Origin of the sequence: Aeromonas sp. MR7 (genome assembly GCF_963899385.1) — a bacterium.
Classification (GTDB): domain Bacteria; phylum Pseudomonadota; class Gammaproteobacteria; order Enterobacterales; family Aeromonadaceae; genus Aeromonas; species Aeromonas bestiarum.
The window spans coordinates 513,877-570,394 of record NZ_CAWQXH010000021.1; the positions used below are offsets into that span (position 1 = coordinate 513,877).

Sequence of the window (56,518 nt, forward strand, 5' to 3'; positions counted from 1 at the left end):
GGCCAGCACCGCCAGCAGCAGGCGGTTGTTGCGCGAGGCATAGGGGGCCAGCTCCGCCGGTATCTCGGGCAACGCGCCCTCGACCCGCCCCACCGGAGTCAGCCGACCATCCAGCAAGGTCTGGTTGTGGCGGGTGAGCGGCGTAATCCCCTCTGCCTGCCAGGCCAGCAGGGCCCCGGCGCTGGCATCCCTGCCCTCCCCCAATGCCGAAATGAGGCCGTAGGCCGCGATATAACAACTCATTGGCTCAGAGTCTCCAGCTGCAGACGGTAGTGAAACACATGCTGTTGCAGGCTGACCGGCTCCCGCACGCCGCCCTTGTCCTGGTACCCGATCTCGGTAACCAGGGCGCCATCGGGGGCACGCAGCCGGCGCGTCAGCCCTTGGTCCCGCAACGTCCAGCCCGGCGGCAACTGCGGCTGCCAGCTGGCCAGCGGCCAGTAGCAGAGCATGACGTCCGCCAGCACCTGGGTCACGGGCGGCATGCCGGTAGCGAGCAGCGGGCTCAGCTGCTGGGTCGCTATGCCCTGCTGATCGTAACGCACCCGAAACAGCCGCACCCCGCTCGGGGTCAGGCCGACCAGGGTCAACTGACTGCCATCAGCCTCCAGCACAGTCATCAGCTGATGGGAACTCTCACCCACCGTGGCCGTCAGCAACTGCTGGCGATAGAAGGGGGTGGCAAGCACGGGGGCAGGCAGCGTCATGACGCTGCTCTTGTCGAGATAGGCGGTGGGGGCCGGCTGGCTGCTGCAGCCCCCCAGCAGGAGGATGAATAATGCGAACACTGATCTCATAGTGGCTCCGGCTCCCGGTCATCCCGCACTGGCGGGCTGAATACCGGCTTGTCCAATCCCTGTTTATCCAGCACCAGAGGCGACAACAGGAAGGCAGTAAAGATACCGCCACTCAGCACCAGACCGAAGCCCGCGATGGCAGAGGTGTGGCTCAGCGCCAATAAACCGAATGACAACTGGGTGGTCAGGTTGGCGAGCAGGATGGCAAACTGGGTCGAGCGTTGACGCAGGAGATCCCGGCCGCAGTAGGCAAAGAAGAGGCTGTAGTCGATGCCGATGCCGAAGATGAGGCTCATGGCCAGCACCCCGAACAGGGTGAGCGGCTGCCCGCAGGCGGCCAGCAGGGCCAGACCGGCCCCCAACGAAAAGCCGCTGACCAGCAGGATCCGCGCGCTCTTGCGCCAGCCGAACCGGACCCACAGCAGCACCCCCACCAGGGCGATCGCCAGCAGCAGCAGTTCGGTCAGCTTGATGCGGTAGTGGGCAAACAGCTGGCTCCACTGGTTGCGCGGATCCTGCCAGAAGACCCCCTCCTGCCCCTCTGCCAGTTCTGCCACGGCCGCAACATCCGTCACCCCGTTGACCGGCAGCCAGAGCGCGACCCGACCATCTGGCAGCTGATGCCAGAGCAGCCGACTGCCCTCGCTGACCGGGCTGGCCAGCCACTGCGCCGGCAGCAATGGCTGCCAGGGTCTGGGCTCGGCCTTGACCGGCACACCAGCCTGATTGAGCCGCACCACCACGTCGGGCAGCAAGCGAGTGAGGGCGGCATGATCCGCCCGCTGCCGTGCCAGCGACGGCAGCCATTGCGTCAGTGGCACAAAGTCCGCCAACTGACCCTGCGCCTTGGCCTGTGCCAGCTTGTGGCCAAGGGCCTCGAGACGCTGCAACGCCGTCTCGCCATCTGCCGCCGTCACCAGAAAACCCGTCATGCCGCCCTGCTGGCCGGTGAGGCGCTGGATCTGCCGCTCCTGCGCCTGCAGCTCGGTGGGCAAGGGTTGCAGGTGAGCTATGTCGTCATCGACGGCCAGCCGGCTCAATCCCGCCACTATCAGCGCCAGGCAGAGCAGCGGCACGCCCCAGCGCAAGACACGCCGTTCCCGCCACCACGTGAGCCAGAGCGCCATCGGCACCAGGATGCGCGCCTCACGCTGGGGCAAGGCACCGAGCCAGAGCGGGAACAGGCAGAGCACGGTAATAAACGAGGCCGTCAGACCCACTAGGGCGCACAGCGCCATCTGCTGCAGGCCGGGGAAGGGGGCAAGCCAGAGCAGGCCATAGCCGACCAGGGTGGCGAACAGCGCCATCGAGAGGCTTGGCAGCAAACGGGCGCGGGTCTGGTGAGGGCTCTCCTGCAACCCATGCAGGCGCCGCTCGGTCAGGAAGTGGATCCCGTAATCTATGATGCCGACCAGACTGGAGCTGATCACCAGGGTGAACATGTGCACCTCGCCAAACCAGAGCAACACGGCCAGCACCCCCCAGACGAGGCCGATGGCGATGGGCAGCAGGGAGATCCAGAGCGCCCGAAACGAGCGAAACGCCAGCCACATCAGCAGCAAGACCCCGACCGTGGAGCCCAGCCCTATGGTGGAGATGTCCGCCTGAGCCAGATCACTGGCATGCTGGCTGTAGAAGAGGGTGCCACGGCGCAGCAGCTCCACGCCCGGAAACTCGGCCTTGAGGCTCTGCTCCGCCTCGTTGAGCCGGTTCAGCAGCTCGCTGTTGCGAGCGAGATCGAAAGCCGAGAGATCCAGCTCGGCTCGCAGCAGAAACCACTGCCGCCCCGTCTCGTCCTGGCTCATCAACCAGTCATGATCGAGGCGCAGTGTACTCGTCATCTGGCCCTGCACACCGGCGCGGGTCAGCAGCAGGGGATCGGCCTGCCATTCGGCGCGGGAGACACCGCCGAAAGGGCTGTAGATCTGGCCGAGCACCCACTGGCTCCAGGCCTCGGTGCCGGCGGCCAACCTGGCCCGGCTGCCCTCGTCGAGGCGCTGCCAGGCATAGTCGTGGATGAAGCCTTGCCAGGCGGGAGCCAGCTCCGGCTGGGCACCGCGCACAGCGCCGAGTTCGGGCAGGGCCTTCAGGGTCTTTGCCCACGCCTGCGCCGCGGGGCGACCATCCTGTCCCGCCGGCAGGCTCAGCATCCAGACCAGCTGCTTGTCGATCTGGCGCAGCAGGCCACCCCGCAGGGCCGGATCCAGCGTGGATCGCTCCTCGTGGGGCAGCAGATCCATCAGGCTGGTGTTGATGCGGCTCTGGGAGAGCTGCCAGCCAAGCAGCGCCACCGCCAGCAGGCTGAGCAGCAGCCAGAGGTATGAGAAGCGGCGCCAGGCGGTTTCAGATTGCAGCAAAGTCGGTTCTCCCGGCCAGACCACGGGCAGTGGCAGGGCGCGATACGGGTCTAGTGGGCAGCAAAGCGGGCCTGCTCCTCAGGGGTCAGTGGCAGGCTTCGTTCCTGCCAGGCACTGAAACGGATGCGGGTGCTGTCACCCTGCTTGTCGGCGATGATGAGCTGATCCAGCTGCCCTTGCCCGCTCAGGGTCAGGCTGGCAAACACCTTGTCCAGCGGCGTCAGGGTCGGCACCAGCAGCAACTGCCAACCCGCCTCCGTGCTCTGAAAATCGATCTTGAAGTAGCGGCTCAGGGTCGCCTCGTCCGAGCCGAACAGCGCCAGCAGCATCTGGCTGAATTCGAGCAGTTGCGGACTGTCGATGACGGTGGCGGGCTGACCCGCCACCTGCTGCACCATGCGTTGCGGCGTCAGGGTCAGGGTCAGGGCAAAGGGCTTCTGCTGCTGCCACCAGAGACCCAGGTCGCGCACCAGCAGCAACTCGCCGGAGGCCTTGAGCGGCTGGCTCAGCCCCGCCACCTGCTTCTCCTGCTCGAAATGGGCCTGTCTGACCGGGCTCAGGGTCAGCAACTGCTGCACCTGGTCACGGCTCAGGGGGGCCGCCTGCAGCGGCAACGCCAGCAGCAGGGCCAGTCCGACCATAAGCCGGTTCAGAAGACAGCTCATTGGCTCACCCCCAGCTTGTCCAGCAGCACCTGGGGCGAGGCCAGGCACATCTCGCCGCTCGCCTTGCTCACCGCCACCTGGATGCTGTAGCCCTTGCTGGTGCGGGTGCCGCTCGCGGCATCGTTCAGCAGGTAGTCGATCTTCAAGCGGTTCTGGTACTCGGTCAGGGTGGCGCGCACCCGCACCCGCTGGCCGAAGCGCAGCGGTGCCAGGTACTTCATCCGGGTGTCTATGATGGGCCAGAGGTAACCGGAGGCCTCCATCTGCGGGTAGTTGTAATCGATGAGGTCGAGCAGGGCGCAGCGGGCCAGCTCTATGTAGCGAAAGTAGTGGCCGTGCCAGGCGACCGCCATCATGTCCACGTCGTGGAAGGGGATGGTCACTTCCACTTCGGCACTGATCTGCCAGGGTTCAGGCGTAGTCTGGATACGGCTCATAGCGAAGAGTCCTGATAGAGGGGGTAGTGACGCTGGCGGAGACGGGCGATCAACGCCCTGAGCTCCTGCTCCAGCGCCCTGTCTTCCAGCAGAGGCGCAAACTCGGCCCGCACCTGCTGTACCATATGGGCCAGGGCCGGGCTGAGCGGGCGGGTGAAGGGCGTGGGCTGGGCCAGGCGCAGCTCGACCCCCTGTACCGCCGCCAGCAGACAGGCGGCCCCGACCTGCTCAGTCAGGGTCAGCACCCGCAGGGCATCGCGCGCCGCTATGGTGCCCATGCTCACCTTGTCCTGGTTGTGGCACTCGGTGGAGCGGGAGAAGACGCTGGCGGGCATGGTCTGCTTGAGCGCCTCCGCGGTCCAGGCCGAGACGCCGATCTGCACCGCCTTGAAACCGTGGTTGATCATCTGCCGCCCGGCCGGCGCCCCCGAGAGATTGCTCGGCAGGCCGCCGTTGAACTTGGTGTCCACCAGCTGGGCCAGCTGGCGATCCAGCAGGTCGGCCAGATTGGCGATGGCCGTCTTCATGCTGTCCATCGCCATGGCGATGTGGCCGCCGTAGAAGTGGCCACCGTGCATCACGTGCTCCTCCTCGCCGTCGATCAGCGGGTTGTCGTTGGCGCTGTTGAGCTCGTTTTCGATGAGCTGGCGCCACCAGGGCAGGCTGTCGGCCACCACCCCTATGACATGGGGGGCGCAGCGCAATGAGTATCTATCCTGCAGCCGGTCGCTGTGGCGCGGCAGCTCGCCGGCCACCAGATCCTCTCTCAGCCAGGCCGCTATGCCCTGCATGCCGGGGTGGGGCTTGGCGGCAAACAACCGCTCGTCGAAGTGGAAGGCGTTGCCCCCCATGGCGACGCTCACCAGCGCCGTGATCCGGGTCGCCAGTTGCATCAGGTAGTCGGCGCGGGCGTAGGCGAGACAGGCCAGCGCCGTCATCACGGAAGTGCCGTTCATCAGCGCCAGCCCCTCCTTGGGTCTCAGGGTCAGGGGGGTGACCCCCAGCTCCCGATAGACCTCGGCGGCGGGGCGCAGCGCGCCATCGTGATGGAGCTCGCGCTCCCCCACCAGCACGGCGGCGACGTAGGAGAGCGGCGTCAGATCGCCGCTGGCGCCGACGGAACCCTCTTGTGGTATACGCGGTATGAGATCCTGCTCCAGCAACCAGCAGAGCCGCTCAAGCAAACCCGGACTGACCCCGGAGACCCCCTGCGCCAGGGAGCAGAGCCGGGTCGCCAGCACGGCGCGACCGGCATCGAGCTCAAGATCCGCCCCCAGCCCGCAGCCGTGGAAGCGGGTCAGGTGCAGCGGCAGCTCGGGCACCAGCTCGGCGGGCACCGGCCGGGTCACCGAATCCCCGTAGCCTGTGGTCACCCCGTAGATAACTCCCTCCTCGGCCAGCAGCCGATCGAGAAAATCGGCCCCCCGCTGGATGCGGGCCATGAAGGCGGGGTCCCGGTTCAATGCCGGGCGGGCACGACACTCTGCCAGCGCCACCACATCTTCGATGGTCAACGGCTCGGCGCCGAAGGTGACGCACTTCATCTCACTCTTGTTCATCGGTCAGCTGCCAGAAATCAAAAAAGTTGAACCAGTCCAGCGGGGCGCGCAGGCAGTGATGCTGCAGGCGATCGGCATAGGCCTGCACCCGGGACGCGAGTATCTGTTGTCGCCCCTGGCGCGGCAGGCTGAGGCTGTCGGCAAAGGGCTCGAAATGCACCCGAAAGCGCCCCTGCTCCTTGAGGCCGAACATCAGGTAAACCGGGCAACCCAGCACGCTGGCCAGGGCGAAGGGACCGAGGGGAAAGGGAGCTGGCGCATCGAGAAAATCGGCCCAGACCACCCGCTTCTCCCGGGTCACAGAGGTGCGATCGCCGACGATCACCACCCACTCCCCCTGATCCAGCTTCTCCTTGAGCAAGATGGCGGTATCGGCCCCCATCTCCTGCACCTGGATGAGGTTGAGCCGCGAATCCGGGTTGATCTGCTTGAGCAGGGCGTTGAAGCGGGCCGCGTGGCGGGTGAAGACCAGTGCATTGATGCGCACCTCCCCCCGGCGACTGCCAAGGGCCCGGCACAGCTCGAGATCGCCGAGGTGAGAGCCCAGCAGCAGCAAACCCTTGCCACTGTTGATGGCCGCCTCGTAGTGATCCCTCCCCACCAGCTCGACCTGATCCTCGGCTATGTCGCCGCGCCAGCCGGCCAGCTTGTCGAGCGCCGCCTCGCCAAAGCGCAGGAAGTGGCGAAAGCTCGATCTCGGCTCAGGGGGGAGCCGTATGCCCTGAGCGTGGGAAAAGGCTTCGAGCCTGGCCAGATAGGCTTGGGATGCCTGACGCTGAGTGCGGCCGGTCAGCCAGAAGTAGCCGATGACGGGGTAGAGCAGCAGGGAGAAGCCCCGGCGCCCCAGCAGGCGATAGCTGGCCAGCATGATCTGCATGCCGAGCAAAGAGCCGCGCTCCGGCGTGCGCGACCAGTGGGTCCGGCGCTCGCGCCACAGCCGGGCCGCCCATGACCAGAGGCGGCGGGGCCCGCTCGCCAGGCGCAGCAGCAGATCCCACAACAGGCGACACACCAGCCGGGTGTGCATCCAGGAGATGTCGCGGTTGTCGCGCCAGAGCTGGAAATGGGAGCTGCCATCGGCGGGATAGATGACCCGGGTCGGCACGAAACGCACCGCCACCCCGGCCCAGTGCAGGCGCACCATCACCTCGGTGTCAAAATCCATCCGCCTGCCGAGTGCCACCCGTTCGAGCAGCGCACAGCTGGCCGCCAGCGGATAGACCCGAAAGCCGCACATGCTGTCCTTGATGGCAAACGACAGCGTCTCGATCCAGACCCAGACATGGGTGATGTAGCGGCCATAGAGGCGCCCCTTGGGCACGGAATCGTCATAGACAGGCCGCCCCGAGATAAGCGCCTCCGGGTGCTTGCCCGCCTCGGCCAGCAGGGCCGGAATGTCTGCCAGATCGTGCTGGCCATCGGCATCCACCTGCAGGGCGTGGCTGAAACCGAGGCCATGGGCGTGGCGCAGCCCCGTCATCACGGCGCCGCCCTTGCCCTGATTGTGCGAATGGCGCAGCAGGGTGACCCAGGGGTGGCGTGCGGCCAGCGCATCCAGTGCCGCTGCGGCGACGGGTTCGCTGCCATCGTCGATCAGCAGGCAGGGAAGCTCATATTCGGCCAGCCGATCCAGCACGGCGGCCAGCGGACCTGCGTGGTTGTAACAGGGGATCAGGATGCAGGGCGTCATGGGATGAAGCGCACCCGTCCGCTGCTCGCCGGCTCATCCCCCAGCACATAGCTGAAAACGAGCTGCTCCTTCTGTGGCTGCCACTGCAGGCTCAGGCTGCACTCGGCCCCCGGCCGCAGCGGGCGCTGGAACTTGAGCTGATCCAGCCCGTGAAACGGCAGACTCAGGTTGAGTCGGCTGGCGGCATAGTGCATGACCCAGTGGATCTGGGTGACCCCTGGCAGCAGGGGCGCCCCGGGAAAGTGGCCCGCAAACCAGGGCAGGTCCGGATCGAGCCGCAGGTGCAGGCGCACGCCATCGGCCAGCGTCTCGCAGCCCAGCACTGTCGGCAGCGAGTTCATCGGCGGCGTGTCAGCAGAGAGGCTCATCGAACAGCTCCTTGAGTTGTGGCCAGGGGCGCTTGCCCTGGGCGTTGACGGGCATGCTCTCGACCCGGCGCAGGCTGCGCGGCAGGGCAACCGGTTCGAGCCAGGGGCGCAGCTGCTGGCGCTGGGCCAGCAGGAAGCGGCCCTGACCCAGCTCGGCCCAGCGGGCGGCCCCCAATTCGCTCAGCACCAGCACGGCGCCGAGGATCTGACGCTGGCCCTGCTGCAGAGGCAGCACGGCGGCCTGCTCCACCTCAGGCAGGGCTTGCAGGCGCGCCTCCACCTCGTCGAGGGAGATGCGCTTCTCCTCCAGCTTGATCACCCTGTCCTGGCGTCCCAGCAGCTCGAACCCGGCCCCCATCATCAGGATGCGATCGGCGCAGTCCAGCCAGCCGTCCTCTGCCAGAAAGGGGGAGCGCAGCAGCAGGCCCTGATCCGGGCCGACCCGCACCTCGACCCCGGGCAAGGGGGTCCAGGGTGTCTGCGCCTGCTGGCGCTGGCGCCAACCGATGCCGCCAGTCTCGCTGCTGCCGAAGATCTCCACCGGCAGCTGGCCGAGCAGGGCCCGGGCCTGATGGGCATCCTCGGGTTGCAGGGGCCCGCCGGAGGAGACGATAAGGCGGCAGCCCGCGGCGGGAATGGCCGGATCGAGCCGGCTGAGAAAAGCGGGGGAAGCGATCAGCGCCCAGGGAGTGGCTTGCACCGCCAGCTGCTCCGGATAATCGATGCTGCGGCGATCGAACGGACGACCCAGGGCCAGCGGCAGCAGGATGCGAAACAGCAGGCCGTAGATGTGCTGGTGACTGACGCTGGCCAGCACCCGTGTCTCGGCCAGGGTCTGGCCCCAGAGCGCCATCTGCACCCGCAGCTCGGCCTCCAGCTGGGGCCAGGCTTTGGGGATCGCCTTGGGCTCGCCGGTGGAGCCCGAGCTGAACAGGGTGAGATCGAGACGTTCGGGAAGCCGGCTGGCGTGCTCTGCATCCAGCTCGCCATGAGCGTCGGCCAGCGGCAGCCGCAGCTGGGGCACATCGAGCCCATCGGCTGGCAGCTCGCCATCTGTGAGCAGGCCGTCAAACTGATCCCGCAGCGCCAGCAGCCCGGCCAGCCGTTGATGGCCCGGCAGGATGGCCTGATGACCGCCGAGGGCGCAGGCCAGCAGGGCCTGGGCAAACAGCAGGCTGTCATCGAAACAGAGCGCCCAGCGCGCGCGCGGCTGCCCTGGGCGAGCATGGCGGGCCATGGCACTGGCCAGTTGCAGGCCGCCCAGGCGCAGCTCGGCCAGGGTCACCTCGCCACCTTGGCCGAACGCCACCAGCTGGTCGTCGTCCCGCTGCCAGAGAGTCTGCAGCAGGGTCATGGGGCCAGCCTCTTCATCAGTCGCCGGCGTACCAGATACTCCCCCGCCATCAAAGCGCCCATCAAACCGTAGCTGATGAGGCCGTTGTAGAGGCTCCAGAGCGCCAGATCGCCGTACCAGATGGTGAAGGCTGCCAGGGCACCGTTGACCACGAAGAAGCCGCACCAGATCTGGGTCACCCGCCGGGTGTAGCCGATGGCGACATCCGGCAGGCGGGGATCCTGCAAGCGGGCCAGCCGCTCCACCAGACTCATGGGGCGGGTCAGGCTCCAGCCAAACAGGCAGAGCAGCGCCAGACTCACCGCCAGCGGGTAGTAGAGCAGCCAGTGACGGGCGTTGAACAGGGCCGACAGCAGGGTCAGCCCCAGCCCGATGCAGGCCAGCAGGCGGCCCAGCCAGAGCCACTCGGGCAAGGGGCCGAGACGGGCCCTGCCCTTGAGCAGACCCGGCAGCAGCCGCAGCGAGAAGATGACCAGCAGGCCAAGCAGCAGCGGGGTCTGACCGGCACGGGTCAGCCCCCAGTAAACCGCCAGCGGGTAGAGCAGCAGGGCGCCACCGGCCAGCCAGGAGAGCCAGCGCGTCATGGGCGGGAGCGCACCGGCATCAGGCGTCGGCGAGCAGACGCTCGACCGCATCCACCACGTCATTGACGCTGCGCACCGACTTGAACTCTTCCGGCTTGATCTTCTTGCCGGTCAGCTTCTGCAGGTGTACCACCAGATCGATGGCGTCTATGCTGTCGAGCTCGAGATCCTGATAGAGGCGAGCCTCGGGGGTAATGGCCTCTTCATCCACCTCGAACAACTCGACGAGGGCAGCCTTTATCTGGGCAAAGATGTCGTCACGGGTCATGGCTCAGGCCTCCCCTTTCGACTGGGCCTGCACCAGGGCGACCAGGGCCGCGACTGAGGCGAAGTGACGACGGGTATTTTCATCCTCGGCGGAGAGCACTATGCCGTAGCGGCCCTTGATGGCAAGGCCCAGCTCCAGCGCATCGATGGAGTCCAGTCCCAGGCCATCCCCGAACAGCGGCGCCTGGCTGTCTATATCCTCAGGGGTCAGCCCCTCGAGGTTGAGACTGTCGATGATGAGTTGTTTTATCTCTAGGTGCAGGTCTTGCATAACTGTTCCATACGCTGTCATTGGGGCCCCGTTTGCAGGGCCCGGGTGAGAAACCGGGTCAGCTGGCGCGCGGCCAGCGCACTGCTCTGGTCGGTGGCGACCACCTCGTCTGCCGCCACTTGCGGCAGGAATTCTATGGTGAAAGTCGGCTTATTTTCCGGGATCTTGAACCATTTGTCCTGTTTGGTGAGAAATCGGGTGCTGCAGTGGATCCGCACCGGCTGCAGGGGCACCCGGCTGCGCACCGCCAACTGGGCCGCGCCGCGCTGCAGCTTGATGGGTTCCCCCGGCGTGGTGCGGGTTCCCTCCGGGAAGATCAGCAGCAGGCCGCCGGCCTGGATCCGCGCCATGCACAGGGGCAGGAGGCGCTCCGCCTCCACATTGGGCAGGTAATCGGCCGCCCGCACCACGCCGCCCACGAAGGGGTTGCGCCAGAGGGACTGCTTGACGATGCAGTCGCACACCGGCATCTCGGCCGCCAGCATGACGTAGTCGAGCAGACTGGGGTGATTGGCCACCACCAGGGCGCCGCGCAAGTCGGCGGGCATGCCACTCACCCGATAATCCAGCACACCCCAGCCGCGCAACACGCCGAGAAACAGCCGAAAGCTGTGGCGTATGGTCAGCTGGGCCAGGGTCCGCCGCCGCTCCCCGCGCAGGCAGAGCGCCAGCAGCGGAAACCAGCACAGGGAGAGCAGCAGGCCGCCCACCCCGAACAGGGTGAAGCCAAGGGCCGTGCCGATCAGTCGCCAGCCCCGGTTCAGCGCCGCCGCCATGTCCACTCCTGGCGGCCATCGCAAAGGGTCAGGGTCGATTCATGCCGCAGCAGGGCCCGCCAGAAGGCCAGACTCTGGGGCAGCGGGCGGACGGCAGACTCGACTGTGCGACGTGCCCCCTCACAGCGCCACTCGTCGCCGGCCTGCAGCACCAGCCCCAGCGCATGGGACGGCGCCTCGTCCGGCAACCAGGGGCGATGAAACTCGGGCACAGGCCCCTCGAACGCCACCAGCAGCACCCGACTGGCACCGGCGTGCAGCGCCGCTACCGCCTCGGTAAACCCCGCCATCAGCCCGCCCTCTCCCGCCGCCAGCGAGGTCATGGGAATGGCGGCCTTGCCCTGAATGGAGCTAAGGCCGGCGGCCGTGTTGTGCACCGACATGGAGAAATCGGTAGGGGACAGCGCCTGGCCGTCCGCCAGCGCCTGCAACAGGGTCACAGAACGGGCCAGCTCACCGTGACGGCTGACGAAGATGGCGTAATCGACTGGATGGCGAGCCAGCAGGCTCAGCCCCACCTGCACCGCCAGCCGGGAACCCTGGCTCAGGCGGCGCGCCATCATCATGGGCAGCAAGGGGGTCGCGGGGAACGGGGGGTCAGCGGGCCATTGTCCCTGCCGTGCCCACGCCTGCCAGTCGAGTTCGTCGACAAGACCGGGTGACAGTGCCTGACTATCCTGCAGCGAAAAAGAGAGCATATTTCAGGCAACCTGTCCTTGACCTTGGTGTGAGCGCTTGGACGATAAAAGGCACTCACCCGGCGGGCAGTGCCTGCTCCCTGGGGATTATCCACCGGAGTCATCACATTAATACCGCGCGAATAATACCATTATTCATCAAAAATAATAGCTGGCGCGGATTATCCGTTGGCATTGTGATTGAAAATAAATGATTTGTGTTGTCTCATTGCCGGGCTCCATTTATTGAATGTCCTCGCAAGGAAATATTATGAAACTCATTAATAAAATATCCCTGTTGCTGGCCTGCGCCCTGCTGGCCGCCTGCTCCACCAGCCAGCCCATTCGCAATATGGCCGCCAACCCGGTTGCCTTCAATCTGACCGAAGATCAGGTCGCCAGCGCCATTATCACGGCGGGGATCAGCAAGAGCTGGGTGATGAAAAAAGAGAAGCCGGGACTTATTCGTGGCCAGGTCAATGTACGCCAGCATCAGGCGGTGATCGATATTCCATATAGCAGTCACGACTATTCCATTAATTATGTGAGCAGCATCAACCTTGATGACAAGGGCAAGGGCAGCATACATCGCAGTTATAACCGCTGGGTACTGGGCCTGAATCAGGCCATCCAGACCGAACTCGCCCGCGCACAGAGCCGTTAATCCGGCAGGAGCCACCCCGTGAACCATTATCAGGTAGACCCCTACAACGCGCTGGAGGCCATAGGCGCGGCCCAGAAGATCGCCTTCGGGCCCATGCTGTTCCAGGCCAGCTGGTGTCTGCGTGAAACCGGGGTGCTCGCCTTTCTCGAGACCCGTGGCCAGCAGGGCGCGCCGCTGGCGGACATAGCCCAGGCGTGCGAGCTGAGTGAATATGCGGTCAGCGTGCTGCTGGACATGGGGCTCGGCGGCGGACTCTGCTACCTGGCCGATGATCGCTATGTGCTGGGCCGGGTCGGCAAGTATCTGCAGCACGATGCCATGAGCCGGGTCAATCTCGACTTCACCCAGCACGTCTGCTATCAACCCCTCGCCCATCTGCTCGACGCCATCCGCGACGGCACGCCGGCCGGTCTGCAGGAGTTCGGCCCCTGGCAGACCCTCTACCCGCACCTGAGCGAGCTACCCGAGCCCGCCCGCAGCAGCTGGTTTGCGTTTGATCACTTCTACTCCGACTGGGCCTTCCAGCAGGCACAGGCGAAGGTGCTTGGCTATGAGCCGCGCCACCTCTACGATCTGGGCGGCAACACCGGCAAGTGGGCCATCGCCTGCGCCAACCGGGATCCCGCCCTGCGGGTCACCATACTGGACTTGCCCGAGCAGCTGGCGCTGGCCCGGCTGAATATTGAAGAGGCGGGTCTCAGCGATCGAGTGCAGGGCCATCCTGTGGATCTGCTGCAAGCGCCTACCCTGCCCGGCGAGGCCGATCTCTGGTGGATGAGCCAGTTCCTCGACTGCTTCAGTCACGAACAGATAGTCGCCATCCTGAATCGGATCCGGCTGGCCATGCAACCGGACGCCAGGGTCTGCATCCTGGAGCTGTTCTGGGACAGGCAGACCTTCGAAGCCGCCAGTTTCAGTCTCAACGCCACCTCCCTCTACTTCACCTGTCTGGCCAACGGCAACAGCCGCTTCTATCACTCCAAACAGATGTACCAGTGCCTGCGCGAGGCGCATTTCCACGTGGAGGAGGAGCACGAGATCCCGGGCCCTGGCCATACCCTGCTGGTTGCCCGCCCGCTGCACACGAGGCCATAATGCCGTCATCGGCATCAAGATGATGATGAAACGAGGAGGAGCACACATGACGCCTAACTACCTGGCACTGCTGGCACTCGGCCTGACCCTGGGCGCAGTGACCGGCGGCTGTGCCGACATCAAGGAGGCGGGCAGGACAGTGGGGCACACCACCCGCAACGTGACCCGCGAGATTGGCCACACCACCCGGGATGTGACCCGTGAAATCGGTCACGGCACCCGGGATACCGTCAAGAAAATCGGTGACGATCTGAACGAATGACAACAGGGGCCAAGGCCCCTGTTGTCATTACCGCGAGTCAGTTGCCCCACATGGCCATCAGCCGGGACTCCATGGCCTCTTCCTGTTCATCCGGCAGCTCGGTGAAGAAATCGAGCCCGGTCTGCTCCTCCACCGCATCCACAGTCACTATGTAATCCGCAAGCTTGCTGGCCGACACGTTCTGCTGCGGCAGGACGAAGGCAATCGCCTCCTGGTTGGCCACGTCCATCACCACCCGATAATAGGCGTGGGGCACTGTCACACCGTTGCCGATGGCGCCATCGGAGTTGGTGAAGATGGGGCCCGTGATCACCTGCACATCCTGATAGGCGATGGCCCACTGGCGGGTCTTCTCCTCCAGAATGCGCCAGGCCCCCTGATTGAGCGCCGGCAACTGCGGGGTCATGTTGGTCAGCAGGAAGCTCTGCTTCATGGTGGTGGCGGTGGAGCGCATGTCCGCCGCAGGCGCCTGGTGGCCGCGGTCATAACCCGAGCCCTTGTAGTCCGCCAGGGTGGCGCGGTACTGCACCGGCACTTCCCTGTCTTCGGCAAAGGCATCCTTGCGCGGCACCTGGCCCTGGGCACTGGCGGCCGTCATCCGATAAGAGACCCAGTCAGAGACCTTGGTGTCATAGTTGTAACCGGCGGCGTAACCGTCACGGCACAGCAGTTGACTGGATTGGCTGGGGACCCCGAGCTTGACGTGGTCCTTGCACTGGAAGCCCGCCGCCAGGGTCGGGAATGTGGTGAGAGCGAATCCGATAGCCAGAACTAATTTATTGATATTATTCATTATTATGCCACTCCTTGTATTAGGCGGAGTGATTTGACACCAGGTCGGATGAGTTAGGCAATCGAACAGATTGTGAGCGTGTTGAAATTGTGAAGAGGGCTGCAAATCGGTGAAATCCCCGTCGCCAGCTGGGGGATTGTCATCCCCTTGTCATTATGCTGAATACTGTACTTTGGCTGTGTTATCAGAGAGATAGGGCCATGAAAAGCGGGGCATCAGCCCCGCTCGATTTCAGAACTACGACCCGCTCAGCTCTTGACCTGAGGCCTGGGGGTGTCGGGTTGGGAGGGTGGCAGGATCGGCAGCACTATCTGCGGCTGCTCGCCGGTCAGGCTCTTGAGATAGGCGGTCATGTCGTCGGCCTCCTGCTCGCTCAGCGCCTGGCCCAGCTGGATGTCCGCCATTATCTGCACCGCCTCCTTCAGATCCCAGACTGAGCCGTCGTGGAAGTAGGGGTAGGTCAGCTCTATGTTGCGCAGGGTCGGCACCTTGAACCAGCCGATGAACTGCTTCTCGCCGGTCACGCCGCCACGACCCAGGGCCAGGTTGTCGGTCTTGAACGGCTTGACCAGCCCCATCTTCTGATAGGAGTTGCCGCCGATGGCCACCCCGTTGTGGCAGGCGGTGCAGCCCTTATCCTTGAACAACTGATAGCCCTTCAGCTGCTGCGCCGTCAGCGCCTTGCCGTCACCCTTCAACCAGAGATCGAACGGCGCGTTGGGGGTGACCAGGGTCTCCTCGAAGGCGGCGATGGCGTCCGTGACCTCATCGATGCCGAAGTCCGCCTTGCCATAGACGGCGCCGAAACGGGTGCGATATTCGGGCAGGGTGTGCAGCGTCTCCACCGCCAGCTTGTGGGTGAAGGCCATCTCCAGCGGATTCTCGATGGGGCCCGCCGCCTGCGCCTGCAGATCCTTGGCACGACCGTCCCAGAACTGCACGAAGTTGAGGCTGGAGTTGAGCACTGTGGGGGAGTTGATCGGTCCCTCCTTCCACTTGTGACCGAGGGAGCTGACCTGGTTGTCCACCCCGCCGGTCGCCAGGTTATGGCAGGAGTTGCAGGAGATGGCATTGGATTTGGAGAGCCGCGGCTCGAAGAACAACATCTTGCCCAGCTCGACTTTTTCCGGCGATGCCACCCTGGGTACCTCTACCGGTTGAACCGGTTCAGCCGCCCACCCCGCCCCGGGCAGACCCAGCGCCAGCAACAGATAATATTTATTCATTTTTTCTCTCCCTTGTGACTGTGCATAACAGCAGCATCAGCCTGACCGGGAAAGCCTGCTTATTATTTGTTCAAGATCAAATGAGACCAACAAAAACCACATTAAAAACAATGAATTAATATATTACAGGCGGATCGGTGGCGGGGACTTGCGAGCCAAAAAAGAGCTGAATTCTGATGAGTGAATTATGAGCAAATTCATCTGCGATGACAGCCAATTAATTAGATTGCTGTCATTGAATAAAGCGATTATTCAATATGCAGGCGCTGCCGACTGTTAATTAGATTCATATTAAATGCATCATAAATATGATCGGTAATGCGGCTGTTAATAATAAACAATCCGGTCTGACATTCTGTATCCCGCATTTCAGATAATGCCATCCCCTGTTCCTTCACTTATTAAGGAAGCGGATGGCTGTGCTTTTCAATCAAGATAAGGATGTATGATGAGAAAGTCCCTGTTGGCCTGTGCCCTGTTGCTCTGTCCCACCGCCTTCGCCGCCGCCCCGCATTGGGAATACAGCGGTGAGGCCGGCCCGGCGCAATGGGCCAAACTGACCCCCGAATTTGGCCAGTGCGCGGGCAGCAACCAGTCGCCGGTCAACCTCGATGGTCTGGTGGAGGCCAAGCTGGCCCCGCTGCAGTTTCACTACCTGGCGGGTGGCCAGAGCGTCACCAACAACGGCCACACGGTACAGGTCAGCTATGCCCCGGGCAGCTCGCTTGAGCTCGACGGCATGCGCTTCGAGCTCAAGCAGTTCCACTTCCACGCCCCCAGTGAAAACCTCATCAAGGGCAAATCCTACCCGCTGGAGGGGCACCTGGTGCACGCCAACGCCAAGGGGGAACTGGCGGTGGTGGCCGTGATGTTCGAGCCGGGCCACGCCAACCCGGCGCTGAGCCAGGTCTGGCAGCAACTGCCGGCCAAGGCGGGCGAAAGCCGGTCGCTGGCAACGCCGCTGTCGGCAGATCAGCTGCTGCCCACCAACCGCGACTACTACCGCTTCAGCGGTTCGCTGACCACACCGCCCTGCTCGGAAGGGGTGCGCTGGCTGGTGATAAAGCAGCCGGTGCAGGTGAGCCAGGCCCAGATCGACGCCTTCAAGGCGGTGATGCACCACCCCAACAACAGACCCGTGCAGCCGCTGAACGGTCGGCTGGTGTTGCAATAACCCCCCCTGGAGATCACAGAGCAGAGATAGAAAAGAGGGCCAAGAGGCCCTCTTTTTCGTTTGCAGTAACTGATTACAGACTGGCGGCGATACGAGCCCCCAGCGCGGCGTTGTTCAGCACCAGCTGGACATTAACGGCCAGGGAGTTACCGCCCCGGACTACCCGTTACAGGCTGGCGGCGATACGGGCACCCAGGGCGGCGTTGTTCAGCACCAGCTGAATGTTGGCCGCCAGCGAGTTGCCGCCGGTCAGCTCGCACACCCGGGCCAGCAGGAAGGGAGTGGACGCCTTGCCCTTCACCCCCTGCTCGTCCGCTTCCTGCAGCGCCTGCTTGATCGCGGCATCTATGTCGGCCCTGGGCATGGCAAACTGGGTCGGGATCGGGTTGGTGACCACGGCGCCGCCGGCCAGTCCCAGCTCCCACTTGAGGCGCAGTGCCTCGGCGATTGCCGCCGGGCTCTCCAGCCGGTAATCCACCTTGAAGCCGCTCTCGCGGGTGTAGAAGGCAGGCAGCTCATCGGTCTGATAACCGATGACGGGCACGCCCTGGGTCTCCAGGTACTCCAGGGTCAGGCCTATGTCGAGGATCGACTTGGCGCCGGCGCAGACCACGGCCACCGGGGTCTGGGCGAACTCCTGCAGATCCGCCGAGATGTCGAAGGTCTCTTGGGCGCCGCGATGCACGCCGCCGATGCCACCGGTGGCAAACACCCGGATCCCGGCCATGGCGGCGATGATCATGGTGGAGGCGACCGTAGTCGCGCCCAGCCCCTTGTTCGCCAGCACGAAGGGAATGTCCCGGCGGCTGCACTTGGTGGCGGCATGACCGGCCCGACCCAGCGCCTCCAGCGCCCCCGCATCCAGACCCACCTTGAGGCGGCCATCCAGAATGGCGATGGTGGCCGGCACGGCGCCGTTGTCGCGCACGACTTGCTCTACCTGACGCGCCGTCTCCACGTTCTGCGGATAGGGCATGCCGTGGGAGATGATGGTGGACTCCAGGGCAACGACGGGTTTGCCGGCGGCCAGGGCCGCAGCGACTTCAGGTTGGATATCGAGGTAAGCGTTCAACATGGGTACTCCTCCAGCATGCGTTCAACGGCGGCCTTGGATAGGCCGGAAAAGACGGTATCGGAACAATTGACGGTGAGGGCGGCGCAGCCGAGGGCAAAACGGGTGGTGTCGGTCATGTCGCTCTCCTGCAACCAGGCGTGGGCCAGCCCTGCCATGAAGGCATCGCCACCGCCAGTCACGTTGACGACCGGGCTGCCGAGCACGGGCAGATGGCCCTGGCACTCCCCGTCGCTATAGAAAATCCCCTGATCGCCGAGACTCAGGAACAGCCGCTGCACCCCGGCGCGGTGGAACCAGGCCGCCGCCATGGGCCAGGTATCGGGCCCAGCTATGGTGAAGCCGCACAGCTGCTCGGCCTCGCTGCGATTGGGTTTGAGGGTGTGGATCCGGTGCAGCCAGGGGCGGATCTTCTCCACCTTGGCCACCGAGACGGTGTCGACGAAGATGATGTGCTCGCCCTGGCGCTCGAACAGCCAGTCGAGGGTGTGGGTAGCGAGGTTGGTATCCAGCACCCAGAGCCGGGCCGCGCCGAGAAAACCGCTCAAGGGGGTGAGCCGGGCCGGTGTCAGTTGATCGATGATCGCCATGTCGTTGACGGCGCAGCTCATCTCGCCGCTGCCATCGTGCAGACTGAGGTAACAGGAGGTCGCCTGACCGTCCAGCATCAGCACCTGGCGCACGTCGACGCCGGCGCGCTGGGTCACGTCCAGCAGGTGATGACCGTATTGATCATTGCCCACCGCGCTCAGCAGCCGGGTATCGGTACCGAGCCGCGCCAGGTTCTCGGCTATGTTGCGCCCCACCCCGCCAGCCGAGGTGCGTACCTTGCCGGGATTGGAATCCCCGATGCGCAGGTTGTCGTGGCTGCAGCCGCAGATATCCATGTTGGCGCCGCCGATCACCACGGCGTAGGGCCCTTCCCGCAGCACATAACCGCGCCCCTGCACATAGCCCTGGCGCATCAGGCTGGAGATGTGGCTCGCCAGTGCCGAGCGGCTGATGCCGAGCCTGTCCGCCAGCTCCTGCTGGGCAATCATGGGGTCCTGGCGCAGCAGGGCGAGGATCTCTTGCTCACGTTCCGTCATAGACAAACATCCAGTTACAAACGTTTGTCCATTATTTCCGAAAAACGTTTTCCCGCTATCACCCCGTGCAAAAATTGTCGGTTTGCGCACAAAAAATCACCGGGCAGAGCCCGGCGATGAAAAAACGGTTTTCAGATGATGCCACTCAGCCCAACAACACCCAGACTTCGCCGGCACTCTGCATCACGGGCCAGCAGGCCACCTTCAGCGCCGGGTCGTCCAGACAGCGGCCATCGGCCAGGGCATAACGCTGCTTGTAGAGCGGCGAGGCAACCACGGGCTCGCCACCGCAATCCCCCACCAGGCCCCGGCTCAGCACGGCCACACCGGCCAGGGGATCCAGATCATCCAGCGCATAGACCCGCTCGCCGAGCCGAAACAGCGCCAGCGCCCGCCCCCCCAGCCAGGCGCTGCGCCCCGCCTGCTCCGGCAGGGCCGCCAGCTCGCATACCCGCAACCATTCGCCATGCTCGCTCTGCAACACGTTCTCTCTGCTCGGCTCCATCTCTGCTCCTTGTCGCTGCTCATCCGGCATCTCTTGCCATGCACTCTGGTTGGCCCCGTTCATATCACCTCCTTGATACTGATATCCGGCACCCACTGGCCCCGCTCCTCCCGTCTGGGGGGCGTGCTCCCCTCCGGCTGGTTGACGAAGGCCTCGAACAGCTTGAGCTTGTCCGGATCCGCCAGGGTACTCTTCCACTCGCACTGCCAGCTGCCCACTATGCCGTCCATCATGGCCTCCAGCTCGGCCCCTATGCCGAGCCTGTCCTCTATGATCACCGACTTGAGGTAGTCGAGCCCCCCCTCCATGCTCTCCATCCAGACCGAGGTACGCTGCAACCGATCGCCGGTGCGCACGTAGAACATCAGCAGCCTGTCTATGTATCGGATCAGGGTCTGCTCATCGAGGTCGGTGGCAAACAGGTCGGCGTGGCGCGGCCGCATGCCGCCGTTGCCGCACACATAGAGGTTCCAGCCGCGCTCGGTGGCGATGACGCCTATGTCCTTGCTCTGGGCCTCGGCGCACTCCCGGGTGCAGCCGGAGACCGCAAACTTCAGCTTGTGGGGCGCCCGCAGCCCCTTGTAGCGGTTCTCCAGAGTCTGGGTCAGGGTCATGGAGTCCTGCACCCCGTAGCGGCACCAGGTCGAGCCGACGCAGGACTTCACTGTACGCACCGACTTGCCATAGGCCTGGCCTGTCTCGAACCCCGCCGCCACCAGTTCGCCCCAGATGGCGGGCAGCTGATCGCGCCGGGCGCCGAACAAGTCGATGCGCTGGCCGCCGGTGATCTTGGTGTAGAGGCCGTACTTGCGCGCCACCTCCCCTATGGTGATCAGGCCATCCGGGGTGATCTCCCCGCCGGGGATGCGCGGCACCACCGAATAGGTGCCGTCCTTTTGCAGGTTGGCGAGGAAGGCGTCGTTGGTATCCTGCAGGCCGCGGTGGGGCTTCTCCAGCACATGCTCGTTCCACAGCGACGCCAGTATGGAGGCGACCGTCGGCTTGCAGATGTCGCAGCCAAGGCCCTTGCCGTGTTTGTCGCGCAGCGCCTCGAAGCTATTCAGCTCGCCGACCCGGGCCAGGTGATAGAGCTCCTGGCGGCTGTGGGCGAAGTGCTCGCACAGCCCCTTGTCCGCCTCGACCCCAATCTCCGCCAGCGTCTGTTCCACCACCTGCTTGAGCAGGTTGCTGCAGCCGCCGCAGCCGGTGCCCGCCTTGGTGCAGCTCTTGACCGCCGCCAGCTCGTGGTTGCCTGCCTTGACGGCGGCCACCACGGCCCCCTTGCTGACGTTGTGGCAGGAGCAGAGGATGGCGCTGTCCGGCAGCACCAGAGGCGCCGCCGCGCCGCCCGCGTCCCCCACCAGCAGGGAGAGCGGCGGCTGGGGCAGCGCCACCCCGTTCTGGTAGTACTGCAGCAGTCGCTCATAATCGGCTCCGTCCCCCACCAGGATGGCACCGAGCAGCCGGCTCCCCTCGCCGTCGGTCACCAGCTTCTTGTAGATGCCGTTGACCCTGTCCAGCAGCAGCAGCTCCTGAGCCCCGGCCGTGCTGGCGTGGGCATCGCCGATGGAGCCCACGTCCACCCCCATCAGCTTGAGCTTGGTGGACATGTCGGCCCCCGCGAAGCGGCTCTCGCCGCCGCACAGGCTGGCCACGGCGGCGCGGGCCATCTGGTAGCCGGGGGCCACCAGCCCGAAGATGCGCCCCTGCCAGAGCGCGCACTCGCCGATGGCGAGGATGGCGGGGTCCGAGCTGCGGCAGCCCTCATCGATGCAGATGCCGCCGCGCTCGCCGACGCTCAGCCCGGATTGACGGGCCAGGCCGTCGGCGGGTCGGATGCCGGCCGAGAACAGGATCACGTCGGTCTCAAGATGAGAGCCATCCTTGAACCTCAGCCGGTGACGGGCCTGCTCCCCATCCTCGATGCACTCGGTGGCCTTCTCCACCAGCACCTCGACCCCGAGCGCCCGGATCTTGTCCCGCAGCACGGCGCCGCCGTTGTCATCGAGCTGCACCGGCATCAGCCGCGGGGCAAACTCCACCACCTGGGTCTTGAGGCCGAGCAGGCGCAAGGCGTTGGCGGCCTCCAGCCCCAGCAGGCCGCCGCCGATCACCACGCCGCTGCGCGCCTGGGCGCAGGCATCGCGGATGGCTGCGAGATCCCCCAGGGTGCGGTAGACGAAGCAGCCCGCCCGCTGATGGCCGGGGATGGGGGGCACGAAGGGGACCGAGCCGGTCGCCAACACCAGCCGGTCGTAACCGAACCGCTCGCCATCGGCCAGGGTCAGGGTGCGGGTATCTCTGTCCAGCGCCTCCACCTCGGCCCCCAGCCGCAGCCTGATGCCCTGCGCCTCATACCAGGCGGGATCCGCCAGTTGCAGCGCCTCGGGCGCCTTGCCGCCAAATACCTCGGACAGATGCACCCTGTCATAGGCGGAGTCCGGCTCGGCACCAAATACCGTCACCTCGAACCGGTTCAGGCCACCGGCCGCCACCAGCTGCTCGACAAAGTGATGACCCACCATGCCGTTGCCCACCACCAGCAATCTTTGTTTATTGTCCATGTTTCTCTTCCTTGAATTCTGGGGGCTCAGGCGCGCAGCTTGCTGCGCACCGGGTCGGCCGCCTTGAGCGGGGTCACCTTGCGCTGCTTCTCGTAGAGGAAGCGCAGCACCTGCTGGCGCAGCTTGTGATAGTGACCATCGTCCGCCAGGGCGACCCTGTCTCTGGGCCTCGGCAAGTCCACGGTCAGGATCTCGCCGACGGTGGCGGCGGGGCCATTGGTCATCATGACGATGCGATCGGAGAGCAGCACCGCCTCGTCCACGTCGTGGGTGATCATGATGACGGTGTTGCCGAGCTCGGCCTGGATGGCCATCAGCGCGTCCTGCAGATGAGCCCGGGTCAGGGCATCGAGGGCACCGAACGGCTCGTCCATCAGCAACACCTTGGGGGAGAGCGACAGGGCGCGGGCGATGCCGACCCGCTGCTTCATTCCCCCCGACAGTTCGTGGGGCATCTTCTGGCTGGCGTGATCCATCTGCACAAGGGAGAGGTAGTAGTTGACCCGCTCCACCACCGCCCGCCGATCCGGCTCCACCTGCTCCACCGCCAGCGCCACGTTCTGATAGACGCTGAGCCAGGGCAGCAGCGCGTGGTTCTGGAACACCATGGCCCGCTCCGGGCCGGGCCCCGCCACCTCGCGCCCGTCCAGGATGATGCCCCCCGTGGTGGGCTCCAGCAGCCCGGCCACCAGATTGAGCACAGTGCTCTTGCCGCAGCCGGAGTGGCCGATGAGGGAGACGAACTCCCCCCGCGCGATGCGCAGGTTGACCCGGCTGAGAGCCTCGAAGCGCCCCTGCTCCGTCTCGAACGCGATGCCGACATCGCTTACCTCCAGATAACTCTTCATTGGCTCTTCTCCTGCCTGAATAGGGATTCTGTTGTTAACGCAGCACCTGACGCTTGTCCTGAAGCGAGGCCACTGCTGCTGGGGTTAACGCAGCACCTGGCGCTTGTCCCAGGACAACCACTGCTGCAGGGCCAGCATGCCCCTGTCCAGGGCGCAGCCGATGAGGCCTATGGTGATCACCGCCACCATGATGCGGGCCAGAGACGAGGCGCCGCCGCTCTGGAACTCGTCCCACACGAACTTGCCGAGCCCCGGGTTCTGGGCCAGCATCTCGGCCGCGATCAGCACCATCCAGGCCACCCCCAGCGACAGCCGCAGCCCGGTGAAGATCATGGGCAGGGCGCCGGGCAGCACGATGCGGCGCACGTGGGTCACAAACGACAGCCGCAGTACCCGGCTGACGTTGTGCAGATCGCCGTCCAGCCCCGCCACCCCGACCGCCGTGTTGATCAGGGTCGGCCAGAGGGAGCAGAGGGTCACCGTCAGCGCCGAGGTGACGAAAGACTTCGCAAGCCAGGGGGCAGAGCTGGTGTAGAGCGCGCTCACCACCAGCGTGATGAGTGGCAGCCAGGCCAGGGGCGACACCGGCTTGAGCAGCTGGATCACCGGGTTGGCGGCGCGGTAGAGCCCCTGATTCATGCCGAGCAGCACCCCGCACGGGATGGCGATCAGGCTGGCCAGAGTGAATCCGCACAGCACAGTGAGCAGGCTGGTGGCGATCTGATCGAAGAAGGTGGGGCGCCCGGTATAGGGGCGCAGCCTCACCTCGGCCGCCGGATCTGCGGCCAGCCGCTCGGCATTGCGCACCTGTTGGCGCTCGAGGAAGGCGCTCGCCTTCTCCCGCTCGGCCAGATGCTCCTGCCCCAGCGACCAGAGCTGGCTGGCGGTCGCCAGCGGCCCCGGCAAGGTGCCCAGGCTGGTCTGCACCTGACTCGCCCCCCACTGCCAGAGGCCGAGGAACAGCAGCACGCCGAGCAGGGGCTGCACCATGGTTTTCCAATTGATGACTTTCCACTGATGTCGTTTCATTGCGCTCTCCTCGCTCATTGCACCCGCTCATCGCCCTTGAGGCCGATGGCAAACTGTTGCAGATAGGCGTTGGGGTGGCGGCCGTCGTAGATGAGGCCATCGATGAAACCATCCTGCGGGCCGCGATAACCCTGCTCACTGGCAAAATCGGGGAAATCCTGCGCCTTGAACTTGCCCTCGGCGATCAGCGCCTCGGCCGCCTGGCGGTAGACCTCGGGTTGATAGACGGCCCTGGCGACCTGCTCGAACCAGGCGTCCGGCTTGGCCGTCGGGATCTGGCCCCAGCGCCGCATCTGGGTCAGGTACCAGATGGCATCCGAGTAGTAGGGATAGGTGGCCTGATGGCGGAAGAAGACGTTGAAATCCGGCAGGCTGCGCCTGTCCCCCTTGGCGTACTCGAAGGTGCCCACCATGGAGTTGGCGATCACCCCCTCGTCGGCCCCCACGTACTCCGGCCGCGCCAGCAGCTTGGCCGCCTCGCGCCGGTTGCCGTTTTGCTCGGCATCCAGCCACCAGGCCGCCCGCAGCAGCGCCTTCACCAGCCTTATGTGGGTATTGGGATGACGCTCTGCCCACTGGCGGGTGACGCCGAACACCTTCTCCGGGTTGTTGCGCCAGATCTCGTAATCGGTGATGACGGGCACCCCTATGCCCCTGGCGACCGCCTGCTGGTTCCAGGGTTCTCCCACGCTGTAGCCGGCTATGGTGCCCGCCTCCAGGGTGGCGGGCATCTGCGGTGGCGGTGTGACCGACAGCAGCACGTCCGCCTGACGCTGACCCGAGCTGTCGCCGAGGGCGGGGGCATAGAAGCCGGGGTTCAGCCCGCCGGCCGCCAGCCAGTATCTGAGCTCGTAGTTGTGGGGGGAGACGGGGAACACCATCCCCATGTTGAACGGCTTGCCCGCCTGCCGATATTGAGCCACCACGGGTTTGAGCGCGGCGGCGCTCACCGGGGCCGGCGCCTGACCCGCCACCGCCTTGGGCAGATGGGGCTGCATGGCGGCCCACACAGGGTTGGCGACCGTGATGGCGTTGCCGTTGAGATCCATGGCGAATGCCGTCACCAGCTCGGCCTGGGTGCCTATGCCGACATGGGCGGCCAGCGGCTGACCCGCCAGCATCTGGGCACCGTCCAGCTCGCCGTCGATCACCCGATCCAGCAGCACCTTCCAGTTCGCCTGGGCCTCCAGGGTGACGTAGAGCCCCTCATCCTCGAAATAACCGCGCTCATAGGCCACCGCCAGCGGTGCCATGTCGGTCAGCTTGATGAAGCCCAGCTTGAGCTCCTCCTGCTCCGGGGCCCCCACAGCCGCCAGCGTCGGCAGTGACAGCAGCGCCAGCAGCAGACCCGCACATCCTTGTCTCTTGTTCATTCGCCTTCCTCGCTCAGATCACAGTCATGGGCGGCCATTCCCCTGCGCCGTTGCAGGGTCGCGGCCAAAAAAAAACCTCACCGATCCGGGATCGGTGAGGCCTCTTTGCCCTGTTGCGAGTGACGGGCCCGTGGGCGCCATCACTCCTTGTCTTCTGGGTAATCCACTTTCCGTGCCACATTGGCCAAGCCGCCGAAACGGGCCCTATTCCGCCTTTTTCCTCCCGCTTTGCCTTCTCGTTTGCCTCAATTAGGCGCAGTTGCACCAAAACGGTTTGCCAGCCCAGCTCTCACGCCGGCAGTGCCAGCAGCAGCTGCCGTGCCAGCTCCCCCAGGCTCAGGTGCCGACTCATGGCGGTGCTGCGCATCAGGCGGTAGGCCTGCTCCTCGTCCAGCCCCTGATGACGCATCAGCCGCCCCTTGGCCTGCTCGACCAACCGCCGCTCCACCAGCTGCTGGCGCAGTTCACTCTCGGTCTGCGCCAGCGCCTGCACCATGGCCAGCTGGCTGCGGGCCAGCCGCAGCCACTGCTCGACCGGCTCCCGCTCGCCGCACGGATGCGGCACCAGCAGCACCCCCTGCTGCAACAGGGCGATCTGGGGCTCGGTGCCGATCCGCTCGCAAAACAGCAGGCGCGGCACCCCGGGCCAGAGAGAGAGGCCGAGCCGCACCTCGGCACCGAACTGGCGACTGCTGATGAGCAGGGCATCCCCCTGCCCGTGCGGGGTCAGCAGTTGGCGACTGTCCAGGATCTGCGGCTGATGGCCGTAGTGGCTGACCAGCAGGGCCAGACGGTTTGCCTGACCCGGCTCGTCGGCGTGGATCAGCAGGCGGGAAGGGGGGCCGGCACGGCCCCCGGGGGGAAGAGTGGTCATGGCGCTCCTTGCCAACGGCTAGCGCAGCTTGTCTGTCGCTGCTTGTTCACCGCAGATGACGCAACATGAAGGCCAACTATTTGAATCTACCCCCTTTTTATCTATCTGGAGGTAGTGGAGGTAGAGGCTGTGGAGAGACTCAGGCCACCCGATCCAGCGCCTGGCTCAGCAGGGCGTTCAGCTCGCTGCGCAGACCCACCACCTCCCCCATGATCATCAGCACGGGACTCTGCCCGAGCAGGGCCACGGCGGCCTCTGCCAGCATGGCCAGCCGGGTCTCATGCACCTGCTGCTGCGGGCTGCAACCGGCCACAACCAGCGCCACCGGCAGATCTGGCGAGGCACCGGCCGCCAGCAGTCCCTGCCGGATCTGCGCCGCCCGCTCCAGTCCCATGTAGAACACCAGGGTGTGGCCGGCCCGGGCCAGCCCCTGCCAGCCCTGATAGTCGCCCTCCTCCATCAGATGGCCCGTCACCAGGGTCAGGGAGCGGGCCAGCCCCCTGTGGGTCAGGGGGATCAGGCTGCTGGCGGCGCAGCCCAGCGCCGCCGTGATGCCGGGCACCAGCTCGGCGGCTATGCCGTGACGGGCCAGGTGCAACGCCTCCTCCCCGCCACGGCCAAACACCAGGGGATCTCCCCCCTTGAGCCGCACCACCCGCTTGCCGGTGCGGGCCAGCGCCAGCAGCAGGGCGTTGATCTGATCCTGGCTCGGGCTCGGTTCGCCGCAGCGCTTGCCCACGTCGAAACGGGCAGCGCCATGGGGAATGCGGGCCAGGATCTCGCTTCCCACCAAGCGGTCATAGATCACTACCTCCGCCGCCTCCAGCCGTTGCAGGGCGCGCAGGGTCAACAATTCGAGCGGGCCGGGACCGGCCCCTACCAGACTGACATGGCTCATCTCACACTCCTTGTATTTCTGCCCCCTAGAACCTGTTCACGACCTGTCACGAGAGGCTGTCAGCAAGGTGAAGCGCAGCGCAGGAACCGGAGCGTATAGATATACGTGAGGATTCCGAGCAGCACATGAGCCTTGATCACGGCCTCACAGTAAGATCGTGTACAGGTTCTTAAGCTGAGGCGATAAAAACATGCTTAATCAATAGCTTGTCTATCTCTGGCAGACAGGTGCCGCAGTTGCTGCCACAGCCGAGCAGGGCCTGCAGCCCCGCCAGCTCGCTCACCCCCTGCCGGGTGATGGCGTCGACGATGCGCAGCTCTGACACCCGCAGGCAGGAGCAGACCAGTCGGCTATCCCCGGCCAGGGCCGCGCTCAGGGTCTGGCTCAGGGCTCCCGCCTGCAAGGGCGTGCCGAGCAGGCTGGCCAGCAGGTCGACCTTGATGTCAGGCCACCGCTCCCCCACCAGCAGCAGGCCCTCGATGCGATCCTGCACCAGCGCCACCGCGAGCCAGCCCTGCTTGAGCGGCAGCCGCAGCCAGCGGCCCGCCACCCCCAGCCGCTGCCACAGCGCCTGTGGCCCCTCCGACCAGGAGGCCAGCAGGGTGCAGTTGCCTTCGGGCAGGGGACGCCTGGCCCACCAGTCCACCGCCTCCCCCCAGGGTTGCTGACCGAGCCAGAGCCCCTGCCAGCGGGTTTGCTGCGGCTCGGCCATCACCCGCCCCTGCTTGAACATGGGCTGGCCCGAGAGGGGATCCACCACGGCGGCGATGAGGCGGTTGACCGCCCCCTGGCTGCACTGGCTGTCGGTCCAGTGCATGGGCAGGAAGGCCTCCCCCTCCCTCAGCCCCTCGTCCACCCCGATCAGCAGCCGAGCCTCACCGAGCCCGTTGCTCAATCGCACCAGATCCCCCTCGGCCAGCCCGAGCGCCAGCAGGCTGGCGGCGCCCACCCGCAGCTTGGGCCAGGGTTCTGCCTCCTGCAGGCGGGGCACGTGGCCGGTGCGGGTCATGGTGTGCCACTGATCCCGCAACCGACCGCTGTTAAGCAACAAGGAGAGGCCCGCCGGCTGCAGCACAGCTTTTGGCTCGGCGACGGCGACAGGTTCGGGGGGAAAGTGCTGGGCCAGCGGCAACAGCCGGGCCCGCCCATCCGGCGTGGAGAAGACCCCATCCTCGAACAATCGGGCGCGGCCGCTGGGCCAGGCGGCGTTGACCGGCCAGCTCAGTGGCGCCAGCGCCTCGAATTCGGCCCGACTGAGGCGGGCCAGCCCCGAGATGTCGAACTGGCGGCCCCCCTCGTTCTCGAAGCCCGACAGGGCCGCGTGTTCGCTGAAGATGTCGTGCTCGTGCTCATAGGCAAAGCCCTCGCCGAAGCCGAGCCGGCGGGCCAGCTGGGTCAGCGCCCACCAGTCGGGCCTGGCCTCCCCCGGCAGGGGCAAAAAGGCACGCTGGCGGCTGATGGTGCGCTCCGAGTTGGTGACCGTGCCGCTCTTCTCGCCCCAGGCGGCGGCGGGCAGCAGCAGGTGGGCGAGGCGCGCCGTGTCCGTGTCCGCCGTCACCTCGGAGACCACCAGCAGCTCGCAGCGTGCCAGCGCGTCGCGCACCCGGTTGCCGTCTGGCAGGGAGACGGCCGGGTTGGTGCCGAGCACCCAGAGCGCGCGTATCTCCCCGCGCGCCACCGCCTCGAACAGCGCCACCGCCTTGTGGCCCGGCCCGCGCACCATGGTCGGGCTCTGCCAGAAGCGCTGCACCCGGTCGCACTCGACCTCGCCAAAGCCCATGTGAGCCGCCAGCTGGGTCGCCAGCCCGCCCACCTCGCGCCCGCCCATGGCGTTCGGTTGCCCCGTCATGGAGAAGGGGGCCGCCCCCGGCTTGCCGATGCGCCCGCACAGCAGGTGGGCGTTGATGATGGCGTTGGCCTTGTCCACCCCCTGATTGGACTGGTTGATCCCCTGGCAGAACAGGGTGACGGTTTTGGGGGTGCGGGCAAACAGCCGGTAGAAGCCGAGCAGATCCCCTGGCGCCAGGTCGCAACTGTGGGCCACCGCCTCCAGCTGCCAGGCCGGATCGTCCAGCGCCGCCGCCAGCGCCTCGAAGCCGCTCACATGGCGCGCCACGTAATCCTTGTCCCAGCCATCGTGATCGAGCAGATAACGGCAGAGACCGTTCCACAGCGCCACGTCGCTGCCAGGCTTGAGGGCCAGGTGCAGATCCCCCTGCTCCGCCGTCATGGTGCGACGGGGGTCCAGCACCACCAGCTTGAGCTCGGGCCGCCGTGCCCGCGCCTGCTGCAGGCGACGAAACAGCACAGGGTGGGTCCAGGCCGTGTTGGCCCCCGTGATCACCACCAGATCCGCCAGCTCCAGATCCTCGTAGCAGGCGGGCACCAGATCCTCGCCGAAGGCGCGCTGATGGGCCACCACCGCCGACGACATGCAGAGCCGGGAGTTGGTGTCCACGTTGGCACTGCCCAGATACCCCTTCATCAGCTTGTTGGCGACGTAGTAATCCTCGGTAGTGAGCTGACCCGACAGGTAGATGCCGATGGCCGATGGCCCGGATTCGGCCAATATGGTGGCAAACCGGCTGGCCAGGGTGTCCAGCGCCTGATCCCAGCCGATGCGCTGCCCCTGCCAGCGCGGATAGAGCAGGCGATCGGGGAAATCCAGACTCTCCAGCAGGCTGGCCCCCTTGACGCAGAGGGCGCCCGCATTGGCCGGATGCTGTTCATCCCCCTTCAGCTGCCAGCTTGCGCCCTCCCGGCTCAGCCGGATGCCGCACCCTACTCCACAATAGGCACAGGTGGTGTTCATTCCCTCGCTCCTTGTCGTCCGGCGACCCGGTTACGGGTTGCCTGATTGCCACGGCCCATAAAAAAGGCGTCCGCCCCTGATGGGGACGGACGCCTTTGTCCAGATAAGCCGCATTCACTCTGTCCAGGGATGACTGCAAACCCTGCGCCAAGATGTCAGCCCCTGCCCACAGCGGCCAGGCAGGCCGAGTTGCGCCGGGACGGTGCAATTGCCCCCTTCCGGGGCCCCGTCGAGCAAAAAGAGGCCACCGCCGGGCCAAGACGGAGCCTGCAAGCGGCGGCGCCCCCAGGCAAGCCTCGACATGCATGTCATGGGCAAAGCGCAAACCGGGGGTATAATGCGGCCGCCACAGAGGAGAACAAGATGAAAGAGTCAGGTTATGGCTGCCCAGAGCAGGCCGATCCACAGTCGCCAACACAGGCGGCACCAGGCTATTGCTGCATCGGACTGGTCAATCCCAAGTCACCGGAGAACGTGGGGGCCGTGATGCGCGCCGCCGGTTGCTACGGGGCGGACGAGGTCTACTACACGGGCAACCGCTTCGAGCTGGCGCGCCGTTTTGCCACGGATACCAAGCAGATGGTGGACAAGATCCCCCTGCTCGGGGTCGATAACCTCATGGAGATAGTCCCGGCCGGGTGCGTCCCCGTGGTGGTGGATCTGATCGAGGGCGCCACATCGCTGCCGGATTATGTCCACCCGGAGCGGGCCTTCTATATCTTCGGCCCCGAGGATGGCACCCTGGATCCCGCCCGTTATGGCGCCGTGAAGGATGTGGTCTATGTACCGACGCAAGGCTGCATGAACCTGGCCGCCTCGGTCAACGTGATCCTGTATGACCGCTTGGCGAAACGCCTGCGGGCCAAGGAATAAGGGGAAAAAAGCATCTGGTCTATGTGGCCACACGGCAAGGCTGCATAAGCCTGGCCGCCTCGGTCAAGGTGATCCTCTACGACCGGCTGGCGAAACGCCTGCGGGCCGGCTTGTTATAACGGCGTCACTGCTCCCCTTACTTCTGTACCCTTTGTTCCAGCTCCTTGATAAAACCACGGTAGTAATCATGGAGTTGGTAACGGCGATAGATCTCGGCCAGGGTGCCGCCCCGGATCAGCCGCACCATGCCCTGATCCCAGAGCTGTTGCAGACGCCCCCCTCGCTCGGTATCGGCAAAGATGGGGTAGGTCGGGATCCAGCGCAGGAAGGTGCGCTTCATGTTGGCAGGGATGGTATCGGCCGAGTAGAGCACACCTGCGGTCAGGTAATAGCGGTAGCGCTCCTTGGCCAGCAGCTGCAGCGCCATGTCGTGGCTGTCGATCTCGTGCCAGCGCATGCTGACCGGGATGTACTTGTCAAAAGCCCAGCCTCGCAGCCACAGTACCCCCTCTCCCTTCAAACTGGTTTCGCCGAGCCATTGAGGCTGCCACTTCTTGAGCATCAGCACGGTCAGATCGTCGGCCGAGGCGGGATAATTCGGCTGGCGCACACCGCTGACCTCATCCCGATAGACCCCCATCGCCATGTCTCCCCCTCTCTGCGCCACCACAGCCAGCGCCCGCTTGTAGGGCACTAGGTGCGGGATCACCTCATAGCCATGAGGCTGATAGATGGCCCTGACGATATCCAGATAGACGCCCCGCCCATCCGGCTGGCAGAAGCCGGGCCAGTCATCGCAATAGACATGCAGGGGATCGGCCCGACCGGGCAGGGAGAACAGAAGAAGCAGCAACGACAGCAGCAGACGAACCATGTTTCACAATTTCCTCGGTGGCAATGTTTTCATCCGACGGATCAGCCAGCGCGATGAATGCACCCAAGCCATACCACATCATAAGAAGATATGGCGCTGAATCACCTCTTTTTCCCAGTTTTGAGAGCGAGTCGAGGGTTATTACCCTCTGAATGGGTATTATTGACAATAAGATTCATTAGTAGCCCAACCATAGGGGAGCCTTCATATGTCATCCATCAAAACCCTGCTCTGCCCCGTCGATTTTTCCCAGATGTCCCAGTCTGTGCTCGACTATGCGGTGTTCATGGCCCGGAGCCATCAGGCCGAACTCAAGCTGGTCCATGTGGTGGATCAACTGCACGGTTTCGACAGCTACAAGATCCTGCACATGACCGCCATCGAGATCACCCACGAGATGGAACGCCAGGCCAAGACCCAGCTGAAAGAGCTGGTCGCCAGCCTGCCCATTCCCGCCACCTTCGAGGTGCGCTTCGGCCGCGCCGCCGACGAGATCGTCATTCAGGCGAAAGAGGAGAAGGTCGATCTGGTGGTCATGGGCAGCCACGGCCGCTCCGGCCTCAGCCACCTGCTGGTAGGCAGCGTCGCCGAATCCGTGGTGCGTCACGCCCCCTGCCCCGTGCTGGTCGTGCGTTAACGCCCGGCTCGTTCACCGTGTAACAGATAACAATAAGGCCAGCACTCGTGCTGGCCTTATGCATGGATGCGTGCACCTCAGCCGTGGGCATAGATGACGCTTCCCCCCTTGATGATGTCTATGATGGCCCTGGACTGCTCCTTGGGCAGCGCGGGGCAACCCCAGCTGCGGCCCAGCTTGTCATATTTTCGCAGGTGCCGCGGGCTGGCATAGTCGGCGCCGTGCACCACTATGGCACGCCTGCGGGCATTGCTGTTCTTGCCCGGGCTCAAGCCATCGAGGCGCAGCGAGTAGCCGTGCTTGCCCTGATAGGTCTCGGCGGTGCGATAGACGCCGAGGGAACTCTGCATGGAGTTGAGCTGGTTTGAAAACTGGCGGGCCGCCAGCTCGCCCGAGTTGCGGCCGTGGCTGACCCAGGTGTGATAGAGCAGCTTGTGGCGTTTCACGTCGATCACGAACAGCCGGCGCTGGGTCGAGGGTTTGCTGTAGTCGATGATGGTGAGTATGGGTTTGCGCTTGTGGCGCACGCTCTGATAACTGTTGATGGCCTGGCGAAACACCTGTTTGTCGAGCTTGCCTGCCAACCCCAGCTGGCGATAGAGATCCTGATCCCAACTGGCGTGGCTGCTGGCGCTGAAACAGAGCGCCCCCAGCAGCAGCAAGCTCAACCAGAGCCATCCTGGCCGCGCAATCCAATCTGTTTGCTTCATCCTTGAATCTGCTCCCGTTTTTGTTGGTAGTGCAGTGTGCAAAATATCGCCACACCCTGCTGGATAGTTATATGCAAGCCCATGATGGGGCGCAAGAAAAGAGCATAAAAATGCCGACCTGAGTCGGCATGATTCCAGCAGGATTTGGCAATCTCCTCAGGCACGGATCAGATAATCCGCCAATCCCACCCACTTGTAGCTGGTCAGCTCAGTCAGCCCCATAGGGCCGCGGGCATGCAGCATCTGGGTCGAGACCGCCACCTCGGCACCCAGCCCGAACTGGCCACCGTCGGTGAAGCGGGTGGAGGCGTTGACGTAGACGGCGGCCGAACCGGCGCCATTGACGAACCGCTCGGCATTGCTCAAATCGTTGGTGAGGATGGCATCCGAGTGGCCGGCGTTATGCTCGCGCATGTGGGCCAGCGCCTCATTCACGTCCGCCACCAGCCGGACTCCCAGAGTCAGCTCCAGCCATTCGGTATCAAAATCTTCCGGGCCGGCCTCGCGCAGCGTATCGGCGCCAGCCAGCAGCGTCATGGCGTTGGGGGCGGCCACCAGGGCCACCTTGCGCTCGTTCATCAGGCTGACCAGCTGCGGCAGCAAGGCGGCGGCCACCCTTTCATGCACCAGCAGGGTATCGAGGGCGTTGCAGGCGGAGGGGCGCTGCACCTTGGCGTTGTCGATGACCGCCAGCGAGCGCGCCAGATCGGCGCTCTCGTCCACGAAGACATGGCTGATGCCAAAGCCGCCAATGATGACGGGGATGGAGCTGTTCTCCTTGCACATCTTGTGCAGCCCGGCGCCGCCACGGGGGATGATCATGTCCACGTAGCGATCGAGGCGCAGCAGCTCGCCCACCAGCGCCCGATCCGGATTGTCGATGTACTGTACCGCCTCGGCCGGCAGGCCGGAGGCGGCCAGCGCGCTCTGGATCACCCGCACCAGCTCCAGGTTGGAGTGGAAGGTCTCGCGTCCGCCGCGCAAGATGCTGGCGTTGCCCGTCTTGAGGCAGAGGCTGGCGATATCGATGGTGACGTTGGGGCGCGCCTCGTAGATGACGCCTATGACACCGATGGGCACCCGGCGGCGAGAGAGGCGCAGGCCGTTCTCCAGTACCCGGCTGTCGATTTCGGCACCGACCGGATCATCCAGGGTGATCACCTTGCGCACGTCCGCCACTATCCCCGCCAGCCGGGCCGGGTTGAGCAGCAAGCGATCCAGCATGGCGTCCGACAGTCCGGCCTCGCGGCCGGCCGCTATGTCCTTGTCGTTGGCGACCAGGATCTGGCTGCTGCGCGCCTCCAGCTCGTCGGCGATGGCGGCCAGCGCCCGGTTCTTCTGCGCCGTGCTGACGGTGGCCAGCTGATAGGCGGCTTCGCGGGCCGCCTGCCCCATTTTCTCCAGACTCATGATTTTGTCCCTTTCTGGGTGCCGCCTTACAGCAGCACCATGTTATCTCGGTAAATGGCCCATGATCCCGTAGCCGTAACCATAGGTTCTGTCGAACCGTCTGCCCTAGAGCAGTACCACGTCATCTCGGTCGTAGCCGTAACCACAGGCTCTATCGAACCGGCGGCCTTACAGCAGCACCATGTCATCTCTGTGAATGGCCACGGCGCCATAGCCATAGCCCAATATCTGTTCTATCTGATCCGAGTGAACACCCCGCAGCTTCTCCAGCTCCAGATGGTCGTAACGGCAGATGCCGCGGGCCAGCTCGACGCCCTTGGGATCGAGAATGCGCACCACATCGCCGCGCACGAAATCCCCCTTCACTGAGACTATGCCCTTGGGCAGCAGGCTGGAGCCCTTCTCCTGCATGGCGGCCACGGCGCCCTGATCCACCTGGACTTCACCGTGCGGGGGCGGGCCGGCCAGGATCCAGCTCTTGCGCCCTTCCAGCGGCGAGGCCAGCGCCGGGAACAGGGTGCCGATGCGCTCGCCCTTGGCGAGACGGCCTATCACCTCCGGCATCTGGCCGGTGGCGATCACCACCTTGACCCCGGCCCGGCGCGCCACGTCGGCTGCCTGCAGCTTGGTCGCCATGCCACCGGTACCGAGGCCACCGACGCTGCCACCCGCCAGCTTGCGCAGTGTATCGTCTATGGTCTGCACCTCTTCGATCAGCTGGGCATCCGGATTGCTGCGCGGATCGGCGGTGAACAGGCCGGTCTGGTCGGTCAGCAGGATCAGCAAGTCGGCATCGGCCAGAATGGCGGCGCGGGCGGAGAGGTTGTCGTTGTCACCCACCTTGATCTCGGCGGTCGCCACGGCGTCGTTCTCGTTGATGACGGGAATGATGCGGTGATCGAGCAGGGTGCGCAGGGTATCGCGGGCATTGAGGTAACGCTCCCTGTCTTCCAGATCGGCGCGGGTCAGCAACATCTGGCCGATGTGCAGCCCATAGAGGTTGAACAGATCCTGCCATACCCGAATGAGCTGGGTCTGGCCAACCGCCGCCAGCATCTGCTTGTTGGGCAGGGTAGGCGCCAGCGGGGGGTGACCCAGATGTTCACGCCCGGCGGCGATGGCCCCCGAGGTGACCACCACGACCCTGTGGCCGTGACGGTGCAGGGCCGCACACTGTCTGACCAGCTCCACCATGTGGGCACGGTTAAGCTGGGAAGATCCCCCGGTGAGCACGCTGGTGCCCAGTTTGACGACTATGGTTCTGTTTTCCATGGGAGCAAGAAGGCTGAAAAGTAAGGAATCCCTTTATACCCACGGCCCTGTTGCCCTGCAAGGCAATTAAGCCCGCAAGCGCTGCGAGGACCAGGGAAGCTTGCCTTGTGGAGAGAGGCGGCAGGCTTGAAGAGAGAAATGGATAACGGGGGCAGCGAGACAAGATGGCCCTGCGAGTGAGTGGACGGCTCGCAGGGCATCAGTACATCAGGCGGCGGTGACGGTCAGCTCGTTGGTCACCTGCTCGGCAGGGGAGAGCCGACACTCAAGCGAGGTGAGCTTGTCACTGATGAGCTTGTAGAAGCGGTTGAGGGTACGATCGACTTCCACCTGATGCTTCTTCGGGATTGGCTTGTTGATCCAGGCCCCTTCCGCATTGTAGAAACCGACCTGGTAGTGATAGCTGAAGCTGTGATCCTGCTGCTCCAGCACCAGCCACCAGCCCCAGAACTCCCGCTTGTCCGGCGCCGGTTTGGCGCTGACGCAGACGGAGAGACAGTCGAAACGGTAGCGCCCCTCTTCACACAGATCTTCACGTAAATAGGGGCCAATCGCGGCAAACTGCCTCAGCAGTCGCTTGTAGGTCACTCTTTCTGACATGTTAACCTCCCTGTTGAACAAGCCACATCATCCTGGGATGACGTTATTTTTTTAGCGCTATATCATGTACATAGGTGCTTTTTAAGCCAGTCGACCATCTCTTTCAACGCCTCGTCATACACCTCCAGCAAGGGTTGCTTGTCGAACACCACCGCCTTGCCATTGCGGCTGGCGGACGCCAATGCCCGTACATCCTGCTCGGGACAAATAAAATCTTTCTTGTGTCCGATACTTAGTATCGGCACGGGAGTGCGAGTCCCCAGCAATCCTTGCGTCTTGAGGGAAAATACCTGGCACTTGGTACGCAGCGACTCCCACTGGGCCGCGTCGGCCCCCAGACGATTCGCCAGCCCGTCGCGCATCATGCGCGGGCAGCGGGCGAACATCTCCTGATTGGTGAACACCTGATTGACGCCCGCCCCTATGCAGACCACTGTCCTGAGCTTGAACGGCTCGATGAAGGCGAGGCGCGCCGCCACATTGCCCGCCAGACGAAAACCCACCATGGCGATGCGCTGATGATCGACCCAGGCCACCTCTGACAGGTGGTTCAGCACGGCCTGATGCAGCCGGCTGGTGTCTTGCACCAGTGGCCAGTGCTCGGCATAGCCGATGCCCGGCATATCCAGCGACAACATGCCGATGCCGTTGGGTTCCAGGCATTTGAGATAGAGGTTGAGGAAATCGACCTGCAACGAGTCGATGCCGCCGCTGACGATGACCAGGGGCACGGGTTTATCCGTGGTCGGCAGATGCAGGTAGCCCTGAATGCTCTTGCCACGAAATGGCACCTGTATCTCTTTGAGGGGCACCTTGAACAGGCGGCCCGCCTCGCGGTAGGCCATGTTGCCGAGCAACTGGGCCTGATCCGCCAACTCGTCATTCTTCAGATGGGGATAACTGGCGATGGAGTAATAACGCACCGCCCTGAGCAGATCCTTCAGGGCTGCCGCCGAGTCACCCTGCTCCACCAGGGCGCGGCCCTGATTGAAGTAACGGCCGGCCAGCTGGCTCCACTCATAGACCCAGTTGCCGGACACATAGCCCTTGATGGTATCCAGGTAACGTTCGTGGGTGCGTTCCCCTTTTCCCATGGCGATGCAGGCCAGCGTCTGTTCCACCTCGACCGGATCCGCCCCCTGCCAGGCCCAGGTTGGCCGGCGCAGCAGACGATACCAGCGCGACGACATGGAGCCATCGATAAAGGTCTCGTCCAGATTGGCATCTTGCTCTTCCACCGGGCTGCTGTTGGAGATCTCGGAGGTCTCCAGCACCTTCTTGACCCGGGTAAACAGCTTCTCGGTCAGGTTAAGGTCGTCGTTCAAGTCCAAAGTAATTACTCATACGGTCAGGCAATGGCTCCATCTTAACCACTTTTCCCGCCCGGCAGCCAGTTGCACCACAAAAAAACAGGGCTCCATATAGGAGCCCTGTGAAGCTGATTCAGTGCTTACTCTTCGTCGCAGATAGGCTGGGCAAACTCCAGCGCCATGTCCCAGGGCTGTTCGATCCAGGTGTCCTGCGGGATGGCGACTTCGAAGTCATCCAGCAGCTGCTCACCCATGGGCTTGGCGAAGATGGCGATGAACTTGGCCTTGGGGTAGAGCTCGCGGATCGCCTTGGCGGTAGTACCTGTGTCCACCAGATCTTCCACCACCAGCCAACCTTCGCCATCACCGGCCGTGGTCGCCGCTTTGACAACCACCAGCTCGCGCTGGCTGTTGTGGTCGTAGCTGGAGATGCACAGGGTTTCGACATTACGGATGCCAAGTTCGCGGGCCATCAGCGCGGCCGGTACCAGACCACCACGGCTGACCGCTATGATCCCTTTCCACTGGCTGACAGGCAGTTGACGACGGGCCAGACGGCGCGCTTCACGTTGCAGGTTATCCCACGACACGTAGAATTTTTTTGGCATGTTATCGATCTCGAAGAGTTATATAAAACAAGTACTTAAAAAATAATCACCTCGCGTTTTCACGCGTGGCTGAGTCAATGCTGGCGCCCTGCTTCCCGAATTCGGCTTGCACGTTGGCGGCCTCAGGGCTGGTACCTCGGCAGCAAAAACAGATGCAATGAAAGCAGGATGGGCATAGCTGGCGGCCATGTCGTTTGGAGGAAAGACCGCAGACAGGCTGTTGGGCCGGCATGATAGCATCGTTTGCGGATAAATTGACTGGCAAACGTATGCGAAATGCAGGAAAAAGCGTCCCGGCCCCCTGCCATCCCGCCCGGCGCCTGGTATACGCCCACGCTTCACCACACCCATTCCCACCCGTTGCAGATAAAAAAATAGCAGGGGGAGGATGGCATCCTCACTCACCTGCTGCTTCACATCTTGCTGCTTGTCCCCCGGCGGGGCGCCCCTGCTTAGCGGTAAGCGAAGGGATTCGGGTAGCTATAACCCTGAGTGTAGAGCGATTGGGCAAACCAATAGGTTGAATTGCTGCCTGACATAGTAAAACTCCTGATTGCTTAACAAGTTACGTACCTTTATGCGGGCTCAGATCCTTGAACAGACACTCGGTTCCATGGAGGCGCACTTGCTTTGCTTCGGTTCCCTGGAGGCATTCATCGTCATCCTGACGGGTGGCGAACCACGGCCACCAATTTACCAGCCGGCGCCATAAACACAATATTTTTGTGACGAACATCACACAATTTCTTTTGTGCTGGGCATTGTCACCTCAACCTCGGCTGTACGCTGCGAACAACCCGATTACCAGCACAAGCCGCGCGCAATTTGCGCTGATCGCTCACATTTTTGTGTGATTGACTGTATTATCGTTATCCTCTTCCTCGGCCCTCTGGGCCCGGTCAATTTCCGTGCTGGTAAGGAGTCCCGACGTGGCACAGCTTAGTTCTCTCTCTCCCCAACTGATTTGGCATTTCTTCGAACAGATCTGCTCCATCCCCCACCCTTCCAAGCACGAAGCCCGTTTAAGCGCCTGGATAGTCGAGTGGGCCCAGGGGGAAGGCCTAGCGGTCAAGCAAGACGCCGTAGGCAACATCATCATCAAGAAACCGGCCACGCCGGGGATGGAAAACCGCAAGGGTGTGGTACTGCAGGCCCATATCGACATGGTGCCCCAGGCCAACGCCGACACCCAGCATGACTTCACCCAGGATCCCATCGATGCCTATATAGACGGTGACTGGGTGACTGCCCGCGGCACCACCCTGGGCGCCGACAACGGCATGGGCATGGCCGGTTGCCTGGCCGTGCTGGCCGACAAAAACCTCAAGCACGGTCCGCTGGAAGTGCTGCTGACCACGGACGAAGAGACCGGCATGACCGGCGCGTTCGGGCTGGAAGCGGGTTGGCTGGAAGGCGAGATCCTGCTCAACACCGACTCCGAAGAGGATGGCGAGGTCTACATGGGCTGCGCCGGCGGTGTAGATGCCAATATCCGCTTCCCGCTGGAGCTGGTTGCCGCCACCGAGGGAGAAGGGTTCGAGCTGCAGGTGAAGGGGCTGCGTGGCGGTCACTCCGGCGTCGATATCCATCGCGGTCGTGGCAACGCCAACAAGCTGCTGGTGCGTCTGCTGAAAGCCGCCGAGCCGCTGGGCCTGCGTCTGGCCGAGATCCACGGCGGCACCCTGCGCAACGCCATCCCGCGCGAAGCCCGTGCCAAGCTGCTGGTGCCCGCTGCCCACGTCAATGAATTCAAGGCCCTGGTCGACCGCTATGCCGGCATCTACCAGAGCGAGCTGGCAGCCACCGAAGCCAACTTGACAGTGCTGCTCACGGCTCAGGAGAAACCGGCCAAGCTGATGAGCGAAACCCTGCAGACACGCCTGCTGGACTCCCTGATGGCCTGCCCGAACGGCGTGATGCGCATGAGCGATGCCATTCCTGGCGTCACCGAGACCTCCACCAACCTGGGCGTCATCAAGACGCTCGACGGCGAGGTGTATGTGCAGTGCCTGATCCGCTCCCTCATCGACTCCGGTCGCGAGAGCGTCGAGCAGATGACCCGCTCCCTGTTCAATCTGGCCGGTGCCAGCTGCGAATTTACCGGGGCCTATCCTGGCTGGGCGCCGGATGTGGACTCCCCCGTGATGGCGCTGGTACGCAACAGCTACCAGACCCTGTTCGGCGAGATGCCCAACGTCATGGTGATCCACGCAGGCCTGGAGTGCGGCCTGTTCAAGAGCGCCTATCCGGACTGGGACATGGTCTCCTTCGGCCCGACCATACGCGGTGCCCACTCGCCAGACGAGAAGGTACACATCCCGGCGGTCGAGCGCTTCTGGCAACTGCTGGTGCACGTGCTGGAGCAGATCCCGGCCAAATAAGGCGCCGGTTCCTCTGTACCCGCAGTAGACCTGATGCATACCCCGCCAAGTGCGGGGTATTTTTTTGCACGCATGTGGCCGCCACCGCCATGCACGCCTGCCTCCTGAGAGTCGCCTTCCTTTCAATACCCTGGCCTTTCATCTGCCCATCAGGCCTCACTTCCGACCCGCCATGGTGCCCTCAGTGGCTCTGAAACCGTCTCCATGAACAGAACTGGGTTTGAAAACCCTTTCCATGATTTATGTAAATTTACCACACAAAAAGTTGATCCAGCTCACATAAGGCCATAGGATCAAATTGTGACCCAGATCACACACTACAACTAGATAACAGAGCGATGAGGTGAATATATGTTTGAGAACCTGGCAGTACTGTTCCACCTTAAGGGTGCAACCAGCAAGAAAGGCGCCGTAGAAAAAGACACCTACGCCCCGTCAACCCGTGAGTATTACTTCCGTTACGGTGCCTGATGCATCGGAAAAAGAGATCTAACGTAGTAAAATTACATACATCATAATCATTGCAACAGCCATCCCCTCTCGGGGCCGCTGTCCTGTCCTGGCCAGATGTTCCACGGCCAAACCTGAACTCCAACCATGAAGATGGGGCCCACAGGCCCCATTTTTTTATTGCTTGTCTCCCGTGCCACTCTGTTGCGATGCGGGCACCGGCATCATATCGCCTTTCCCAGGGGCACAGCCTCCGCCTCCGCCAGGGGGAAGTGGCAGGCCACCTGATGAGCCGCCCCGTCACAGATATGCAGGCTCGGCGCCGTATGACGGCACAGATCCGTGGCATAGGGGCAACGCTGGTGAAAGTGGCAGCCGCTCGGCGGCGAGATGGGGGACGGCACATCGCCAGTCAGCAGTATGCGCTGGTTGCGACGGCGCGGATCCGGTACCGGAATGGCCGAGATGAGTGCCTGGGTATAGGGGTGGCGTGGCGCCAGATAGAGCGATTGAGCCTCCGCCAGCTCGACGATCCGTCCCAGATACATCACAGCAATGCGATCCGAGATGTGTTTCACCACCGACAGGTCGTGGGCGATGAAGATGATGGCCAGGTTCATCTCCCGCTGCAGGCTGAGCAGCAGGTTGATAATCTGGGACTGCACCGAGACATCGAGGGCCGACACAGCTTCGTCGCATATCAGCAGCTTGGGCTTGAGGGCGATGGCCCGGGCGATGCCGATGCGCTGACGCTGACCGCCGGAAAATTCGTGGGGGTAGCGATCCACCGCACTCTTCGGCAGGCCCACCTTGTCCAGCAGCTCCAGCACCCAGGCTCGCCGCTGCTCAGTGTTGCCTTTACCGTGGATAATGAAGGGCTCCTCCAGGATCTGGCCGACCGTGTGGCGGCTGTTGAGGGATTCTGCAGGATCCTGAAACACTATCTGCATCTCCTGGCGCAGAGAGCGCATCTCCCGGGGCGAGAGATGGGTGATGTCCCGCCCCTCGAAGCTTATCTGGCCTGCGGTCGGCTCGAACAGCTTGAGCAGGGTACGACCCAGGGTGGACTTGCCACAACCTGACTCCCCCACCAGCCCCAGCGTCTCCCCCTGTTTGAGGTCGAAACTGATGCCATCTACCGCATAGACACGATACTTCTTGCGCAGAAAACCACCGCCAAGCTGGAAGTGCTGTTTCAAATCCCGCACGGACAACAACGCCGTCATATCGTCAACTCCTTCCAGTGATGGCAGGCCACCCCATGCCGGGCATCGAGCTGCTCAGTCGCCGGAATGACCCTTATGCAGAGGTCGGTGGCGTGGGGGCAGCGATTGGAGAAGCGGCAACCCGTCGGCATCTCGTGCAGGGCGGGCACCTGACCCTTGATGGTCTTGAGCAGGCTCTTGGGGACATCTTCCAGTCGCGGGATCGAGCTCATCAAGCCATGAGTATAGGGATGGCGCGGGTGGTCAAACAGCTCATAGACATCCGCCTGCTCCACCGCGCGACCGGCATACATCACCACCACCTCGTCGCACAACTCGGCCACCACCCCAAGATCGTGGGTGATGAAGATGATGGCCATGCCGGTCTGGGCCTGCAGCTCCTTCATCAGCTCCAGGATCTGGGCCTGAATGGTCACATCCAGCGCCGTGGTCGGCTCGTCGCAGATGAGCAAATCCGGCTCGCAGGAGAGCGCCATGGCGATCATCACCCGCTGGCGCATGCCGCCGGAGAGGTTGTGAGGATAGACGGCAAAGCGCTGGGCCGGCTCCGGGATCCCCACCTTCTGCAGCATGGCGATGGCCGCGGCTTTGCGCTGGGCCCGGTTGTAATCGGGTCTGTGCAGGCCGAACACCTCCATCAGCTGATCGCCCACCGTCTGCACCGGGTTGAGCGCCGTCATCGGCTCCTGAAAGATCATGGAGATGCGGTTGCCGCGCACCTTGTACATCTGATCCGGCGCCAGGGTGAGCAGATCCTCTCCCTGAAAGCGGATGGAGCCAGCCACCACCTGACCGTGGGGCTTGGGCAGCAGCCCCATGATGGCGAGCGAGGTGACGCTCTTGCCGCAGCCGGACTCGCCGACTATGCCTAAGGTCTGGCCTGGGGCCACCTTGAAGCTGACCCCGTCGAGCACCTTGATCTTGCCGTCGTCGACGGCAAACTCCACCTCGAGATCGCTTACTTCAAGGATTGGAGCCCTGCTCTGGCCGTTATCAGCGGTGAACTTCACCCCGTTATCCGGTACGTCAAGGATGGGGGCCTGTGTGTTGGACATGACTGCTGCTCCCTGCTCAATGGCATCAATGATGTGCATAGGTCTTGTCGAGCAGGGTGATGGGCGCCAGCGCCTCGTCCGCTTCCTTGGCTTTCAAGGTCGCCTCCTTCACCTTGGGATCGAGCCAGAGCAGACCGCCACTGCTGTGGGGATAGCCATCCATTGGCCAGTAGAGCAGGTCCGGGGTATTTTTGGTGGCGGGCACCTCGGGCAGCATCACATGGCGCCAGCTGCTGGCCCGCACATAGTTGAGCTGCACCCCGGGCACGAAGATGGCGAGATCGTAGATCCGCTGCTGGATCTGTTGTGAGAGTTTGGCCCGCTTGGCCATGTCGAATTCGACGTTGTAGGCATCGATCAGCGCGTCCAGCTCCTTGTCAGCCACGTTGAACAGGTTGTTGGTCTGCGGCTTGTTGGCGTTGGCGGAGTGGAAAAACTCCCAATACTGCGGATAGAGACCACCGCCGCCCCAGCCGAGCCAGGCCGCTTCGTGTTTCTTCTCCAGCATCACCTTGAAGCCGGTGGCGCCATCCACTAGGTTCAGCTCCAGATCCAGACCCGCTTTCTTGGCCTCTTCTTTCAGCACGGTCAAACGCTTGGAGTGCTCCTGGCTGGTGTAGGTGAGCGCCAGCGTCAGCCGCTCGCCCTTGTCATTTTGCAAGATGCCGTCCGGCCCCGGCTTGGCGTAGCCGCCCTTGGCAAAGTACTCGCGCGCCTTGCCTATGTCATAGGCCCGCTCCGGCAGCTGGATGTCGGTGAACTCGCCAAAGCCCGAGTCGAAGGTGGTGGCTCTGTCGTAGTCGCCGCGCAGCACTGTCTCGATCATCTTGTCGATGTTGAAGGCGTGCTGGATGCCGAGCCGTACGTTCACGTCCGCCAGCTTGGGGTTGGTCACATTGAGGTGAACCCCCTGCCCGCCCTGCTTGGTGTCTGTCATGGCCATCACCTTCTGCACGTACCCCTTCTTGTACTCCGGGGTGACCGCTTTTTCATGCCACCAGTTGGGCAGTATCATCTCGAAGGTATCCAGCTCCCCTTTCAGGAAGTGACGGAAGGCGATGTTGTGGTCGCGGATCACCTGCACCTTGATGGTGTCGAGGTTGAATCTGTGCTGGTTGTAGCGATCACTCTTTGCCCACCAATCCTGCTGCTTGCTGAAGGTGACCGACTTGCCCTTCTTGACGTCGCTGATCACATAGGGGCCAGTGGTGGGCACCACAGCCCAGTTGTACTGCTTCACCCAGTTGGGGGTGAGCTTGTAGTAGTGCCTGGGCTGGGGCCACAGCTCTGTGGTGTTGAGCAGGTCCAGCTTGGCCTTGCGGTTGCCCGCCTTGACCAGAATGGTGTGGTCATCGATCTTCTCTACCGCCACCACCTCTGTGGTGTAGTAGTTGTTGAACCAGGGCCCCTTGATGTCTTTGGAGCGCATCATCTCGTAGCCGAAGGTGTAGTCGTCGGCATTGACCGGCTTGCCGTCGGACCACTTGGCCCGCGGATCCAGCTTGAAGTAGACGGTCTGATTGTCTGGCGCTATGGCCCAGTGGGTGGCCAGCGAGGGGATGGGGTTGCCGGTATTGGGGTGGAAGCTGATGAGCCGCAACTGGTTGTCCATGATGAAGGAACGGAACGAACCGTTGGAGTCGGGCCCCACGGTGCGGAACGTCAGCGGAAAGCTGTCGACAAACATGTTGAGGCTGCCGCCCGGCAGCGCCTTGGGGGAGGCGAACACGGGATCCGTGTCGTTGGTCTCCCATTTGAGATCCGCAGGCAGGCTGGCCGCCCACACCCAGGATCCGTTCACCAGCACAAAGAGAGCACCTATCCATTTGATTTTATTTTTCATGTTTGACTTCCAGGTCTGGCCCCTGCACTGGGGGCTTCTCAATTAAGGGTTGGATACACACTGCGATGAAGCACGCCGCGTGTCACTGATAACGGGTAAATTTGCGCGGGTCGAACGCCTCGCGGATCGCCTCGCCGATAAAGGAGACCATGATCAGCACCAGACTCACCGCCGCGACGACCGAGCTGACGATCCAGATGGCATCCAGATTGTTGATGCCCTGGGAGAGCAGCTCGCCCCAGCTCGGAGTCGGTGGTGCCAGCCCGAAGCCCAGATAGTCCAGCGCCGTCAGGGTCGAGATATTGCCCACCACGGCGAACGGTGCCAGGGTGACTATCATCATCAGGGTATTGGGCAGTATGTGGTTGAAGATGATCCGTTTGGTGCTCGCCCCTTGCGCCCGCGCCGCCATCACATAGTCCCGCGCCCGCTCCTTGTAGGTGAGGGTGCGCATGTACCAGGTAATCCCCATCCAGCCGAACAGCACGTTGATGCCAACAAACAGGCCGAAGTTCGGCTTGGCCAGCGACACCAGGATCATGATGACGTAGAGAAACGGCACCTGGGACCAGATCTCGATAAAGCGTTGCAGGATGAGGTCAAACCGCCCGCCGAGAAAACCCATCATGCAGCCTATGCTGACCCCGATGGCATAGCTGGCCGCCAACGCGATAAAGGCAAAGCCGATGGCAATGCGAAAGCCATACACCAGCCGCGCCAGCACGTCGCGGCCGCTGGTGTCGGTGCCGAGGAAGTGGCGCTCCTCGGCGCTGGGGGCGTAGGGCGGATAGGCATCCTGCTTGAAATCCTGCTCATAGGGGTTCCAGGGCACAGGGGGCAGCAGCACCCAGTCGCCCTTGCCTTCCTCTGCGAATTTGGCCTTGAGCTGGCGGTAGTTGGTCTCGTACTCGTAATCGAGCCCGAAGTGCTGGCCCGGGATCACGTCACCATAGGTGGGGAAGTGGAGCTGGCCCTGATAGCTCACCATCAGCGCCCGGCTGTTGACCAGCAGCTCCGCCAGCAGGGAGAGCAGCACCAGGGTGGTAAAGATGACAAAGGAGTAGTAGCCGCGTTTTATCGACTTGAAACGCTTGAGTTTTTTTAAGGTGACCGGGTTCATGTTCACTCTCCAAACCGCACGCGGGGGTCAACAGAAGGTGCAACGCAGATATCGGAGACGATATGGCGTGATATCAGCATCGGCATGACAAGAGAGATAGGGTTCATGCTCACTCTCCAAACCGTACGCGCGGATCAACAAGGGCAACGCAGATATCGGAGACGATATTGCCCACCAGCATCAACATGGAGGTGATGGCCAGTATGCCCATGACGGTGGGGTAATCTCGCTCGACGATCGCCTCGTAGCCGAGCAGGCCTATACCGTCGATGTTGAAGATGGTCTCGATGAGGAAGGAGCCGCCGAAGAAGACGGTGAGCACGGACCCCAGGTGACTGGCGATGGGGATCAGGCTGTTGCGCATGGCATGATCGGTCACCGCCTTGCGAAACGGCAGCCCCTTGGCCACGGCGGTACGCACGTAATCCGCCGACAGGTTCTCCATCAGGCTGTTCTTCATGGTCATGGTGAGGATGGCAAAATCCCCGATGGCGTAGGCAATGAGCGGCAGCAGGGCGTGGGCGAAGACGGTACGGATCTGGTCCCAACTGCTCTCCATGGAATCGAAATCGTCCCCCGGAAAACCGCCCATGGGCAGCCACTCCAGATGGAAGGCGAAGACTGTGATGAGGAAGATCCCCACCACGTAGGCGGGCAGCGCATAGGCCATGTAGATGAGCATGGAGCTGAGCGAATCGAAGCGGCTGTTGTGCCTGAGGGCCTTGGCTACCCCGAGTGGTATGGATACCGCGTAGCTCAGCAGAAAGGTGGCCAGCCCGAAGAAGGCGGTCACCGGCAACCTCTCCTTGATGAGGCCCCACACCGGCTCGTAATAGCGGGTCGATTCGCCGAGATCCAGCACGGCCAGCTTCTGCAGCCACTCCCAATAGGCGACCAGCATGGGCTTGTCCAGCCCGTAAAATGCTTTCAACTCCTCGATCTGCTCATCGGAGAGCGCCTGGGCGCCCTTGCTGCCACTGGAGCGTCCGGTCTCGTTTTGTGACACCTGCGCCTGCAGCAACATGCGTTCGACCGGGCCGCCCGGCACGAAACGGGTGATGGTGAAGACGAGCAGGGTGATACCGAGAAACGTCGGGATGATCAAAAGCATCCGACGTAAGAAATACGACAGCATGGTGAAACCTCGTCCTTGTTGTTCTTTTATGGCCAGTCACATCCGGTGACGGGCCTCTCCTTCCTGGCATTACTCACTGGATAGGCTGTTATTGGCAGACAATCCGCTGGGTCACTGTAAAAGCTCTGCAACAAAAATCAAGTAGAACGAAGAGGGCAGCATCTGCCTTTGGCAAATAGCAGAATTTACTGTGAGTTTTTTATGAAAACCCCAACTTCAAGATAAAAAACTACTCACAGAGCAATTCAACCATCGTTTAAATTTTAAATTAAAATAATAAAAAACAACCACAAAAACAAAAATGCTTTATTAAACATGGCATTAAATGAAAACTCGTTAATTTACCCTATCTATATACACAAGTTTTAATTTCGCCAAACACCAAGTCTGAACAGAAACACAACACACCACAAAAACAGCTAATAATTCTATATAAGCAGCCTTTCACAAGATAAATATCAAGGGGACAGATCCCTTATCGATAAGTTCAAAATTAATCAATAAAATGGAAACACATCGATTTAACACCGATTTCACATCGTAAATGAATGCCAAGTCAGAATTAAAAACTGGCAATGGCGAACTAATAAAACATAGTCATCTTATTGCCCACCCCTACCCCATCCATACCGCCTCAATTGACGTCCACATCGAAAGCTTGATAAGCCTTACGCATCGCTCCAACGAGGGCGGTATGGAAGCAAACAAAAAAACAACCAGGAAGGATATAGCGATGCTTAGGAAAAGCAGACTCTCTGCTGCCGTTGCGTTTGCCTTGGCGAGCGCGGCAGTGGTAGTTACCCCCGCCATGGCCGAAGAAAGCCAAAACGTCGAAAAACTGCAGAAAATCAAGGTTACCGGCTCCCGCATCTCCCGTGTCGAGGTGGAAGGTGCCACCCCGGTCGTCGCCATCACCAAGGCCAAGATCGAACAATCCGGTCAGCAGACAGTGGCCGACTACCTGAAGCAGGCCTCTTACAACTCCTTCGGCAGCATCTCCCCCTCCTCCGGCAGCTCTGCTCAATCCCAGGCCACCGTTAGCTTGCGTGGTCTCGGCTCCGAGCGCACCCTGGTGCTGCTCAATGGCAAGCGGGTCGCCGGCTCCCCTTCCATGGGGGGCAGCTCCATCAACCTGAACTCCATTCCCATGGCAGCCGTTGAACGGGTGGAAGTGAACCTGGATGGCGGCTCGGCACTGTATGGTTCCGACGCCATCGGTGGTGTCATCAACGTCATCCTGAAACAGGATTATGAAGGGCTGGAATTCCAGGGTCGCATCGGCTCTCCCACCGAAGAGGGCGGCGACGAGAAGAGTGGCTCCATCGTCAGCGGCATCACAGGGGAGAAAGGCGCCCTGATGATGGTGTACGAGCACGACGTCAAGGACGAGATCTACTACAAGGATCGCGACTATCTGGCCCGTGAAGGTGCCTCTGCACCCAGCCTGTATGGCCGCAACATCAAGGGCATCGATGCCGCCACCGGCAAGACGGTTACCCGTACTCTGGATGGCATCGACTGTGCCAATACCGGCCCCGGCTTCGTGCCGGTCGGTACCGCCTGTCGCTTCGACTTTGCCCAGGTCGCCGCCAAGACAGCCTCCCGCACCCGGGATACTGTCTATGTAAATGGCCGCTATCACATCAATGACAGCGTCGACTTCGTCCCCCAGCTGATCGGCTCGCGGGTCACCAGCTTTGGCCGCTTCGCTCCGGCAGCCGGCCCCTTCTCCATCGACGGCACCACTCCGGGCGGGGCCGAGCTGCTGGCCGACAACGGCTTCATCGGCGAGAAGGCCACCGTCTACTACCGCTTCAGCAACGTCGGTCCCCGTGACAATGACGTCACCGACCTGACCGGCAGCATGAACCTGGGCTTCGAAGGCACGCTGCCGACCGAAGCGGTGGGTGATATGGAGTGGAATGCGGGTTACATGTATTCCAAGACCGACAACAAGAGCCGCGGCACCGGCTATGTGCTGAACCCGGCGGTGCAGCAGGAGGTCGACAGCGGCAACTTCAAGAACGGCGAGTTCTCCAGTGCCGCCACCGACAGCCTCTCCTACGACACCAGCCGCACCTCCAAGATGGACTTCTTCCAGTGGTACGGCGGTCTGGGCTGGAGCATGGGTGAACTGCCGGCCGGCCCAATCGGCTGGTACCTGGGGGCTGAGTACAACGACTGGGTCTACTCCGACACCTATGACAGCCAGTCAGCGGCAGGCAACGTCATCGGTTCCTCCGGTAACTCGGGCGGCGGCGTACGCGACGTCTTCGCCGCCTACATCGAGAGCCTGATCCCCATCACCGAGCAGGTTGAACTGAACCTGGCCGGGCGTTTCGACAAGTACAGCGATTTTGGCAGTGCTTTCTCGCCCAAGGCGAGCCTGCGCTATCAGCCGCTGGACAACCTGCTGTTCCGTACCTCCTGGTCACAATCCTTCCGTGCTCCGGGTCTGGAAGACCTGTACGCGGCCGACGCAGACTCCGCCGACTTTGCCAAGGACTATGTCTCCTGCCAGGCAAACGGCGTGGCCAATTGCCCGGAAGAGCAGTACACCACGGTTCGTCAGTCCAACAAGAACCTGAAGGAAGAGACGGCTGACACCTTCGGCATAGGTACGGCGTATAGCCCGATCGACGATCTCAACCTCTCGCTGGATTACTACTACATCAAGATCGATGACGTGATCCAGCTGGCAACCACCCAGACCCAGTTCTATCAGGAGCTTAATACCGGCAGCAACCCGAACGTCATTCGCGATGCCAACGGCGATGTCGAGCAGGTCTATGCCGGCATGGTCAACCTGGGGCAACTCAAGACCAGCGGTCTGGATTTCAAGGCGGACTACAAGTACGACTTCGACGTCGTGACAGTGCGCTACGACTTCGGCAGCACCTACATTCTGAAATATGAAGAGGGTCTGTTCGCCGGTGGTCCCATGGTCGACAAGAAGGGCTGGAACGCCAAGCCTGACCTGCGCTTCAATTCAGGTATCGGTGCCAATGTACCCCAGTGGTGGAACATGGACGCCTACCTGAGTGCCAGCTACATCGACTCCCAGAGCCAGGACTACGTGGATGGTCAGCAAGAGGGCCATATCGCCTCCCAGACCACCTGGAACCTGAACGTCGGTGTGGACACCCCCTGGAACGGCAAGCTGCAAGCCGGTGTGAAGAACATGTTCAACGTAGGCCCCTCGCTCTCCAGCGACGGCTTCACCTACGAAGAAGAGCTCTACAGCATCGATGGGCGCATCGTCTACCTCGACTACACCCAGAAGTTCTAATCAACCTCGTTGATATACAACCCAAGCCGGCCCGGTCGGGCCGGCTTTGCCCAAGGTTCCAAGGAAGTTACGGAGATAGGGTAATCCTATGAAGACAAGGACAATTACAATGAAGAAAGCGCTCCTCGGCAGCCTGGTTTCGGCCGCCTTGCTGACCAGCTTCAATCTGAGTGCCGCCTCTGCCGGTCAGGCAGTGGACGCTCAAGCCGCCACCGACAATGCATCCAAAGTTTCCCAGCAGAAGATCGACAACTACGCCGAGTCTGCCGAGTCTGCCCTGGCGCAGTACAAGGCCGCCTTGCGTCAGGTCGACAGTCTGCGCACCTACAACGAGCAAGTGGGCAAGATGGTCGACTCCCAGACCACAGAGCTGGCCTCGATGCAGCGCCAGATCGCCCAGATCGACCAGACCAGCACCGAAGTGGTGCCCCTGATGCTCAAGATGATCGACTCCCTCGATCAGTTCGTCTCTCTGGATCTGCCGTTCCAGAAGGTCGAGCGGGAGGACCGCGTGGCGGCCCTGACCGATCTGATGAACCGGGCCGATGTCACCATCTCCGAGAAGTACCGCAAGATCCTGGAGGCCTACCAGATTGAGGAGGGCTTCAGCCGAACCATAGAGTCCTACAAGGCCAGCCTGGACAAGGCCGGCACCGAGAAGACCTATGAGTTCCTGCGCGTCGGCCGCATTGCCCTGCTCTACCAATCCCCGGATGGCAACGAGACCGGCATGTGGAACAAGAAGACCCGTCAATGGGAAGAGTTGCCCCAGGAGTATCGCAGTGCAGTAGAACAGGGCTTGCGTATCGCCAAGAAGCAGGCGCCCCCCGCGCTCATCAAGCTGCCGGTTCAAACTGCGGAGAAAGCATCATGAAAGGAATCAAACTTGCCATTGCCTCCCTGATCGCGGGAGCCACCCTGATCACCCTGCCGGTGACTGCCGCCGAGAAACCGGTGGACTTGAACGCCCTGCTCAATCAGGTCAAGGCCGCCAGTACCAGCGAATCCCAGCTCAACAAGGAGCGGGAAGCCCGCTTCCTGGCAGACAAGAACGAGCAAGGCGCCCTGCTGGCCAAGGCCAAGGCAGAGCTTGCCGCCGAAACCGCCAAGGGGGAGAAGCTCAAGGCCACCTTCGATGCCAACGACAAACAGCTGACCGAGCTGACCGACACCCTGCGCCAGCGTTCCGGCAACATGGGCGAGATGTTTGGCGTGCTGCGCCAGTTTGCCGGTGAGTTCAAGGGGATCTTCAACGCCTCCGCCCGCCGGGTCGAACACCCGGAACAGGCGGCGCTGCTGACCCGCCTGGCAGAAAGCAAGGAGCTGCCCTCCAGCGATGATCTGAGCGCCTTCTGGACCACCACCCTCAGCCGCATGGTCGATGGTGGCAAGGTGAGCCAGATACCGGCGACCGTGGTGTACGGCGAGGGCAACCAGGCCGAGAAGACAGTCACCCAGATAGGTGAGTTCAATACCGTCTCCGAGGGCAAGTACCTGACCTTCGTCCCGGAAACCGGCAAGTTCGAGCAGTTGCCCCGTCAGCCCGACAAGGGGGTGCTGGAGCCCATCGCCGAGTTTGAGCAGGGTGGCGGTGGCGTCAAGCCCATCTTCGTCGACCCGTCCCGCGGCGTGATCCTCTCCCTGCTGGTTCAATCCCCCACCTTCAAGGAGCGGGTCGATCAGGGTGGTGAAGTGGGTTACGTCATCATGGTGCTCGGCGTGCTCGGTACCCTGCTGGCCCTGTTCTGCGGCGCCCGCCTCTCCCTCATCGGCGGATCCATGCGCAAGCAGCTGAAATCCAATCAGATCATCAAGGGCAACCCCATAGGCGACATGCTGGGGGCTTACCAGAACCATCGTGGCGACAACATTGAGGATCTGGAATCCAAACTTGACGAGATCATACTGCGCAACGTGCCCAAGTTCGAGAAGGGCATCAGCATCATCAAGCTGATCGCCTCGGTCGCGCCGCTGCTGGGACTGCTCGGTACCGTAGTCGGGATGATAGCCACCTTCCAGGCCATCACATTGTTTGGTACCGGCGATCCCAAGCTGATGGCGGGCGGTATCTCCGAGGCCCTGGTCACCACCATGCAAGGTCTGGTCGTGGCGGTGCCCATGCTGTTCCTCTACACCATAGTGCAGACCCAGAGCCGCCGTCTCATCCAGATCCTGGAAGAGCAGAGCGCCGGTTTCGTCGCCCGCTATCAGGAAAATCTGCACGCCGCCAAGGCCGCAGCCTAAGGAGTCACCCATGTGGTTCTGGTTGATTGAAGAAGTCGAGTCGGTCCGCCGGTTTCTGGGATTGGGGGGCGACGTACTGGTCGCCCTGTTCTTCCTGACCCTGCTGATGTGGGCCCTGCTGCTGGAACGCTGGTTCTACTTCATGACCGTCTATCCCAAGCAGGTGAAGCAGACCAAGGCCGCCTGGCTGGCCCGCAGCGATCACCTCTCCTGGTCCGCCAGGCAGATCCGCCGCGAGCTGGTCTCCCGGGTCGCCATGGCGGTGGACAAGGGAATGCCGGTTATCAAGGTGCTGATCGCGCTCTGCCCGCTGATGGGGCTGCTGGGAACCGTGGTCGGCATGGTGCAGGTGTTTGACACCCTGGCCATCACGGGCACCGGCTCCCCCAGGGCGATGGCATCGGGCATCTCAAAAGCGACGGTACCGACCATGGCGGGCATGATTGCCGCCCTTTCCGGCCTGTTTTTTGTCAACCAGCTCGATCACAAGGCCAAGCTGGCGGTCGAGAAGCTGGAAGACAACCTGAAACACGGTTGATGCAGGATGCACTCCCCCGCCGGGCGCGAGTCTGGCGGGGGCACAGAACAAGCAAGGAGTTTTTGCCATGAGAAAACGTCACAGCGACAGCAGTGCTGATGAGGCGGCCATCGATTTGACCCCCATGCTGGACATAGTGTTCATCATGCTGATCTTCTTCATCGTCACCACCTCGTTCGTCAAGGAGTCCGGCGTGGAGATCAACCGCCCGAGCGCCAGCACGGCCGAGACGGTGAAGAAGGGGAACATCATGGTTGCGGTCCGTGAAAACGGCCAGGTCTGGGTCGACAAGCGCATCGTCGAAGTGGGCGCAGTGCGCGCCAACATAGAGCGGCTGCGAGCCGAGAACCCGGAGAGCGCCGTGGTGATCCAGGCCGATACCGAATCCCGTTCAGGTCTGGTGGTCCAGGTCATGGATCAGATCCGCATGGCCGGTGTCCAGAACATCTCCATCGCGGCGAGCAAGAGCAGCTGATGCCGGAGCGAGCACCATGAGATACCTGATATCGTTGGCTGTCTCCTGTGTGGTGGTGTTCTTCCTGTTTCTGGGAATGAACAAGCTCATCACACCGGATCACCGGGAGTTGGTGGAATCCGAAGACGTCAGCATGACCGACTTCATTCGGGTTCGCCCTCAGGAGACACTGCAAGAGAGACAACGCGAGCTGCCCAAACCGCCGCCCCCGAACCGGCCGCCTCCCCCTCCCGAGATGGAAGTGGCCAGCACGGATCGGCCGCAGATGGAGAGCTCGCCGATGGACATGCCCAAACTCGACATCCCGGTCAACATAGGCGGCGGCAACGCCCTCGGTGCCTACAGTACCGGTGGCGGTGGTGGCGGCATGGGTGGCAACAATGGCGCCATCCCGATGGCGACCTTCGAGCCCATGATGCCCCGCAAGGCAGCGCTGGCAGGACTCGCCTCCGGCAAGGTGCTGGTGGAGTTCACCGTCACCGAACGCGGCACCGTCAGCAACGTGCGGATCGTGAAAGAAGAGCCCCGCAGCTATGACCTCGGCAAGGAGGCGCGCAAGACCATAGCCAAATGGACGTTCAAACCGGCCATGGTCGATGGCAAGGCGCAGGCCACCCGCATGCAGCAAGAAATCGAGTTTGCGGTCAACTAAGGAAGGTGGCGATGAAAAAGTTACATACCCTGATCCTCGCCCCGGTCGCCATGGCGGTGCTGCTTTGCACCGCCAGCTGGGCCGCCGAGCAGCCTGCCCTTTCTGACCGCGCCTACCGCGCGGTCAACAAGGCACAGGCACTGATCACCGAGAAGAAATACGGCGAGGCCAATGCCAAGCTGCAGGAGGCGCTGTCCGGCGCCGGCGAGCGAGTCTACGACAAGGGGGTGATACTGCAGACCCTGGGCTTCGTGGCGGCGCAGCAGGAGAAGTACGGTCAGGCGACCAAGTACTTCGCCGATGCCATCGCCACCGGCGGGCTGCCGCAACCCGTGGCCCAGCAGGTGCGCTACAACCTGGCCCAGCTCTACATGGCGGAGGGCAACTTCAAGGCCTCCATCAGCACCATGAACCAGTGGTTTGCGAGCCTGGGCAAGGACGAGAAGCCGACCCCGCACGCCTACATCACCCTGGCCAACGCCCATGTGCAGCTCAAGCAGTACCGGGAGGCCATACCGGCGGTGGACAATGCGATCAAGCTCTCCGCCGGCAAGGCACCTGAATCCTGGTATCTGCTCAAGATGGCGGCCCACTACGAGCTGAAACAGTACAAACCGGCCACCGAGGTGCTGACCGCTCTGGTCGACCGCTATCCGGAGAAGAAGAAGTACTGGACCCAGCTCTCGGCCATGCACATGCAGGCGGGCAACGATGGCAAGGCGCTGGCGGCGCTGGAAGCCGCCTACAACCTCGGCATGCTGACCGAGGCGGCCGAATTGCAGCGCCTGGCCAACTACCTGGCCTTCGCCGGCATTCCCCACCGGGCGGCACGCGTGATGGAGAAGGCGATGAAGGAGGGCTCCATAGAGAGCAACGCGGCCAACTACAAGGCGCTGGCCAACTACTGGCATCAGGCCAAGGAGCTGGATCCCGCCATCGATACTCTGGCGAGATCCTACAAGCTGGCTCCGGACGCGGAACTGCAACTGAAGATGGCGCGCATGATGATCCAGAGCAAACGCTATCAGGATCTGGTGGCCCTGGCCGCCAAGCCTGCGGCCAATGCCAATGGTGAACAGCGCGCCGATCTCAAGTTCCTGACCGGGGTTGCCTATTTTGAGCAACAGAAGCCGAAGGAGGCGCTCAGCGCCTTCACCCAGGCCGCCCAGAATGGCAACGTCAGTGGCCGCGCCTCCCCCTGGATCAACTTCCTCAAGGAGCAAGGGGGCGGCGCCGTCACTCAATAAACAAAGCCCCGACCTATCGCAGCAAGGGGCGGCGCCGTCACTCAATAAACAAGGCCTCGGCCTAGCGCAGCAGGGTGGCGCAGTCCCCCTAGAGGCGCGAACCGCGTGACGGCCCGGCCACCCGGCCTCGGCCATCACGTCATGGCACCCGGCAGGGCAGGCGCCCTCCCCGCCCGTCGCAGATAACAAGGGGTTCGCCCCGCAGGTTGCCTTGGTGGCAATTGGCCGCTCTTTGGAGCGGTCTTTTTTATTCCCCTCTTTATATATTCCGCCATAAAAAAATCCGGAGCCTGGGCTCCGGATTGTCATGCCGCTTGCTGGTGCTGCCTTGCCACGAATGGCGTCGGCAGCCCAGATTTCATGCAGGGGTTATCAGTAACTACATACCAGCTTCCAGCTGCCATCGGTGGCCTTGGGTTCGCTGCTGGTCCACCAGTTCGCCTGCCATACCACCTTGTTGTTGGTCATGCGATCGCCGCCATTGGCGTGA

The 56,518-nt window shown here is 63.0% G+C and carries 54 protein-coding genes (2 of these 54 running past the window's edge); 14 read left to right on the plus strand and 40 right to left on the minus strand.

Features of this window, described 5'->3' with window-relative positions:
• The 14 genes in view from AACW87_RS14180 to AACW87_RS14245 are tightly spaced (at most 50 nt apart) and all read right to left on the minus strand, a layout consistent with a single transcriptional unit that may run on beyond the window.
• A protein-coding gene (locus AACW87_RS14180) for a beta-ketoacyl-[acyl-carrier-protein] synthase family protein (protein WP_241325262.1) crosses the window boundary here: on the minus strand, positions 1-243 show its start. 939 nt of this gene lie to the left of the window's left edge; 243 of the gene's 1,182 nt are visible here — the first part of the coding sequence; the start codon lies at positions 241-243; the stop codon falls past the left edge of the window.
• Positions 240-797 carry a DUF3261 domain-containing protein gene (locus AACW87_RS14185; protein WP_241325264.1) on the minus strand — a complete coding sequence of 186 codons (558 nt, stop codon included), beginning with the start codon at positions 795-797 and terminating at the stop codon, positions 240-242. The genes AACW87_RS14180 and AACW87_RS14185 overlap by 4 nt, the downstream gene beginning before the upstream one ends.
• The gene (locus AACW87_RS14190) at positions 794-3,154 is read right to left on the minus strand and encodes an MMPL family transporter (RefSeq protein WP_241325265.1); all 2,361 of its coding nucleotides are present in this window, start codon (positions 3,152-3,154) and stop codon (positions 794-796) included. Before AACW87_RS14190 ends, AACW87_RS14185 begins: the two co-directional genes overlap by 4 nt.
• Positions 3,155-3,204: 50 nt before the next feature.
• Entirely contained in the window at positions 3,205-3,819 is a 615-nt protein-coding gene (locus AACW87_RS14195) for an outer membrane lipoprotein carrier protein LolA (protein WP_156994923.1), read from the minus strand.
• Positions 3,816-4,256: an acyl-CoA thioesterase gene (locus AACW87_RS14200; protein ID WP_241325266.1), complete on the minus strand. Its 441-nt coding sequence runs from the start codon at positions 4,254-4,256 to the stop codon at positions 3,816-3,818. The genes AACW87_RS14195 and AACW87_RS14200 overlap by 4 nt, the downstream gene beginning before the upstream one ends.
• Positions 4,253-5,815, minus strand: coding sequence for an HAL/PAL/TAL family ammonia-lyase (locus tag AACW87_RS14205; protein WP_241325268.1), 1,563 nt, complete (start codon positions 5,813-5,815; stop codon positions 4,253-4,255). The genes AACW87_RS14200 and AACW87_RS14205 overlap by 4 nt, the downstream gene beginning before the upstream one ends.
• Positions 5,802-7,505, minus strand: a complete 1,704-nt coding sequence (locus tag AACW87_RS14210) for a glycosyltransferase family 2 protein (protein ID WP_241325270.1) — start codon at positions 7,503-7,505, stop codon at positions 5,802-5,804. Before AACW87_RS14210 ends, AACW87_RS14205 begins: the two co-directional genes overlap by 14 nt.
• On the minus strand, positions 7,502-7,873 hold the full coding sequence (locus AACW87_RS14215) for an ApeI family dehydratase (RefSeq protein WP_241325272.1): 372 nt from the start codon (positions 7,871-7,873) through the stop codon (positions 7,502-7,504). Before AACW87_RS14215 ends, AACW87_RS14210 begins: the two co-directional genes overlap by 4 nt.
• A complete protein-coding gene (locus tag AACW87_RS14220) occupies positions 7,857-9,227 on the minus strand; it encodes an AMP-binding protein (protein WP_241325273.1) in 1,371 nt (456 codons plus the stop codon). The genes AACW87_RS14215 and AACW87_RS14220 overlap by 17 nt, the downstream gene beginning before the upstream one ends.
• Positions 9,224-9,811, minus strand: a complete 588-nt coding sequence (locus tag AACW87_RS14225; protein WP_169047518.1) for a hypothetical protein — start codon at positions 9,809-9,811, stop codon at positions 9,224-9,226. Before AACW87_RS14225 ends, AACW87_RS14220 begins: the two co-directional genes overlap by 4 nt.
• Positions 9,812-9,830: 19 nt before the next feature.
• Positions 9,831-10,079, minus strand: coding sequence for an acyl carrier protein (locus AACW87_RS14230; protein WP_011707160.1), 249 nt, complete (start codon positions 10,077-10,079; stop codon positions 9,831-9,833).
• Between the two features lie 3 nt (positions 10,080-10,082).
• Positions 10,083-10,349, minus strand: a complete 267-nt coding sequence (locus AACW87_RS14235) for a phosphopantetheine-binding protein (RefSeq protein ID WP_005317803.1) — start codon at positions 10,347-10,349, stop codon at positions 10,083-10,085.
• A 17-nt stretch (positions 10,350-10,366) separates the two neighbouring features.
• On the minus strand, positions 10,367-11,125 hold the full coding sequence (locus AACW87_RS14240) for a lysophospholipid acyltransferase family protein (protein ID WP_098982661.1): 759 nt from the start codon (positions 11,123-11,125) through the stop codon (positions 10,367-10,369).
• Entirely contained in the window at positions 11,110-11,823 is a 714-nt protein-coding gene (locus AACW87_RS14245; RefSeq protein ID WP_241325275.1) for a beta-ketoacyl synthase chain length factor, read from the minus strand. Before AACW87_RS14245 ends, AACW87_RS14240 begins: the two co-directional genes overlap by 16 nt.
• 250 nt (positions 11,824-12,073) lie before the next feature.
• On the opposite strand from AACW87_RS14245, the gene AACW87_RS14250 reads away from it, so the two are divergent.
• From AACW87_RS14250 to AACW87_RS14260, 3 genes are read left to right on the plus strand one after another with little or no spacing between them, the layout of a single operon-like run.
• Positions 12,074-12,466: a hypothetical protein gene (locus AACW87_RS14250; protein WP_043138183.1), complete on the plus strand. Its 393-nt coding sequence runs from the start codon at positions 12,074-12,076 to the stop codon at positions 12,464-12,466.
• An 18-nt stretch (positions 12,467-12,484) separates the two neighbouring features.
• Positions 12,485-13,561, plus strand: coding sequence for a methyltransferase (locus AACW87_RS14255; RefSeq protein WP_241325277.1), 1,077 nt, complete (start codon positions 12,485-12,487; stop codon positions 13,559-13,561).
• Between the two features lie 46 nt (positions 13,562-13,607).
• Positions 13,608-13,823, plus strand: a complete 216-nt coding sequence (locus AACW87_RS14260) for a hypothetical protein (RefSeq protein WP_241325278.1) — start codon at positions 13,608-13,610, stop codon at positions 13,821-13,823.
• 37 nt (positions 13,824-13,860) lie between these two features.
• On the opposite strand, the gene AACW87_RS14265 is transcribed toward AACW87_RS14260, so the two are convergent.
• The 3 genes from AACW87_RS14265 to AACW87_RS14275 form a co-directional block, all read right to left on the minus strand.
• Complete coding sequence (locus AACW87_RS14265; RefSeq protein WP_241325279.1) at positions 13,861-14,616, minus strand: DNA/RNA non-specific endonuclease; 756 nt, start codon at positions 14,614-14,616, stop codon at positions 13,861-13,863.
• Positions 14,617-14,864: 248 nt separating this feature from the next.
• Positions 14,865-15,842: a cytochrome-c peroxidase gene (locus tag AACW87_RS14270; RefSeq protein ID WP_241325280.1), complete on the minus strand. Its 978-nt coding sequence runs from the start codon at positions 15,840-15,842 to the stop codon at positions 14,865-14,867.
• A gap of 248 nt (positions 15,843-16,090) precedes the next feature.
• Positions 16,091-16,225, minus strand: a complete 135-nt coding sequence (locus AACW87_RS14275) for a hypothetical protein (protein WP_277606778.1) — start codon at positions 16,223-16,225, stop codon at positions 16,091-16,093.
• A 65-nt stretch (positions 16,226-16,290) separates the two neighbouring features.
• Here AACW87_RS14275 and AACW87_RS14280 point away from each other — a divergent pair, with 65 nt between their 5' ends.
• Positions 16,291-17,016 carry a carbonic anhydrase gene (locus tag AACW87_RS14280; protein ID WP_241325281.1) on the plus strand — a complete coding sequence of 242 codons (726 nt, stop codon included), beginning with the start codon at positions 16,291-16,293 and terminating at the stop codon, positions 17,014-17,016.
• 166 nt (positions 17,017-17,182) lie between these two features.
• Here AACW87_RS14280 and AACW87_RS14285 read toward each other — a convergent pair whose 3' ends face one another.
• From AACW87_RS14285 to AACW87_RS14330, 10 genes are all read right to left on the minus strand, one after another.
• The gene (locus AACW87_RS14285; RefSeq protein WP_043556223.1) at positions 17,183-18,091 is read right to left on the minus strand and encodes a pseudouridine-5'-phosphate glycosidase; all 909 of its coding nucleotides are present in this window, start codon (positions 18,089-18,091) and stop codon (positions 17,183-17,185) included.
• On the minus strand, positions 18,085-19,176 hold the full coding sequence (locus AACW87_RS14290) for a PfkB family carbohydrate kinase (protein WP_103472611.1): 1,092 nt from the start codon (positions 19,174-19,176) through the stop codon (positions 18,085-18,087). Before AACW87_RS14290 ends, AACW87_RS14285 begins: the two co-directional genes overlap by 7 nt.
• 145 nt (positions 19,177-19,321) lie before the next feature.
• On the minus strand, positions 19,322-19,744 hold the full coding sequence (nirD, locus tag AACW87_RS14295) for a nitrite reductase small subunit NirD (RefSeq protein WP_241325282.1): 423 nt from the start codon (positions 19,742-19,744) through the stop codon (positions 19,322-19,324).
• Positions 19,741-22,245 carry a nitrite reductase large subunit NirB gene (gene nirB / locus AACW87_RS14300; RefSeq protein ID WP_241325283.1) on the minus strand — a complete coding sequence of 835 codons (2,505 nt, stop codon included), beginning with the start codon at positions 22,243-22,245 and terminating at the stop codon, positions 19,741-19,743. Before nirB ends, nirD begins: the two co-directional genes overlap by 4 nt.
• A gap of 26 nt (positions 22,246-22,271) precedes the next feature.
• Positions 22,272-23,093 (minus strand): ABC transporter ATP-binding protein, encoded by an 822-nt coding sequence (locus AACW87_RS14305; protein ID WP_241325284.1) that lies wholly within the window; start codon positions 23,091-23,093, stop codon positions 22,272-22,274.
• A gap of 84 nt (positions 23,094-23,177) precedes the next feature.
• Positions 23,178-24,122 carry an ABC transporter permease gene (locus tag AACW87_RS14310; protein WP_241325286.1) on the minus strand — a complete coding sequence of 315 codons (945 nt, stop codon included), beginning with the start codon at positions 24,120-24,122 and terminating at the stop codon, positions 23,178-23,180.
• A gap of 14 nt (positions 24,123-24,136) precedes the next feature.
• Entirely contained in the window at positions 24,137-25,495 is a 1,359-nt protein-coding gene (locus AACW87_RS14315; RefSeq protein ID WP_241325287.1) for a CmpA/NrtA family ABC transporter substrate-binding protein, read from the minus strand.
• 289 nt (positions 25,496-25,784) lie between these two features.
• Positions 25,785-26,369 carry an ANTAR domain-containing response regulator gene (locus tag AACW87_RS14320; RefSeq protein ID WP_103472607.1) on the minus strand — a complete coding sequence of 195 codons (585 nt, stop codon included), beginning with the start codon at positions 26,367-26,369 and terminating at the stop codon, positions 25,785-25,787.
• Positions 26,370-26,508: 139 nt separating this feature from the next.
• A complete protein-coding gene (gene cobA / locus AACW87_RS14325; RefSeq protein ID WP_241325288.1) occupies positions 26,509-27,267 on the minus strand; it encodes a uroporphyrinogen-III C-methyltransferase in 759 nt (252 codons plus the stop codon).
• Between the two features lie 169 nt (positions 27,268-27,436).
• Positions 27,437-30,079, minus strand: coding sequence for a nitrate reductase (locus AACW87_RS14330; protein ID WP_241325289.1), 2,643 nt, complete (start codon positions 30,077-30,079; stop codon positions 27,437-27,439).
• 363 nt (positions 30,080-30,442) lie between these two features.
• Between AACW87_RS14330 and AACW87_RS14335 the strand changes: the two genes are divergently transcribed.
• Positions 30,443-30,952 carry an RNA methyltransferase gene (locus AACW87_RS14335; protein WP_241325290.1) on the plus strand — a complete coding sequence of 170 codons (510 nt, stop codon included), beginning with the start codon at positions 30,443-30,445 and terminating at the stop codon, positions 30,950-30,952.
• A 136-nt stretch (positions 30,953-31,088) separates the two neighbouring features.
• Here the strand turns inward: AACW87_RS14335 and AACW87_RS14340 are convergent, their stop codons facing one another.
• Entirely contained in the window at positions 31,089-31,826 is a 738-nt protein-coding gene (locus tag AACW87_RS14340) for a hypothetical protein (RefSeq protein WP_241325291.1), read from the minus strand.
• 208 nt (positions 31,827-32,034) lie between these two features.
• Here AACW87_RS14340 and AACW87_RS14345 point away from each other — a divergent pair, with 208 nt between their 5' ends.
• A complete protein-coding gene (locus tag AACW87_RS14345) occupies positions 32,035-32,463 on the plus strand; it encodes a universal stress protein (RefSeq protein WP_043138135.1) in 429 nt (142 codons plus the stop codon).
• Between the two features lie 77 nt (positions 32,464-32,540).
• Here the strand turns inward: AACW87_RS14345 and AACW87_RS14350 are convergent, their stop codons facing one another.
• From AACW87_RS14350 to gpt, 6 genes are all read right to left on the minus strand, one after another.
• Positions 32,541-33,173 carry a murein L,D-transpeptidase catalytic domain family protein gene (locus AACW87_RS14350; protein WP_241325293.1) on the minus strand — a complete coding sequence of 211 codons (633 nt, stop codon included), beginning with the start codon at positions 33,171-33,173 and terminating at the stop codon, positions 32,541-32,543.
• A 156-nt stretch (positions 33,174-33,329) separates the two neighbouring features.
• A complete protein-coding gene (locus AACW87_RS14355; protein WP_241325294.1) occupies positions 33,330-34,583 on the minus strand; it encodes a glutamate-5-semialdehyde dehydrogenase in 1,254 nt (417 codons plus the stop codon).
• Between the two features lie 168 nt (positions 34,584-34,751).
• A complete protein-coding gene (proB, locus tag AACW87_RS14360) occupies positions 34,752-35,855 on the minus strand; it encodes a glutamate 5-kinase (RefSeq protein ID WP_043138127.1) in 1,104 nt (367 codons plus the stop codon).
• A gap of 207 nt (positions 35,856-36,062) precedes the next feature.
• Positions 36,063-36,455: a sigma factor-binding protein Crl gene (crl, locus tag AACW87_RS14365; protein WP_043138124.1), complete on the minus strand. Its 393-nt coding sequence runs from the start codon at positions 36,453-36,455 to the stop codon at positions 36,063-36,065.
• Positions 36,456-36,517: 62 nt separating this feature from the next.
• Positions 36,518-37,786 (minus strand): esterase FrsA, encoded by a 1,269-nt coding sequence (frsA, locus tag AACW87_RS14370; protein WP_043138123.1) that lies wholly within the window; start codon positions 37,784-37,786, stop codon positions 36,518-36,520.
• Between the two features lie 119 nt (positions 37,787-37,905).
• Positions 37,906-38,373 (minus strand): xanthine phosphoribosyltransferase, encoded by a 468-nt coding sequence (gene gpt, locus AACW87_RS14375; protein WP_042866764.1) that lies wholly within the window; start codon positions 38,371-38,373, stop codon positions 37,906-37,908.
• Between the two features lie 929 nt (positions 38,374-39,302).
• Here gpt and AACW87_RS14380 point away from each other — a divergent pair.
• Complete coding sequence (locus AACW87_RS14380) at positions 39,303-40,754, plus strand: aminoacyl-histidine dipeptidase (RefSeq protein ID WP_098982608.1); 1,452 nt, start codon at positions 39,303-39,305, stop codon at positions 40,752-40,754.
• 674 nt (positions 40,755-41,428) lie between these two features.
• Here the strand turns inward: AACW87_RS14380 and AACW87_RS14385 are convergent.
• From AACW87_RS14385 to AACW87_RS14405, 5 genes are all read right to left on the minus strand, one after another.
• On the minus strand, positions 41,429-42,430 hold the full coding sequence (locus tag AACW87_RS14385) for an ABC transporter ATP-binding protein (RefSeq protein WP_241325295.1): 1,002 nt from the start codon (positions 42,428-42,430) through the stop codon (positions 41,429-41,431).
• Positions 42,427-43,485: an ABC transporter ATP-binding protein gene (locus AACW87_RS14390; protein ID WP_241325296.1), complete on the minus strand. Its 1,059-nt coding sequence runs from the start codon at positions 43,483-43,485 to the stop codon at positions 42,427-42,429. The genes AACW87_RS14385 and AACW87_RS14390 overlap by 4 nt, the downstream gene beginning before the upstream one ends.
• A 25-nt stretch (positions 43,486-43,510) precedes the next feature.
• A complete protein-coding gene (locus AACW87_RS14395) occupies positions 43,511-45,328 on the minus strand; it encodes an extracellular solute-binding protein (RefSeq protein WP_241325298.1) in 1,818 nt (605 codons plus the stop codon).
• 82 nt (positions 45,329-45,410) lie between these two features.
• Positions 45,411-46,454, minus strand: coding sequence for an ABC transporter permease (locus tag AACW87_RS14400; protein WP_172955286.1), 1,044 nt, complete (start codon positions 46,452-46,454; stop codon positions 45,411-45,413).
• A 103-nt stretch (positions 46,455-46,557) separates the two neighbouring features.
• Entirely contained in the window at positions 46,558-47,583 is a 1,026-nt protein-coding gene (locus AACW87_RS14405) for an ABC transporter permease subunit (protein WP_337999332.1), read from the minus strand.
• A 733-nt stretch (positions 47,584-48,316) separates the two neighbouring features.
• Between AACW87_RS14405 and AACW87_RS14410 the strand changes: the two genes are divergently transcribed.
• The 7 genes from AACW87_RS14410 (at position 48,317) to AACW87_RS14440 (ending at position 56,028) form a co-directional block, all read left to right on the plus strand.
• Positions 48,317-50,872, plus strand: a complete 2,556-nt coding sequence (locus AACW87_RS14410; protein WP_241325302.1) for a TonB-dependent receptor — start codon at positions 48,317-48,319, stop codon at positions 50,870-50,872.
• A 109-nt stretch (positions 50,873-50,981) separates the two neighbouring features.
• Positions 50,982-51,746 carry a DUF3450 domain-containing protein gene (locus tag AACW87_RS14415; RefSeq protein WP_043138100.1) on the plus strand — a complete coding sequence of 255 codons (765 nt, stop codon included), beginning with the start codon at positions 50,982-50,984 and terminating at the stop codon, positions 51,744-51,746.
• Positions 51,743-53,116 (plus strand): MotA/TolQ/ExbB proton channel family protein, encoded by a 1,374-nt coding sequence (locus AACW87_RS14420; protein WP_043556250.1) that lies wholly within the window; start codon positions 51,743-51,745, stop codon positions 53,114-53,116. The genes AACW87_RS14415 and AACW87_RS14420 overlap by 4 nt, the downstream gene beginning before the upstream one ends.
• Before the next feature lie 10 nt (positions 53,117-53,126).
• Positions 53,127-53,654, plus strand: a complete 528-nt coding sequence (locus tag AACW87_RS14425) for a MotA/TolQ/ExbB proton channel family protein (protein WP_043138094.1) — start codon at positions 53,127-53,129, stop codon at positions 53,652-53,654.
• A gap of 67 nt (positions 53,655-53,721) precedes the next feature.
• Entirely contained in the window at positions 53,722-54,129 is a 408-nt protein-coding gene (locus AACW87_RS14430) for an ExbD/TolR family protein (RefSeq protein WP_010633018.1), read from the plus strand.
• Positions 54,130-54,145: 16 nt separating this feature from the next.
• Positions 54,146-54,781 carry an energy transducer TonB gene (locus tag AACW87_RS14435; protein WP_043138091.1) on the plus strand — a complete coding sequence of 212 codons (636 nt, stop codon included), beginning with the start codon at positions 54,146-54,148 and terminating at the stop codon, positions 54,779-54,781.
• Between the two features lie 11 nt (positions 54,782-54,792).
• Positions 54,793-56,028, plus strand: coding sequence for a tetratricopeptide repeat protein (locus AACW87_RS14440; RefSeq protein ID WP_043556252.1), 1,236 nt, complete (start codon positions 54,793-54,795; stop codon positions 56,026-56,028).
• Positions 56,029-56,400: 372 nt separating this feature from the next.
• Here AACW87_RS14440 and AACW87_RS14445 read toward each other — a convergent pair whose 3' ends face one another.
• On the minus strand, positions 56,401-56,518 hold the 3' end of the coding sequence (locus tag AACW87_RS14445; protein ID WP_445206856.1) for a glycosyl hydrolase family 18 protein. Its footprint extends 2,918 nt past the window's final position; only the last 118 of its 3,036 coding nucleotides appear in the window; its start codon lies off the right edge, out of view — the gene reads right to left on this strand; the stop codon is at positions 56,401-56,403.

Bases quoted from the DNA above. Each gene is read 5' to 3' on its own strand.
- AACW87_RS14225 (WP_169047518.1), bottom strand. From the start codon at position 9,811: ATGACGCGCTGGCTCTCCTGGCTGGCCGGTGGCGCCCTGCTGCTCTAC.
- AACW87_RS14310 (WP_241325286.1), bottom strand. From the start codon at position 24,122: ATGAAACGACATCAGTGGAAAGTCATCAATTGGAAAACCATGGTGCAG.
- nirD (WP_241325282.1), bottom strand. From the start codon at position 19,744: ATGAACGGGGCCAACCAGAGTGCATGGCAAGAGATGCCGGATGAGCAG.
- AACW87_RS14390 (WP_241325296.1), bottom strand. From the start codon at position 43,485: ATGTCCAACACACAGGCCCCCATCCTTGACGTACCGGATAACGGGGTG.
- AACW87_RS14250 (WP_043138183.1), top strand. From the start codon at position 12,074: ATGAAACTCATTAATAAAATATCCCTGTTGCTGGCCTGCGCCCTGCTG.
- AACW87_RS14235 (WP_005317803.1), bottom strand. From the start codon at position 10,349: ATGCAAGACCTGCACCTAGAGATAAAACAACTCATCATCGACAGTCTC.
- AACW87_RS14315 (WP_241325287.1), bottom strand. From the start codon at position 25,495: ATGAACAAGAGACAAGGATGTGCGGGTCTGCTGCTGGCGCTGCTGTCA.
- AACW87_RS14270 (WP_241325280.1), bottom strand. From the start codon at position 15,842: ATGAATAAATATTATCTGTTGCTGGCGCTGGGTCTGCCCGGGGCGGGG.
- AACW87_RS14285 (WP_043556223.1), bottom strand. From the start codon at position 18,091: ATGTTGAACGCTTACCTCGATATCCAACCTGAAGTCGCTGCGGCCCTG.
- AACW87_RS14405 (WP_337999332.1), bottom strand. From the start codon at position 47,583: ATGCTGTCGTATTTCTTACGTCGGATGCTTTTGATCATCCCGACGTTT.
- AACW87_RS14320 (WP_103472607.1), bottom strand. From the start codon at position 26,369: ATGACCACTCTTCCCCCCGGGGGCCGTGCCGGCCCCCCTTCCCGCCTG.
- AACW87_RS14290 (WP_103472611.1), bottom strand. From the start codon at position 19,176: ATGACGGAACGTGAGCAAGAGATCCTCGCCCTGCTGCGCCAGGACCCC.
- AACW87_RS14440 (WP_043556252.1), top strand. From the start codon at position 54,793: ATGAAAAAGTTACATACCCTGATCCTCGCCCCGGTCGCCATGGCGGTG.
- AACW87_RS14230 (WP_011707160.1), bottom strand. From the start codon at position 10,079: ATGACCCGTGACGACATCTTTGCCCAGATAAAGGCTGCCCTCGTCGAG.
- AACW87_RS14245 (WP_241325275.1), bottom strand. From the start codon at position 11,823: ATGCTCTCTTTTTCGCTGCAGGATAGTCAGGCACTGTCACCCGGTCTT.
- AACW87_RS14205 (WP_241325268.1), bottom strand. From the start codon at position 5,815: ATGAACAAGAGTGAGATGAAGTGCGTCACCTTCGGCGCCGAGCCGTTG.
- AACW87_RS14355 (WP_241325294.1), bottom strand. From the start codon at position 34,583: ATGAGTCTGGAGAAAATGGGGCAGGCGGCCCGCGAAGCCGCCTATCAG.
- nirB (WP_241325283.1), bottom strand. From the start codon at position 22,245: ATGGACAATAAACAAAGATTGCTGGTGGTGGGCAACGGCATGGTGGGT.
- crl (WP_043138124.1), bottom strand. From the start codon at position 36,455: ATGTCAGAAAGAGTGACCTACAAGCGACTGCTGAGGCAGTTTGCCGCG.
- AACW87_RS14195 (WP_156994923.1), bottom strand. From the start codon at position 3,819: ATGAGCTGTCTTCTGAACCGGCTTATGGTCGGACTGGCCCTGCTGCTG.
- AACW87_RS14330 (WP_241325289.1), bottom strand. From the start codon at position 30,079: ATGAACACCACCTGTGCCTATTGTGGAGTAGGGTGCGGCATCCGGCTG.
- AACW87_RS14215 (WP_241325272.1), bottom strand. From the start codon at position 7,873: ATGAGCCTCTCTGCTGACACGCCGCCGATGAACTCGCTGCCGACAGTG.
- cobA (WP_241325288.1), bottom strand. From the start codon at position 27,267: ATGAGCCATGTCAGTCTGGTAGGGGCCGGTCCCGGCCCGCTCGAATTG.
- AACW87_RS14260 (WP_241325278.1), top strand. From the start codon at position 13,608: ATGACGCCTAACTACCTGGCACTGCTGGCACTCGGCCTGACCCTGGGC.
- proB (WP_043138127.1), bottom strand. From the start codon at position 35,855: ATGGAAAACAGAACCATAGTCGTCAAACTGGGCACCAGCGTGCTCACC.
- AACW87_RS14425 (WP_043138094.1), top strand. From the start codon at position 53,127: ATGTGGTTCTGGTTGATTGAAGAAGTCGAGTCGGTCCGCCGGTTTCTG.
- AACW87_RS14345 (WP_043138135.1), top strand. From the start codon at position 32,035: ATGTCATCCATCAAAACCCTGCTCTGCCCCGTCGATTTTTCCCAGATG.
- AACW87_RS14430 (WP_010633018.1), top strand. From the start codon at position 53,722: ATGAGAAAACGTCACAGCGACAGCAGTGCTGATGAGGCGGCCATCGAT.
- gpt (WP_042866764.1), bottom strand. From the start codon at position 38,373: ATGCCAAAAAAATTCTACGTGTCGTGGGATAACCTGCAACGTGAAGCG.
- AACW87_RS14420 (WP_043556250.1), top strand. From the start codon at position 51,743: ATGAAAGGAATCAAACTTGCCATTGCCTCCCTGATCGCGGGAGCCACC.
- AACW87_RS14185 (WP_241325264.1), bottom strand. From the start codon at position 797: ATGAGATCAGTGTTCGCATTATTCATCCTCCTGCTGGGGGGCTGCAGC.
- AACW87_RS14395 (WP_241325298.1), bottom strand. From the start codon at position 45,328: ATGAAAAATAAAATCAAATGGATAGGTGCTCTCTTTGTGCTGGTGAAC.
- AACW87_RS14220 (WP_241325273.1), bottom strand. From the start codon at position 9,227: ATGACCCTGCTGCAGACTCTCTGGCAGCGGGACGACGACCAGCTGGTG.
- AACW87_RS14350 (WP_241325293.1), bottom strand. From the start codon at position 33,173: ATGAAGCAAACAGATTGGATTGCGCGGCCAGGATGGCTCTGGTTGAGC.
- AACW87_RS14435 (WP_043138091.1), top strand. From the start codon at position 54,146: ATGAGATACCTGATATCGTTGGCTGTCTCCTGTGTGGTGGTGTTCTTC.
- AACW87_RS14200 (WP_241325266.1), bottom strand. From the start codon at position 4,256: ATGAGCCGTATCCAGACTACGCCTGAACCCTGGCAGATCAGTGCCGAA.
- AACW87_RS14415 (WP_043138100.1), top strand. From the start codon at position 50,982: ATGAAGAAAGCGCTCCTCGGCAGCCTGGTTTCGGCCGCCTTGCTGACC.
- AACW87_RS14305 (WP_241325284.1), bottom strand. From the start codon at position 23,093: ATGAAGAGTTATCTGGAGGTAAGCGATGTCGGCATCGCGTTCGAGACG.
- AACW87_RS14280 (WP_241325281.1), top strand. From the start codon at position 16,291: ATGAGAAAGTCCCTGTTGGCCTGTGCCCTGTTGCTCTGTCCCACCGCC.
- AACW87_RS14265 (WP_241325279.1), bottom strand. From the start codon at position 14,616: ATGAATAATATCAATAAATTAGTTCTGGCTATCGGATTCGCTCTCACC.
- AACW87_RS14410 (WP_241325302.1), top strand. From the start codon at position 48,317: ATGCTTAGGAAAAGCAGACTCTCTGCTGCCGTTGCGTTTGCCTTGGCG.
- AACW87_RS14335 (WP_241325290.1), top strand. From the start codon at position 30,443: ATGAAAGAGTCAGGTTATGGCTGCCCAGAGCAGGCCGATCCACAGTCG.
- AACW87_RS14340 (WP_241325291.1), bottom strand. From the start codon at position 31,826: ATGGTTCGTCTGCTGCTGTCGTTGCTGCTTCTTCTGTTCTCCCTGCCC.
- AACW87_RS14275 (WP_277606778.1), bottom strand. From the start codon at position 16,225: ATGGCATTATCTGAAATGCGGGATACAGAATGTCAGACCGGATTGTTT.
- AACW87_RS14240 (WP_098982661.1), bottom strand. From the start codon at position 11,125: ATGGCGGCGGCGCTGAACCGGGGCTGGCGACTGATCGGCACGGCCCTT.
- AACW87_RS14385 (WP_241325295.1), bottom strand. From the start codon at position 42,430: ATGACGGCGTTGTTGTCCGTGCGGGATTTGAAACAGCACTTCCAGCTT.
- AACW87_RS14210 (WP_241325270.1), bottom strand. From the start codon at position 7,505: ATGACGCCCTGCATCCTGATCCCCTGTTACAACCACGCAGGTCCGCTG.